The organism is Saccharopolyspora sp. MMCC62 (genome assembly GCF_057736575.1).
In genome coordinates this window covers 171821-228216 of record NZ_JBYKCM010000005.1, presented here as the reverse complement: position 1 = coordinate 228216, position 56396 = coordinate 171821, and the positions used below count along the sequence as shown (strand labels likewise).

Sequence of the window (56396 nt, the reverse complement as noted above, 5' to 3'; positions counted from 1 at the left end):
CTCCTCGATCGCCGAGTACATCTACGCCACCGCCGCCGCGCACGGGAAGCGCGCGCAGTGCTTCGGCGGCGCCAAGAACCACATGATCGTGATGCCGGACGCGGACCTGGACCAGGCGGTGGACGCGCTGGTCGGCGCGGGCTACGGCTCGGCGGGCGAGCGGTGCATGGCCATCTCGGTGGCGGTGCCGGTCGGCGAGGCGACCGCCGACGCGCTGGTGGAGAAGCTCGTCGAGCGGGTGCGCAAGCTCAAGATCGGCACCAGCTTCGACGCGGACGCCGACTTCGGGCCGCTGGTGACCAGGCAGGCGCTGCAGCGGGTGGACGAGCTCGTCGCCGCCGGGGTCGAGGAGGGTGCCTCGCTGCTCGTCGACGGCCGCGGGTTCGCGCTGGAGGGTCACGAGGACGGGTTCTTCGCAGGCGCCTCGCTGTTCGACCACGTCACCCCGGACATGCGGATCTACCGGGAGGAGATCTTCGGCCCGGTGCTGTCGGTGGTGCGCGCCGCCGACTACGACGAGGCGGTGCGGCTGCCCAGCGAGAACGAGTACGGCAACGGCGTCGCGATCTTCACCAGGGACGGGGACGCGGCGCGCGAGTTCGTCAGCCGCGTCAACACCGGCATGGTCGGGGTGAACGTGCCGATCCCGGTGCCGATCGCCTACCACACCTTCGGCGGCTGGAAGCGGTCCGGATTCGGCGACCTCAACCAGCACGGACCGGACTCGATCAAGTTCTACACCAAGACGAAGACGGTGACCTCCCGCTGGCCCTCCGGGCTCAAGGAAGGCGCCAGCTTCACCATCCCCACGATGAACTGACCCGCGCCCCGGGCGGGCCACCGCGCCCGCCCGGGACCGGACTCTCGAAGGTGAGGAGTGGACGTGTCGGTAGCAGCGGTTTCCGGCCCCTCCGGCGTGGTGTCCCCGTTCGCGCTGACCGAGGACCAGCGGGCCATCCAGCAGCTGGCCCGCGAGTTCGCGGCCGAGCAGCTCGCCCCGCACGCCGTGCAGTGGGACCAGGACAAGCACTTCCCGGTGGAGGTGCTGCGCGCCGCGGGTGAGCTCGGCATCGGCGGCATCTACGTCGACGAGGCCTGCGGCGGCACCGGGCTGGGCAGGTTCGACTCGGCGCTCATCTTCGAGGAGCTCGCCGCGGGCGACCCGTCGGTGGCGGCGTACCTGTCGATCCACAACATGGTCGCCGGGATGATCGACCGCTTCGGCGACGAGGAGCAGCGCGCCCGCTGGTTGCCGCCGCTGTGCTCGCTGACCGCCCGCGCCAGCTACTGCCTCACCGAACCGGAGGCGGGTTCGGACGCGGCGGCGCTGCGGACCCGCGCGGTGCGCGACGGCGACGACTACGTGCTGACCGGGGTGAAGCAGTTCATCTCCGGCGGCGGCAGCTCCGACGTGTACGTGGTGATGGCCCGCACCGGCGAGGACGGTTCGAAGGGCATCTCCACGTTCATCGTGGAAGGCGACGCGGCCGGGCTCTCGTTCGGCCCGAACGAGCGGAAGATGGGCTGGAACGCGCAGCCCACCCGGCAGGTCGTGCTCGACGGGGTGCGGGTGCCCGCGGCGCAGCGGCTCGGGCCCGAGGGCATCGGGTTCAAGATCGCGATGGCCGGGTTGGACGGCGGCAGGCTCAGCATCGCGGCCTGCTCGCTGGGCGGGGCGCGGGACGCGCTGGACCGCAGCCTCGGTTACGTGCGTGAGCGCACCGCGTTCGGCTCCAAGCTCAGCGAGTTCCAGGTGCTGCAGTTCAAGCTCGCCGACATGGCCACCGAACTGGAGGCCGCCCGGATGCTGCTGTGGCGCGCGGCGTGGGCGCTGGACGCCCGCGACCCGGACGCGACCCGGCTGTGCGCGATGGCGAAGCGGCTCGCTACCGACGTGGGCTTCACCGTGGCGAACGAGGCGCTTCAGATCCACGGCGGATACGGATACCTTGCCGAGTACGGCCTCGAGAAGATCGTTCGCGACCTGCGGGTGCACCAGATCCTCGAAGGCACCAACGAGATCATGCGACTGATCATTTCCCGTGGACTGCTGGAGTCGGCATCATGACAACACCCGCCCCGGAGCAGGTTCTGCTCAGCGTCGAGGGCGCGCTCGGACGCATCACCCTCAACCGCCCCAAGGCGATCAACTCGCTCACCCTGGAGATGGTGCGCGAGATGACCGCCGCGCTGCGGCGGTGGAGCACCGACGAGCAGGTGCGGGCGGTGCTCGTCGAGGGCGCCGGGGAACGCGGGCTGTGCGCGGGTGGCGACATCCGGGCGCTGCACGACGCGGCGAAGGCCGGGGACGAGGAACTCCCCAAGGCGTTCTGGAGCGAGGAGTACCGGCTCAACTCGATGCTCGCGCACTACCCGAAGCCCGTGGTGGGGCTGATGGACGGGGTGTGCATGGGCGGTGGCGTCGGCATCTCCGCGCACGGCTCGCACCGGGTCGTCACCGAACGCTCCAAGGTCGGCATGCCGGAGGTCGGCATCGGCTTCGTGCCCGACGTCGGCGGCACCTTCCTGCTCGCGCACACCCCCGGTGAGCTGGGCACGCACCTGGCGCTCACCGGTGCGCCGGTGAGCGGCGCGGACGCCGTGGCGCTGGGCCTCGCCGACCACTACCTGCCGAGCGAGCGCATCGACGACCTGATCAAGGCGTTGACCGGCGGCGACGTGGACGCGGCGCTGGCCCGGTTCACCGAGGCCCCGCCGGAGTCGCCGGTGGCCGCGCAGCGGGAGTGGATCGATGCGGCCTACGCCGCCGACGACGTCACCGAGATCCTCGACCGGCTGCGCGCCCGCCCCGAGCAGGCCGCCGCGGACGCCGCCGACGCGATCGACGCGAAGTCCCCGACCTCGCTGAAGGTGACGCTGCGCGCGCTGCGCAGCAGGCCGGCGACCCTGGAAGCCGCGCTGGACCAGGAGTTCCGGATCGCGCTGCGCTGCCTGAACGCCGGCGATTTCGTGGAGGGCGTGCGCGCCACCCTCGTCGACAAGGACCGCGACCCGAAGTGGTCGCCGAACGGACTGGACGGCGTCACCCCCGAGCTCGTCCAGCGCTTCTTCGCCCCGCTCGGCGAGGACGAGCTCGGCCTGTCCGGCTGAGCCGCCGGGCCCCGCGCCCGGCTCGACCACCGCACCCGCAGAAGGGAATGACAATGGCTGTCATCGGATTCATCGGGCTCGGCCACATGGGCGGCCCGATGTCGGCGAACCTGGTCGCGGCCGGGCACGTGGTGCGCGGGTTCGACCTGTCGCCCGCGGCGCTGGAGGCGGCCCGGGCGAACGGGGTGACCACCGTCGACTCGGCCGTCGAGGCCGTGACCGGCGCCGAAGCGGTGATCACGATGCTGCCGGGCGGCAAGCACCTGCTGGACTGCTACGAGCAGGTGCTGCCCGCGGTCGAGCCGGGCGCGCTGCTGGTCGACTCCTCCACGGTCGACGTCGCCGACGCCCGCGCCGCGCACGCCCTGGCCGGGACCGCCGGGTTCGGCTCGCTGGACGCCCCGGTCTCCGGGGGCACCGCGGGCGCCGAGGCGGGCACGCTCACGTTCATGGTCGGCGGCGCGGACGAGCACTTCCAGCTGGCGGAGCCGCTGCTGGCGCCGATGGCCCGCAAGGTCATCCACTGCGGCGGGCCGGGCAACGGCCAGGTCACCAAGATGTGCAACAACCTGGTGCTCGGGGCCTCGATGATCGCGGTCGGGGAGGCGTTCGTGCTCGGCGAGCGGCTCGGCCTGAGCAACCAGGCGCTCTACGACGTCGCCTCGATCTCCACCGGGCAGTGCTGGGCGCTGACCACGAACTGCCCGGTCCCGGACCTGGTCGAGACCAGCCGGGCCAACCACGACTACGAGCCGGGCTTCTCCGCGGCGCTGATGCTCAAGGACCTCAAACTGGCCGAGTCCGCCGCCGAGCAGAGCGGCACCGACGCGGCCGTCGGCCGGTTGGCGACCGAGCTCTACCAGCGGTTCAACGAGGAGGGCGGCGGCGGGTACGACTTCGGCGCGATCATCCGCTCCATCCGCGAGCGCTCGGCGGCGGGCGAGCGCGCCGGGAGCCCGTCGACCGAGGTCACCGGCACCGCCTGACCGCCCGCGGACGCGTCCGGGCGCCCGCGGGAACCGGGCGCACCGGGCGGGGCCGGGGCGGGGTGAAGGCCCCGGAGGCCCGGCGTACTCTGGCGCCTCGTGATGGACTGGCTGTTCGAGTGGTGGGACGGCGTCGAGCTGTGGCTCGTCCAGCTCTGGTACCCGCTGCTGGTGACCCTGGTCCTGGTCGTGCTGCTGCCGGTGTGCTGGTACCTGGCGCGCTTCCTCGACCGGGCCATCGATGGGATCGGCGCGCGGCTGACCCGCGTGCGCGACGCCGAACCGCCGGTGCGGACCCCGCGCGGAACGGACGTGCCATGAACCGGTTGACCTCGCGCAAGCGCATCACGGTCGCCCTGATCGGGCTGATCGCGCTCGTCGTCATCGGCTGGTTCGTCCAGCAGGGTGCCGCCGCGCACGGCAGGGCCATGCCGCCCGCCGGTGGTTCCGCCGCGGTGTGGCAGGCTGTGCCCGTTCTGCCGGATTCACCGGGAACGGTGCCGTGGCGGGCTGCTGAACCGCTCATCTCGCCCGCGTGACGCTGCGGGCGGCCCGACCGCCCCGGCATTGCGGTGAACGAAGCTTCTTCCTGGTTGTCGACGTGTGTGGTTGAGTGGGATGTTTGCGACGAAAAAGCCTCAGGTCTCCCGGAAGGAGCCGGCGGTGAGCGAGCTGGAGCAGCCTGGCGTGAGCGCCAAGACGGCGGCCGAGGACGCCGAGCGGCGCGGCGCGGCCGTGCACGTGCTCGACGGCAGCGACCTGGTCAACAAGCGCACCGCGCTGGACGGGATCGCGGCGGTGCTGTCGTTCCCGGAGTGGGCGGGGCGCAACCTGGACGCGCTCTACGACTGCCTGACCGACCTGTCCTGGCTGCCGGAGGGTGAGCACGTGCTCATCTGGTCCGGGGCGCAGAACCTGGCGCAGCACGACCCCAAGGCCTACGAGAAGATCAACACGGTGCTGCGGGACGCGGCGAGCAAGCCGATCTGCGGCCGCGCCTTCGCCACCGTCCTGACCCGCGACTGAAGCCCCGCCGCCCTCAGTCCTGCGGGACCCAGGCGGCGGGCCGCTTCTCGGCGAAGGCCCGCATGCCCTCCTGGCCCTCGGCGGAGGCGAAGTGGCGGGCGGAGAGTTCCAGCACCTCGTCGAAGTCCGCCCCGATGTCCGCGGAACGGGGGCGCCGCAGCAGCGCCTTGGTGGCGGCCAACGCGTGCGGCGCGCCCTTCGCCAGCATCCCGGCGTAGCGGTCGACCTCCGCGTCGAGCCGGTCGGCGGGCACCGCCGAGGTGAGCAGCCCGATCCGCACGGCGCGCTCGGCGTCGAAGTTCTCCCCGGTGAGGAACAGCTCGTGCGCGGCGCGCGGCTGCAGCCTGGGCAGCACGGTCAGCGAGATCACCGCGGGCACCACGCCGATGCGGACCTCGGAGAACCCGAACGTCGCGGTGTCCGCCGCGACCGCCAGGTCGCAGGCCGCGATGATGCCCGCGCCACCCGCCCGCGCCGGTCCGGCGAGCTTGGCGATGACCGGTTTCGGGCTGGTCCACAGGGTGTTCAGCAGTTCAGGCAGCTCCCGCACCCCCTGATCGTCGGCGCCGGCGGACCGGGACTCCTTGAGGTCCATCCCGGAGCAGAACACCGTCCCGGTGTGGGCGAGCACGATCACCCGCACCGCGTCCTCGGCGAGCGCCGCCGCCAGGTGCTCGCGCAGTTCCCGGCGCAGCTGCGCGGACAGCGCGTTGCGGTTGTGCGGGGAGTCGAGGGTGATCGTCGCGATGCCGGAGGCGGTGCTGCGGTGCACGAGTTCGTCGGCCATGCGCCGCACGCTACCGCCTGCCGCGGGCGTTCCGAGGTGCCGCGACGACCGGTTTCCGCCCCGACGGCCCGTCAGGTCGGCGGGTAGCGGGTGGTCCAGTCGTCGGTGTCCGGCGGGTGGGGGCCGAATTCGAGGCTCGCGTCGTGCGCCAGCTGCTCGATGACGTCGTGCAGCTCCAGCTCGGTCCGCCACCGGTCCGGGATCTTCGCCGCCCCGGACCGGGCGCCGACGAGGCTGCCGCAGACCGCACCGGTGGTGGCCGAGTTGCCGGAGTGGTTGACCGCCAGCGGCAGCGCCGCGTCGATGTCCCCGTCCGCGACGAGCGCCGCGTACAGGCCGATGCCGAGCGCGTCGGCGGCGCTCCACCCGTTGCCGATGCCGCTCTCCAGGTGCCCGGGCGTGGTCTCGGCGGAGGCGGCGTAGCGCACCGCCGCGGACACCTTGCGGGTGACGTCCTGGTGGCCGCGGTGCCCGCTGAGCTCGTCCAGCGCCTCGTCGACGGCGACGGGGAGCGCGCACCCGTCCAGCAGCCGGGACACCAGGAACGCGAGCGTGCCCGCGCTGAGGTAGGCCACCGGGTCGCCGTGGGTGAGCGCGGCGGTGTTCTGCCCGACGCGGAACACCTCGGCCGGGTCGGAGCTCCACAGCGCGGCCGGGACGGCCCGCATCACGGCGGTGCTGCCCTGCGAGTCGCTGACCGGGTGGTCCGGGGTGCCCATCGGCTGCTGGCCCTTGGCGAAGGCGATGAGGGTGCGCATCATGGTGCGGCCCGGGTTGCGGGTCTGGAACAGCGCGCGGTGCCCCACCAGCCAGCCGTCAGGCGCGGGGGTGTGCTTGAGGAATTCGCCGGCGGCGCGGCCCCAGCTGAGGTGCTGGGTGTGCAGCCAGCGCTGGTAGGCGTGCTGGATGTGCCGGGACGGGTCGGCGACCTCGTTGCTGCGGCGGCTCACCCCGGCGCGGATGGTGCCTTCGAGGGAGAACAGCAGCAGCTGGGTGTCGCTGCCGAGCCTGCCCGCGGGATGTCCGGCGGGCACGTAGTTGCGCAGCCCCTGCGGCCCGTGCCGGTCTTGGATCTCGTCCCAGCCGTCACCGGCGATGGGGGTGCCGAGGGCTTCGCCGATGGCGCAGCCGAGCACGGCGCCGAGGAAGCGGTCTCTGGACGCGGCGAGTCTGGGCACGGCGTGCAGGCTCCTTCGCCGATCGGGTTCGCGGGCGGGGGCGCCGACGGGGTAGCGGCGCAGCCATTCCTCGGATTCGTCCGGGTAGGGGCCGAATTCGGCGGCGGCGTCCTCGGCGAGCCGTTCCAGCACGGCGAGCGCGGCCGGTTTCCCCGTGCCGGGTAAGGGGATCGCGGCGGGCCCGTGGGCGGCGCCGAGCAGCTGGCCGCACAGCACCGCCGTGGTGCGGGTGTCGCCGCCGTGGTCGGTGGCGGCGGCGATGGCGGCGGGGAAGTCGTCGGGGCACGCGGCGACGATGCGCAGCGCGGCGGCGAGGGCTTCGGTGCCGGTCCGGCCCGGGCTCATCGCGTCGAGCTGCGCGGCACCGGGCACGAACCCGACGGGGCTGGTGCTGCCGAGGTGCAGGGCGCGGTCGAGCAGCGCGGGCCGGGAATCGGCGGGTTCCCAGGCGGCGAGCGCGCCGTCCAGGGCCGCGGGCAGCGGATTTCCGCGCAGCAGCAACGAGATCGCGACGCCGAGCACCCCGGCCGGGCGGTTGCCGTCGGGGTGGCCGTGGGTGAGCGCGGCGAGGTTCGCGGCGGTGCCGAACACCTCGCTGCCGGACCACAGCGCGGCCACCGCGCCCAGCGGGACCGCACCGGCCCCGGCGGCGTGCGCGGAGGCGCGGCCCCCGGCGGCGATGCGGGTCAGCGCGGTCAGCAGCGCCCGGTCCTCGACGGTGTCGCCGTGCAGCTCGCGCTGCTCGACGAGCCAGCCGTCCGGTTCGCCCGCGGGTTCGGCGACGCAGTCCTGCCACGGCACGCCGCGGGTGTGCAGCCACCGCTGGAGTCCACTGAGGACGGAGGCGGTGAGGTCGGTGGCGCCGTGCGCGCGCAGCGCGGTGTGCGCGCGGATCACGCCTTCCAGCGCGAACAGCAGCGCCGCGGTGCGTTCGCCGACCCGGCCGGTGGCGGTGTGCTCGGCGCTGGCCGCGCCCAGCAGCATCCCGGCGAACCGGCTCGCCGCGTCCGGCCGGTAACCGGAGGAGTCGGCCAGCCCGGTGGCGGGCACCGGTGGCGCGGGATCGGTGCCGATCCGCTGGCGCAGCGCCGCGAACCACGGCGGCCGGGTCAGCGGCCGGTCGCGCCAGGAACGCCACTTCTCCAGCAGCACCCGCTCGTCCGCGTCGGCTGGTCCGGCGGGCGGCGCACCGGATTCCGCGCCGGGCTCCGCGGCGGTCGCCGGCGGCGCGTCCGGCGACCCCGCCCGGCGCCGTTCCCGGAACGCCGCCAGCAACGCCCGTTCCGCCTCGGTGAGCCCGTCGCGAGAATCCTTCACCTGAGCAACGTTACTGCGTGTATCGCCGGGTCCAGTCCGGCGCCGTGCCGTCCGGGGCGAGATCGGTGTCGACCCGCCGGGCATCGGCGACGAGGCGCTGCACGTGATCGGCGAGTTCCAGCTGATCGAGCCACTCCGCCGGGATCTCCGCCGCACCGCGCGCGGCGCCGAGCAGTCCGCCGCACAGCGCCGCGGTGGCCGCGCTGTCCCCGGAGTGGGTGGCGGCGAGCGCGACGGCGTCGGCGAACGAGTCCGGGTGGGTCAGCGCGGCGGCGACCGCGACGCCGAGCGCGGCGGGCGCGTGCCTGCCCGCGCCGAGCTTCTCCAGCGCGGGCACCGGGACCGGGCCGTGCTCGGCGAGCTCCAGCGCGTCGCGCAGCGACCGCACCGTGTTCTCACTGCCCTCCCAGGCCTTCAGCTCGGTGAGCGTGGTGTGCACGCTCTCCGCGAGGGTCTGCCCGGAGTTCAGCGCGGCGACCATGCCCGCGACGGCCGCGGCGGGCAGGTAGCCGTCCGGGTGGCCGTGGGTGAGCACGCCGGTGGCGATGCCGAGCTCGACCGCGGTGCCGGGCGCGTCGGCGTACAGGCCGACGACGGCGCCGCGGGCGGCCGCGGCCGCGCCGGTGGCCTGGTTCGGCGGGGTGCTCGGCGTCGGCAGCGGGCTCTGCCCGTCCCAGGTGGCCAGCGCGGTGACGCCCGCTTCGTCGGGGAAGCGCTGCGCGCCGAACGCGGGCTCCGCGGCGAGTTCCGCGGGCCGCAGCGCCGGTTCCACCGGGGCGCCCTGCGCGATCACCCAGTGCTGGAGGGTGCCGCGGACCAGTTCGGCGGGCGTCGGACCCGGCTTGTTCAGTCCCTTGTGGACGGACGAGCGGAGCAGGCCGTCGAGCAGGAACACCGACTGCTGCCCGATCGAGGTGGACCGGCCGCGGCCGCCCAGGTGCTCGGCGAGCTCGCGCACCCCGTCCGGGTTGCGGCGCAGGATCGCCCGCTGCGACAGGAACGTCCACGGAGCGCCCAGCGCGTCACCGGCGAGCACGCCGAGCGCGCATCCGGCGAGCCGGTCCAGGCGATCCAGCTCGGCGGGCACCTCCGCGGGCAGCTCGCCGTCGGCCTCGTTCGCGGCGACCAGCTGCGCGGCGCGCTCGGGGCCGAACGCCTCCTGCAGCAGCTTGTGCAGCCCCTCGGAGAGGTCGTTGGGCGTGTCGTCCTCGCCGTCGCGGAACTTGCGCCACGCGGCGAGCAGCCGAAGCTCCTCGTCGTTGAGGCCGTCGCCGGAGTCCTCGTCCGCCGCGGCGGGTTCGGGCGGTGCGGCGGGGACGGCGGCTGCCACCGGTTCGGCTGCCGCCGGTGCCTCGGACGCGGGCTGCTCGGCGGGGACGGCCCGTTCCGCCGCGGGCTGCTCGGCGGCCGGTTCGGGAGCGCTCTCGGCGGGCTCCGGCGCGGATCCGCTCGCCGGGGGTTCGTCGGTGACGGCGGGGATGGGCGCCATCACCATGGTCTGCTCCGCCGCCGTCTCCGGCACCGGTGCGGGCCGGGCGGGCTGGGCCTTCGGCTTCGCGGGCGCGCTGCCCGCCGGGTAGCGGCGCAGCCACTCCGGCACCGACGGCGGGTGCTCGCCGAACTCCTCGGTGGCGTCCTGCGCGAGCTGCTCGACGACCTCGCCGAGCTCCACCCGCTGCCGCCAGCTCTCCGGGATCGCGCTCGCCAGGTGCGCGGTGCCCATGATGTTGCCGCAGATGGACGCGGTCGCGTCGCTGTCGCCCGAGTGGTTCGCCGCCAGCACCACCGCATCGGTGTAGGAGAACGGGCGCGCCAGCGCGGCGCACACCGCGATGGCCAGCGCCTGCTCGCCGACCCGGCCGTCGCCGAGCCGGTGCTGGATCTGCTCCGGCGTCGGCGTGCCCTCGGTGGCCAGCTCGATCGCGCGGCGCAGCGCGCTCGTCGTCTCCTCGTGGCCTTCCCAGCCCGACAGCTCGGTCAGCGCGCGGTCCACCGCCTCCGGCAGCGACCGGCCGCCCAGCAGCTGCGCCACGATCACCGCGAGCGCGCCCGCGGGCAGGAAACCGCTCGGGTGCCCGTGGGTCAGCGCGGCCGTGGCCGCACCCACCCGGAACGTCTCGGTCGGGTCGTCGGACCAGAACCCGGCGGGCGCCGCGCGCATCACGCCGCCGCAGCCCTTCGAATCGTTGATCCGGTTCGTCAGGGTGCCCAGCCGAGCGCTCGTCGCGTAGCCGTGCAGCGCCTGCACGCAGGTGGCGCCGGGCGCGCGGCGCACGAACAGGCCCTTCTCCCGGATCAGCCAGCCGTCCGGCGGGGTCGCCGCGATCGGTCCGCCCGCGTCCTTCCAGTCGAAGCCCTGGGTGTGCAGCCAGCGCTGGTAGGCGTGCTGGACCTGCTGCGCCGGATCGGTCTCGCCGTAGAGCCTGCGGCGGATCGAGGCGCGGATGAGGCCGTCGGCGGTGAACAGGGTCAGCTGGGTGTCGTCGCTGATCGACCCGCCGGGGCGGTGCGCGTCGGCGAAGTCGACGACGCCCGCCGCACCGTGTTCGGCGCGGATCTTCTCGATGGAGTCGTCCTCCACCGGGTAGCCGAGCGCGTCGCCCACCGCGCCGCCGAGCAGGCAGCCCAGGATGCGGGCGCCGCGTTCGGTGGCCGGTTCGGCGAGTTCGCGGGTGGTCGCCGGGCGCTGCTTCGCGGCGGGTTGCCGCGCGGTCTGCGGGCCGGGTGCCTGCCGGCCGGTGGGCTGCGTGGTCGGGCGGGACTTCGGCATGGCGATGCGCTCGGTGAGCGGGGCGGCTGCCGCGGGCCCGCGCTGCGCCGCGTCGGCCGTGCGTTCGGCCTCGACCGACCCGGCCTCGGCGGCCTTCGACTCGGTGGTCTTCTCCGCAGCGGCCTTCTTCGCGGTGTCCTCGGCTCCGGCGGGCTCGTCCTCGGCGGCGGCCTCGTCCTGCTCGACGTCGGCGTCGCGGCCGTTCGAGGAGGTCGAAGGCCAGGAACCCATCGTGGGCAGCGGTGCGGCCGGGCGGGCGGTCTGCTCGGCGTCCTCGGCTTCGGGGCTCTGGCCGGATTCGGGGCTCTGGTCGGACTTCTGCTCCGCCGCCGCGTCCTGCTCGGGCCGTTCCGGAGTCGTCTCCGCGGGCTTCGCGGTCTCCGCCGAGTTCGCGCGGTGTTCGTCCTGCGCGGAAGCCGTGCCCTGCTCGTCCTGAACCGCGGCCGTGCCCTGCTGCTCCTGCGCCGGACCCGCGCTCTGCTCTTCCTGCGCCGAGCCCGCGCTCTGCTCGCGCTCCGCCGATGCCGCGGACTGCTCGGCCGCACCGGTCGCCGCGTCGTCGTCGGCACCGGGTACCGCCGCGGTGCGGCCACCGGGCGCGAGGCCCGCCGGACCGTCCGAAGTGGACTCGGCTGCGCCGTCGCCCGGCTGCTCGTCGCCGGTGCGCGCGGCACCACCCGGGATCGGGAACCTGGCCACCGGAGCGGACTTCTCGGCCGCCTCGTCCCGGATCGCGGGCTGCTCGGTGGTCTGCTCCGCCGCACCCTCCCGGGGCGACCGCGGGAGCTCCGCGGGGAACTCCAGGTCGATCAGGTCCTTCGAAGCCGGGTAGCGCTGCGCCCACGTCTCGTCGGTGCGCGGCTGCGGGCCGAACTCGACCAGCGCGTCCGTGGTCAGCTTCTCGACGAGCTCGCGCTGCTTGAGGTCGCGCAGCCACACCCCGGGCAGCGCGGACGCGCCGTGCCGGGCGCCGACGATCGCACCGCAGATCGCCCCCGTCGTGTCGCTGTCGCCCGAGTGGTTCACCGCCGCCATCACGGCCGGACCGACGCCGTCGTGGCTCAGCGCCGCGCACACCGCGATCGCCAGCGCCTCCTGCCCGGTCCAGCCGGCGCCGAGCAGGTCCTTGAGCTGCTCCGGGGTCGGTGCGCCCTGCGCGGCGAGGTCCTCGGCCACCAGCAGCAGCCGTTCGGTCTGCTGGTGCCCCTCGCACTCGGCGAGCAGTTCGCGGGCCAGCGTCAGCGCGTCCGGCAGCGACTCGCCGCGCAGCAGCCGGTGCACCAGCACCGCCAGCACCCCGGCGGGCAGGTAGCCGCTGGGCTTCGCGCAGGTCAGCGCGGCCCCCGCGGCGGCCAGCCGGAACACCTCGCGCGGGTCCTCGGACCACAGCGCGAACGGCGCGGCGCGCACCACGCCGGTGTTGTCGTCGGAGTCGTTGATCGGCCGCTGGAACGTGCCGGGCCTGCCGTTGGCGGCGAACTCGCGCAGCGCGGTGATGCACTCGGCGTTCGGCGAGCGCACCGCGAACAGGTCGCGTTCGGCGACGAGCCAGCCGGTCGGTTCCGGGTGCCGCTCGGCGAACGGGCCTGCGACGTGCGCCCACGCGTGGCCCTGGGTGTGCAGCCAGCGCTGGTAGGCCAGCTGCACCGCCGGCAGCGGCCCGCCCGTGGCGCCGCCGCGGGTGGCGACGTGCCCGCGGACGAGGCCTTCCAGGGTGAACAGGATCAGCTGGGTGTCGTCGGTGAACTCGCCGGGACGCTCGCCCGCGCGGTCGTAGTCGGTGATGCCGCGCTCGCCGAAGCGGCTGCGGATCTGCTCCACCGGGTAGGTCTCGACGGGTGCGCCGAGCGCGTCCCCGGCCGCGGCGGCCAGCATGCTGCCGAGGAACCGCTGCCCGTGGTCGCTGCTGATCGGGTCCGGCGCCTGCTTGGCGGCTCCGGGGACCTTCGCGGGCTGCGTGACGTCCGCGGCGGGGGACGGCGGTGCGGGCGGGGTCGCGGGAGCGGTGGCGGGGGCCGCGGGTGCGACGGGCGCGGACGGCGCCGCGAAGGAGGCGGGCGGTGCGGGCGTGCTGGGCCCACCGGCGGCCTTGATCAGGTCCTCGCCGGGGATGCGCGCCTTGACCTGGCTGGTCGGGTTGATCTGCAGGTCCATCCCGGTCGGCTTGCGCTCGACGAGCTGCCTGCCGGTCATCCGCTGCCAGCTGGTCCAGTTCGCGGGCAGGTAGCCCTCGGAGGTGAACAGCTGCAGCTGCCGCCTGCCGGATTCGTGGTCCATCGTGAACAGCCCGCTGCCCTGCGGCTGCGCGAACAGGATCAGCTCGGCGTCCAGCAGCGCGGCCAGCAGGGTGGGCGCCTGCGCGTAGCCGGTGGTGGTCAGCTGCAGGGCGCGTTCGACATCGTTGGTCGGCGCGGGCAGCCGTAGCGCGACGGGGGAGGGGCGGTAGTTCGGGTTGGGGGAGAAGTCCTCGGTGAGCTCACCGCGCTCGTCGACCCGGTAGCCGCCGATGAAGCCCCAGGGCGGGACTTCGGAGCTGGGGTCGCTGAAGATCGGATCCACCACGTACAGCCACGTGTTCGGCTGCTTCGCGGCCTGTTCGCGCATGGCCGGCGTGATCACCGGCCGGCTCGGCTGCTGGGTGTTCATCTCCCGCACACGCCCCCGACTTGTCGTTGCACCTTGATCCTTGCCGCCGAGGTTCACTGGCTCACCCGAAAGTGTGGTTCCGCGCCGCGATGCCGCTCGGCTGCGCTGCGACGCGCCGCCGTCGCGTAGTTGATCCGCACTCTCTCATGGCCACTTGGGGTGAAGTTTAGTGTTCCGCCAAAACACCCTGAGTCAGCGATCCCGCTATCGGCCAGAGGTGGGAGGAACGAGGAGGCAGCGGACGAAACGGGCCGCCCGGCGGCGACCGGAGGTCGGGGTTTCCCGTCACCGCCGGGCGTGTGGTGCGCCCGTGTTCGCGGTCGCACGGAACGCATCCTGCCCGCGCGGCCGCGGATTCGGCCGGACTTGTCGGTATTTCGCAAGGACGCCCGGGGACGTTGCGCCGCCCGGTGGTGCGGGCTGCGCCGAACGCGCCCGCGAGCGGGTTCAGGCCGCGCCGGAACCGACCTCGGTGCGGTCGAGCACCTCGCGGTACCGGGTCAGCACGAGCTCGGCGACCGATCCCGCGGCCGCCATCGGAGTCCCGATCAGCGCGTCCGGTGCGTGCGCGCGGGCCGCGTCCACGACCCGATCGGTCAGCAGCCCCGGAGCCAGGAACCAGAAGCCGACGGCGATGCGCCGGGCGCCGCGCTCCCGGAGCCGCGCGATCGCCGCGGGCACGTCCGGTTCGGCGGCGGTGGCGAACGCGGCGACCGCGCCCGCCCAGGAATGCCGCGCCTGCCACCGCTCGGCGACCTGCGCGACCAGCCGGTTCGCCGGAGCGTGCGCCGAGCCGACCCCGGCCAGCACCACCCCGAGCTCCGGGTCGTCGGTGCGCGCACCCGCCTCCCGCAACCGGTCCAGCGCCGCCGACTCCAGCAGCGGATCCGGCCCGAGCACGTCCGCGGTGCGCAGGTCCAGCCCCGGCAGCCGCGCGCCCGCCTCGGCCAGCACCGCGGGCAGGTCCACCTTCGCGTGGAACGCGCTGCCCAGCAGCAGCGGCACCACCACGGCCTCGCGGTGCCCGTCGGCGCGCACCGCCGCGAGCACGTCGCCCACCCGCGGCGCGGACAGGTCCAGGAACGCCGCCCGCACGTCCAGGTCCGGGCGCTCGGCGCGCACCACGTCCAGCAGGGCGTGGACGGTGCGCGCCGAACGCGGATCCCGGCTGCCGTGCGCGACGGCCACCAGCGCGGGTGCCAACCGGATCAGCCCGCGACCGCCGCCGCCAGCGGAGCCAGCGGCAGCCCGATCAGCCCGGCGGCCAGCGTGGTGCCGTCCGCCGGGTCGATCACCAGGAACGAACCGGTGCGCCGCGACGCCGCGTACTCGTCGACCGGCAGCGGCTCCGCGGTGCGCAGCTGCACGCGGCCGATCTCGTTGAGCGCCAGCGAATCCGGGGCGTCCACGCCGACCAGCTCCTGCTCGTCGAAGCGCGCCGACAGCTCGGTCACCATCGCCTGCACGGTGCGGGTGCCGTGCTTGACCAGCACCCGGGCCCCGGGCTGCAACGGCTTCTCCGCCAGCCAGCACACGGTGGCGTCCAGCTCGTCGGTGACCTGCGGCGCCGAGTCCGCGGCGGCGATCAGATCGCCCCGGGACAGGTCCACGTCGTCCTCCAGCAGCAGCGTCACCGAACGCCCTGCCGCCGCCCGCGGTGCCGGGCCGTCCGGGGTGTCCACCTGGGACACCCGGGTGCGGATGCCCGCGGGCAGCACCACGACCTCGTCGCCCTGCGCCACCACGCCCGCGGCGACCTGGCCCGCGTAGCCGCGGTAGTCCGGGTGCTCCGCGGTGCGCGGCCGGATCACGTACTGCACCGGCATCCGGAACGGCGCGTCGAACGGGTCCGGAGCCACCGGCACCGTCTCCAGGTGCTCCAGCAGCGACGGCCCCGAGTACCACGGCGTGTTCGCCGAGCGCTCCACCACGTTGTCGCCGTGCAGCGCCGACACCGGGATGGTGCGCACCGCGTCGTCGGCGTAGCCCAGCGCGCGGGCGTGCCCGGCGAACTCGGCGGCGATCCGCTCGTGCACCGCGGCGTCGAAGTCCACCATGTCGATCTTGTTGATGGCCAGCACCAGCCGCGGCACGCCCAGCAGCGCCAGCACCGCCGCGTGCCTGCGGGTCTGCTCGATGACGCCCTTGCGCGCGTCCACCAGCAGGATCGCCAGCTGCGCGGTGGACGCGCCGGTCACCGTGTTCCGGGTGTACTGCACGTGGCCCGGGGTGTCGGCCAGCACGAAGCTCCGCTGCGGCGTCGCGAAGTACCGGTACGCCACGTCGATCGTGATGCCCTGCTCGCGCTCCGCGCGCAGCCCGTCCACCAGCAGCGACAGGTCCGGGGTCTGCAACCCGCGGTCCGCGCTGGCCCGGTGCACCGCGTCCAGCTGGTCGGCCAGCACCGACTTCGTGTCGTGCAGCAGCCTGCCCACCAGCGTCGACTTGCCGTCGTCCACCGAACCGGCCGTGGCCAGCCGGAGCAGGTCCGTGTGCACCGGCAGCACCACCTCGGCGCCGGAATCCGGTGCGGTGCGGGTCGTGGTCTCGGTCATCAGAAGTAGCCCTCCCGCTTGCGGTCCTCCATCGCGGCCTCCGACATCCGGTCGTCGGCCCGCGTCGCGCCGCGCTCGGTGAGCCGGCTCGCGGCGACCTCCGCGATCACGTCGTCCACCGTGTACGCCTCGGACTCGACCGCGCCGGTGCAGGAACCGTCGCCGACCGTGCGGTACCGCACGACCTTGTCCGCGACGTCCTCGTCCTCGCGCGGCCCGCCCCAGGGGCCCGCGGTCAGCCACATGCCGTCGCGCTGGTACACCTCGCGGCGGTGGGCGTAGTAGATCTCCGGCAGGTCGATCTTCTCGCGCTGGATGTAGCGCCAGATGTCGAGCTCCGTCCAGTTCGACAGCGGGAACACCCGCACGTGCTCCCCCGGGCGGTGCCTGCCGTTGTAGAGGTTCCACAGCTCCGGGCGCTGCCGCCGCGGGTCCCACTGGCCGAAGGCGTTGCGCAGGCTGAAGATGCGCTCCTTGGCCCGCGCCCGCTCCTCGTCCCGCCTGCCGCCGCCGAACACCGCGTCGAACTTGTTCTCCGTGATCCCGTCCAGCAGCGGCGTCGTCTGCAGCGGGTTGCGGATGCCGTCCGGGCGCTCGGCGAGCCTGCCGTCGTCGATGTAGTCCTGCACCGAGGACACCACCAGCCGCAGGTCGTGCTCGGCGACGAGCCGGTCCCGGAACTCGATGACCTCGTCGAAGTTGTGCCCGGTGTCCACGTGCAGCAGCGGGAACGGCACCGGCGCCGGCCGGAACGCCTTGATCGCCAGGTGGACCAGCACCGTCGAGTCCTTGCCCCCGGAGAACAGGATCACCGGGCGGTCGAACTCCCCGGCCACCTCGCGGAAGATGTGGATGGCCTCGGACTCCAAGGCGTCCAAGTTGTCGACCTGCGGAGGTGCCCCCGTGGACACCGGGTCCTGCGGCAGGTCGAGCTGCTGCTCGGCGGTCATACCCATCCTCTCCGGGTGTGCTTGCTCAGTAGGCCTTGCGCGGTGATCAGCCGTGCAGGCCGCATTCGGTCTTCGACGTGCCCGCCCAGCGGCCGCTGCGCGGATCGGCACCCGGCGCGGGCTTCGCCGTGCACGGCGCGCAGCCGATCGACGGGAAACCGGCGGGCACCAGCGGGTTCACCAGCACCCCGTGCCGCTCGATGTAGGAATCCATCTCCTCGTCGCTCCACGGCGCGATCGGATTGATCTTGACGAGGCCGTTGCGGTCGTCCCAGGTCACGATCGGCGTGCCCGCCCGCGTCGGGGCCTCCACCCGGCGCACCCCGGTCACCCACGCCTCGTAGCGGGACAGCGTGTTCTGCAGCGGAACCACCTTGCGCAGGAAGCAGCAGCGGCCCGGGTCGCGGTCGTGCAGCTTCGGGCCCTCCGCGGCGTCCTGCTCGGCGACCGACTGCTCCGCCTTCGCCTCCACGATGTTCACGTCGTAGACCTGGGCGACCGCGTCGCGGGTGCCGATCGTCTCGGCGAAGTGGTAGCCGGTCTCCAGGAACAGCACGTCCACTCCCGGCCGCGCCTTCGCCGCCAGGTCCACCAGCACCGCGTCCTGCATGTTCGAGGCGACGATCAGCCCGTCGCCGAAGGTGTCCGCGGCCCAGCGCAGCGCCTCTTCGGCGCTCGCCTCGGCCAGTCGCGGGGCGGCCTCCTCGACGATCGCCCGCAGCTCCTCGTCGCTGCGGCGCACGCCCAAGCCGGCGGGGAGGTCGGTGGTGGTGGTCTCGGCAGTCATGGGATCTCCGTCTCCTCAGCCGCTCGCCAGTCCGACGAGCCGAACGGTGAACACCCGCAGGCACGCCTCGCATTTCCAGGCGCCCGCGGGTTCGGCCTGCGGAACCAGTTCCTCGTCCCCGCAATACGGGCAGTAGAACGGGACCGCCCGGCCCTCCGGGGCGGCCCCGCCTTCCGGTCCGGACGTCACTTGAGCGCGTCCTCCTCGGCCCGCGCCACCCACTGGGCGAAGCGCTCGCCGTCCGAGCGCTCGCCCAGGTAGTGCCGCACCAGGCGCTCCACGTAGTCCCCGAGGTCCGCCGACGTCACCTTGTGCCCGCGGATCTTGCGGCCGAACCCGGCGTCCAGGCCGAGCCCGCCGCCCAGGTGCACCTGGAAGCCCTCCACCTGGTTGCCGTCGTCATCGCGCACCATCTGCCCCTTGAGGCCGATGTCCGCGGTCTGGGTGCGGGCGCACGCGTTCGGGCAGCCGTTCAGGTTGATCGTCACCGGGTCCCGGACGTCGCCCTGCACGTCCGCCAGCCGCTGCTCCAGATCACCGATCAGGTCGATGGCGCGCTGCTTAGTCTCCACGATCGCGAGCTTGCAGAACTCGATGCCGGTGCAGGCCATCACGTTCCGCCGCCACGGCGTCGGCGAGCTGTGCAACCCCAGCCCGGCCAGATCCGACACCAGGCCTTCGACCTGCTGCTGCGGCACGTCCAGCACCAGCAGGTTCTGCTCCACCGTGGTGCGCACCCGGGACGAACCGACCCGCTCCGCCGCCTTCGCGATCTCCACCAGGGTCGAACCGCTGACCCGGCCGGCCTGCGACTTCACGCCCACGTAGAAGTTGCCGTCGACCTGCGGGTTCACCCCGAGGTGATCGCGGTGCCCGCTCGGCGTCTCCGGCTTCGGGCCGTCGATCAGCTTCCGGCCCAGGTACTCGTCCTCGATGACCTGCCGCGTCTTCTCCGCGCCCCAGTCGTCCACCAGGAACTTCAACCGGGCCCGGTGCCGCAGCCTGCGGTACCCGTAGTCGCGGAACAAGGAGGTCACCGCGTGCCAGACCTCGGCGGCCTCCTCGATCGGCACCCAGGCGCCGAGCCGCACCGCCAGCTTCGGGTTCGTCGACAGCCCACCGCCGACCCACAGGTCGAAACCGGGACCGTGCTCCGGGTGCACCACGCCGACCAGCGAGATGTCGTTGATCTCCGGGACCGTGTCCCAGCGCGGCGAACCGCTGATCGCCGTCTTGAACTTCCGCGGGAGGTTCGACAGCGACTTGTCGCCGATGTAGCGCTCGGTGATCTCCTTGATCGCCGGGGTCGCGTCGATGATCTCGTCCGCGGCCACCCCCGCCACCGGCGAACCCAGCAGCACGCGCGGGCAGTCCCCGCACGCCTCCGTCGTGTAGAGGCCCACCGCCTCCAGCTTCTCCCAGATCGTGGGCACGTCCTCGACCCGGATCCAGTGCAGCTGGATGTTCTGCCGGTCGGTGATGTCGGCGGTGTCGCGGGCGTAGGTCTGCGAGATCTCGCCGATCACCCGCAGCTGCTCCGTGGTCAGCGCCCCGCCGTCCACCCGCACCCGCATCATGAAGTAGGAGGCGTCGAGCTCCTCCGGCTCGATGGTGCCCGTGCGCGCGCCCGGAATCCCCTCGGCGCGCTGCGTGTACAGGCCCCACCAGCGGAACCGGCCGCGCAGGTCGGCCGGATCGATCGACGCGAAACCGCCGTGCTGGTAGATCGTCTCGATGCGGTGGCGGACGTTGAGCGGGTTGTCGTCCTTCTTCGAGCGCTCGTTGGCGTTCAACGGCTCCCGGTAGCCGAGCGCCCACTGCCCCTCACCACGCGTCTTGCCCTTGCGGGCGGGGGTGCGGCGCTCGGTGCGGCTCTGAGCTTCCGTCGGGGGGACCATGGCCCGACCTCCGTGGTGGTGGCTGGTGGCGCTCAGGACCACACCGCGCGGAGCCCACGGGAACAGGGGCGCTCGCAGTCGGCGTGCTCCCGGCGCCGACTGGACAGTTCGGAACGCAGCGGCGGGATCAGCCGGTGGAACGGCACAGCGCGCTGGAGACCCGTCGCAGATCCACGTAGCGACGGGCGACCAGCAGCAGCTTCGCAGGCGCACCCATGACGGCCAGCGTGCCACGCGTCCACCCTGTGGTCCAACATCAACCGAATACTGAGACGTGGGTCAAAAAGGGTTGTCCGGGGAGCCTTGCTGAGCGGGTCGGGTGGCGGAACCTCAGCGGCGTCCTCGCTGCGGGATCGATTTCACCGGTGGCTCCGCCACAGGAGAAATCGCTGTCCTCGCGAGGAGGCCGCTGAGGACCCGCGGGTGGTCCTGTTGCTCGGGTGGTCGGCGGCTCATCGGCTTCGCCGCTGACGAGAAACGGATACGACCACAGCTGAGGACCCGCAGGTGGTCGCGCTGCGTGGGTGGCCGGTTGCTCAGCGGCTTCGCCGCTGACGAGAAGAAAAGGCGGTCGGGGCTCGGCTGGGGTCGGGGTGGGGTGCGGGCGCGGTTCGGGAGACTGCGCTGTTTGGGAGACTGGGGGAGTGCCTTCGCAGCTTCCGCCGGGTGAGCCGGCTCCGTCGGACGGGTCACTGCCCGCCAGCGCCCTGAGCGGGCTCGGTGAGCGGCCGTTCGGCGTGTACGTGCACGTTCCGTTCTGCGCCACCCGCTGCGGCTACTGCGACTTCAACACCTACACCGCCGACGAGCTCGGGCCCGCCGGTGGCTTCGGGGACTGGCTGGACGCGCTGCGCGCCGAACTCGACCTCGGCGCCCGGGCGCTCGCCGCGGGCGGCGGGACGGTGCCCGCCGCGCAGACCGTGTTCGTCGGTGGCGGCACCCCCTCGCTGCTCGGCGCCGAACGGCTCGCGGCCGTGCTGACCGCCATCCGGAACTCCTTCGGCCTCACCGCCGACGCGGAGGTCACCACCGAGTCCAACCCCGAGTCGACCTCGCCCGAGTTCTTCGCCGACCTCCGCGCCGGCGGCTACGACCGGGTGTCGCTGGGCATGCAGTCCGCCGCCGCGCACGTGCTGCGCGTCCTGGAGCGCAACCACACGCCCGGCCGCGCGGCCGCCGCCGCGCAGGAGGCGCGGGCCGCCGGGTTCGAGCACGTCAACCTCGACCTCATCTACGGCACGCCCGGCGAGAGCGACGACGACCTGCGCGCCTCGCTGGCCGCCGTCCTCGACGCCGGGGTCGACCACGTCTCCGCCTACTCGCTCATCGTCGAGGACGGCACCGCGATGGCCCGCAAGGTCCGCCGCGGCGAACTGCCGATGCCCGACGAGGACGTGCTCGCGGACCGCTACGAGATCATCGACTCCACCCTGTCCGGCGCCGGGCTCGGCTGGTACGAGGTGTCCAACTGGGCCACCGGCGAGTCCGCGCGCTGCGCGCACAACCTCGGCTACTGGCGGGGCGGCGACTGGTGGGGCGCCGGGCCCGGCGCGCACAGCCACGTCGGCGGCGTGCGCTGGTGGAACGTCAAGCACCCCGGCCGCTACTCGGCGCTGCTCGCCGACGGCCGCTCGCCCGCGCACGCCCGCGAGCTGCTCGACGACGAGGACCGGCGCATCGAACGGATCATGCTGGAACTGCGCGTCGCCGAAGGCGTCCCCACCGCCGCGCTCACCTCCGACGGCGTGCTCGCCGCGAAGGAGGCCGTCGCCGACGGGCTGCTGCGGGCCGACGCGCTCGACGCCGGGCGCTGCGCGCTCACCGACCGCGGCAGGCTGCTCGCCGACGCCGTCGTCCAGCGCCTGCTGTGACCGTTCTCCCACCCCCGCTGCCCGGCGGATGCGGCCGCACCCGGCTCGCGGCGTCGGAACACCGGTTCGAGGACCGTAAACTCGACGGTGACGAGCACCGCGAGCGGTGCGCGGCAAGGCCCGATGCGGAGGTGACGAGGTGAACGCCGATCAACGGCGGTTCGAGGTCCTGCGGGCGATCGTGGCCGACTACGTGTCGACCAACGAACCGGTCGGGTCCAAGGCGCTGGTCGACCGGCACAACCTGGGCGTTTCCAGCGCCACCGTGCGCAACGACATGGCCGCCCTCGAGGAGGAGGGCCTCATCGTCCAGCCGCACACCAGCGCCGGACGGGTGCCCACCGACGCCGGGTACCGGCTGTTCGTGGACCGGCTGCACGAGATCAAACCGCTCACCGCGGCCGAGCGGCGGGCCATCGGGGGCTTCCTCGAAGGCGCCCTCGACCTCGACGACGTGATGCGCCGCAGCGTGCGGCTGCTCGCGCAGCTCACCCAGCAGGTCGCCGTCGTGCAGTACCCGACGCTGACCCGCTCCACGGTGCGCCACGTCGAGGTCGTCACCATCACCCCCGCCCGGCTGATGCTGGTGCTCATCACCGACACCGGCCGGGTGGACCAGCGGATGGTCGACCTCGGCGACGTGATCAGCGACGACGACGTGGCGCGGATGCGCAACGTGCTGAACTCGGCGATGACCGAGAAGCGGCTCGCGGACGCCTCGGCGGCCGTGGCCGAACTGCCGGACCAGTCACCGCCCGAACTGCGCGACGCCATGACCCGCGTCGCCAGCGTGCTCATCGAATCGCTCGTGGAGCACCCCGAGGAACGCATGGTGCTCGGCGGCACCCCCAACCTGACCCGCAACGTCACCGACTTCCCCAACTCGCTGCGCCAAGTGCTCGAAGCGCTCGAGGAGCAGGTCGTGGTGCTGAAGCTGCTCGCGGCGGCCCGCGACTCGCGGACCGTCACGGTGCGCATCGGGATGGAGAACGAAGCCGCCGAAATGCAGACCACCTCGGTGGTGTCCACCGGCTACGGGACGCATGGGATGGTGCTGGGTGGCATGGGTGTCGTCGGCCCCACCCGGATGGACTATCCGGGAACCATGGCGGCGGTGCGTGCCGTTGCCGCTTACGTGGGTGAGATCCTGGCAGGCCGTTGACGCCTGACCGGGTGATGGATCACCCGTCGAACTCGCAGACCGAGCAGAGGAAGATCGCACAAGGTGGCCAGGGACTATTACGGGACCCTCGGGGTGGCCAAGGACGCTACGCCGGAGCAGATCAAGCGCGCGTACCGCAAGCTCGCCAGGGAATTGCACCCCGACGTGAACCAGGAAGCCGGTGCCCAGGAGCGGTTCCGCGAGGTGACGACCGCCTACGAGGTGCTGTCCGACCCGAAGAAGCGCCAGGTCGTGGACCTCGGCGGCGACCCGCTCTCGCAGGGCGGCGGCGACGGCGGCATGGGCGGCGACCCGTTCGCCGGCTTCGGCGGTCTCGGCGACATCATGGACGCCTTCTTCGGCGGCTCCGGTGGCGGTGGTGGCGGCGGGCGCGGCCCGCGCAGCCGGGTCCAGCCCGGCTCCGACGCGCTGCTGCGGCTCGAGCTGACCCTCGAGGAGTGCGCCAGCGGCGTGAACCGGGACATCACCGTGGACACCGCGGTGCTGTGCGACTCCTGCGACGGTGGCGGCTCCCGCGCGGGCAGCGCCCCCTCGACCTGCGACACCTGTGGTGGCCGCGGCGAGGTGCAGTCCGTGCAGCGGTCGTTCCTCGGCCAGGTCATGACCTCCCGCCCCTGCCCGGTGTGCCGCGGCTTCGGCGAGGTCATCACCGACCCGTGCCAGCAGTGCGGCGGCGACGGCCGGGTGCGGGAACGCCGCACCATCACCGTCAAGATCCCCGCCGGCGTCGGCGACGGGATGCGGGTGCGGCTCGCCGGTGAAGGCGAGGTCGGACCCGGCGGCGGCCCGGCGGGCGACCTGTTCGTCGAAGTCGAAGAGCTGCCGCACGAGCGGTTCATCCGCGACGGCGCCGACCTGCACTGCAACGTCGAAGTGCCGATGACCGCGGCCGCGCTGGGCACCGTGCTCACCCTCGAGACCCTCGACGGCACCGAGGAGCTCACCGTCGAACCCGGCACCCAGCCCGGCACCGAGCACGTGCTCACCGGCCGCGGGCTGCCGAAGCTGCGCTCCAACGGGCGGGTCAGCGGGCACGGCGACCTGCACGTGCACCTCGACGTCCAGGTACCGACGCGGCTCGACGAGGAGCAGGTCGAGCTGCTCCGCCAGCTCGCGACGCTGCGCGGCGAGGAGCAGCCGGAGCCGACGGTGACCGCGAACGGGAACGGGCAGCGCCAGGGCCTGTTCTCCCGCTTCAAGTCCTTCGGCCACAAGTGACGCCGCCGCGGGCCGCCGAGTCCGGATCGTGATGTCCCGCGGGCGGTCCGCCGCCCGCGGAACATCGGTGCTGGTCACGGCGGTTCGTGGGGCATTCACCGACTGCACCTCCCCGACGAAATGTGTCACCGGATCGGAGTAGGAGCCACATGTTCGCGCGTTTTCTAGCGCGGGCGGATGACGCGGGGTTACGGTGACGTTCACGCCTGAGGGTCACGGGTCGACCGCCTCAGGTAGCTCGCGGAGCGAGCCCAACCGGGCGCTCGCCGGACAACCCCCCCTCGGTCCGGCGAGGCCGCGCCGTAGCCGGGCTACCCCCAGCCCCACTACGGCGCGGCATCCGGTCGGGGGACTCCCCGCGTGCGGCACCGGGGCAGGGGCGTTCGCCCGGGCCGCCGCGCGCGGCGGATAACCTTCCCGGCATGACCGACAGCGACCTGGATTCCCTGTTCCTGCGCATCATCGCCGGTGAGATCCCCGCGGACGTCGTGCACGACTCCGAGCGGGTCATCGCGATCCGCGACATCAACCCGCAGGCCCCCACGCACGTGCTCGTGGTGCCGAAGACCCGCTACCGCAACGCCGCCGAGCTGGCCACCGCCGAGCCGGACCTGCTGGCCGAGCTGGTGCGGGTCGCGGGCGAGATCGCGGAGCGCGAGGGCATCGCCGAATCCGGGTACCGGCTGCTGTTCAACACCAACGAGGACGCGGGGCAGACCATCTTCCACGTGCACCTGCACCTGCTGGGCGGCGAACCCCTCGGCGGCCTCACCGGTGGACCGCTCAAGGGCTGAGACACCGCCGGGCGGCAGCCGGATCAGCGGCGCGACCGCGTCGCCGATTGCTCTACCATCGATGGTGGGAAAGAAGACCGACTTCGCGCGCCGAGCGCAGAAAGCAGGCCCGAACACACGTGGCCGGAATCGCAGCGGGTGGATCCGCCCAGTCCGGACGGCAGCAGTCCACGGACGACCGGCAGGCCCGCGAACCGCAGGACGGGACCGAGCAGGACACGACCGGCCGGAACGGTAGGTCGCCGAACGGCACCGGGCCGGACGGCGCGGAACCCGAGCAGCCGAACCTCTCCGCCCAGCACCTGTCCGCGCAGCACGCGCGCGACCGGTCGGCGCAATCGAAGGTGACCGTCCCGGACAGCGCGGTGCTCGCGCTGGTCGGCACCCGCGACGCGAACCTGCGGGTCGTCGAGGAACTGCTCACCGCCGACGTGCACGTGCGCGGCAACGAGATCACCCTCACCGGCGACCCGGCGGACGTGGCCTTCGGCGAGCGGGTGTTCTCCGAGCTCATCACCGTCGTCGACAAGGGCGGCCAGCTCGGGCCGGACGCCGTGCGCCGGGTAGTGGGCATGCTCTCGGCCGACAGCGGTGAATCGCCCGCCGCGGTGCTCAGCCTGGACATCCTGTCCCGGCGGGGTCGCACCATCCGCCCGAAGACGCTGAACCAGAAGCACTACGTGGACGCGATCGACCAGAACACCGTGGTGTTCGGCATCGGTCCCGCGGGCACCGGCAAGACTTACCTGGCCATGGCCAAGGCCGTGCAGGCGCTGCAGGCCAAGCAGGTCAACCGGATCATCCTGACCAGGCCCGCGGTCGAAGCGGGCGAGCGGCTCGGCTACCTGCCGGGCACGCTCTACGAGAAGATCGACCCGTACCTGCGGCCGCTGTACGACGCGCTGCACGACATGATCGACCCCGAGTCGGTGCCGCGGCTCACCCAGGCGGGCACCATCGAGGTCGCGCCGCTGGCGTACATGCGCGGGCGCACCCTCAACGACGCCTTCATCATCCTCGACGAAGCGCAGAACACCACGCCGGAGCAGATGAAGATGTTCCTGACCCGGCTCGGTTTCGGCTCCCGCGTCGTGGTCACCGGCGACGTCACCCAGGTCGACCTGCCCGGTGGGCAGCGCAGCGGCCTGAAGGTCGTCCGGGAGATCCTCGACGGGGTCGACGACGTGCACTTCGCCGTGCTCGACAGCGGGGACGTGGTCCGTCACCGCTTGGTCACCGACATTGTCAACGCCTACGACCGCTGGCAGGCCGAGCAGGACGCGGACTCCGAGCAGTTCCCGCGCCGTTCCGGCCGCGGCGGTCAGTTCCGGGAACACGCATGAGCATCGAAATCGCCAACGAATCCGGGGCCGAGGTCGACGAGGGCACCATCGTGTCCGTCGCCCGCTACGCGCTGGACCGGATGAGCGTCAGCCAGCTCGCCGAGCTGTCCATCGTGCTGGTCGAGCTGAACGTCATGTCCGACCTGCACGAGCGTTGGATGGACCTGCCCGGCCCCACCGACGTGATGGCCTTCCCGATGGACGAGTACGACTCGTCCCGCCGCCCGGACGCGGCCGGTTCCGGGCCCGCGCTGCTCGGCGACATCGTGCTGTGCCCCGCGTTCGCGAAGGACCAGGCCCGCAAGGCCGGGCACGCCCTGATCGACGAGCTGCACCTGCTCACGGTGCACGGTGTGCTGCACCTGCTCGGCTACGACCACGCGGAGCCGGAGGAGGAGCGCGAGATGTTCGGGCTGCAGAACCGGATCCTCGCCGACTACCGGACCGCTCGGGACGAGGCCGAGCGGGCCGCCGCGCAGCACGACGCGGACTCCCGCGTGCTGGGGACCGTGGGACTGGACCCGGGCACCGCGCCCGAGGTCCCCCGCGACTGAGGGGGAACGCGCAGATGAGTTCGGCCGCACTGCTGGTGTGGGCTGTGCTGCTCGTCCTGGGGGCCGGGGTGTTCGCCGCCGCCGACGCGGCGGTCGGCACCGCGTCCCGCGCCAGGGTCGAGGAGCTGCTGCGGGAGAACCGCAGCGGGGCCCGGCAGCTGGCGCTGGTGCTGGAGGACCGCCCGCGGCACGTGAACCTGCTGATCCTGCTGCGGCTGGCCTGCGAGCTGGGCGCGACCGTGCTGGTGGCGGTCGTGGTGCTGCGCGTGGTGGAGTCGGACGGGTTGGCGGCGCTGCTCGCCATCCTGATCATGCTGGTCGTGTCGTACGTGCTGGTCGGCGTCGGCCCGCGCACCATCGGCAGGCAGCACCCGTACGGGGTGGGCCTGCTGGTCGCGGCGCCGGTGCGGGTGCTGGTGCGGGTGCTGAACCCGCTGACCCGGCTGCTGATCCTGATCGGCAACGGCCTCACCCCGGGGCGCGGGTTCCGCGAGGGCCCGTTCTCCTCGGAGGTGGAGCTGCGCGAACTGGTCGACCTGGCCGGGGAGCGCGGCGTGGTCGCGGCCGGCGAGCGCGAGATGATCCACTCGGTGTTCGAGTTCGGCGACACCATCGCCCGCGAGGTGATGGTGCCGCGCACCGAGATCGTGTGGATCGAGCGCGCCAAGTCCGCCCGGCAGGCCCTCGCGCTGTGCCTGCGCTCCGGGTTCTCCCGGGTGCCGGTGATCGGCGACAGCGTCGACGACGTGGTGGGCGTGGTGACGTTGCGCGATCTCACCCAGGCCCTCGCCGACGGCGGCGACCTGAACCAGCCGGGGCCGGAGCTGGGCGAGCTGATGCGCCCGGCGAGCTTCGTGCCGGACACCAAGCGGCTCGACGAGCTGCTCAAGGAGATGCAGCTGTCCCGCAGCCACCTGGCCATCGCCGTCGACGAGTACGGCGGCACCGCGGGCCTGCTCACCATCGAGGACGTCATCGAGGAGATCGTCGGCGAGATCACCGACGAGTCCGACCTCGAGGAGCACCGCCCGATCGAGCACCTGGAGGACGGCACCATCCGGGTCTCCTCCCGGCTGCCGGTGGAGGACCTGGGCGCGCTGTGCGGCGTGGAACTGGACGGATCCGAGGTGGAGACCGTCGGCGGCCTGCTCGCGCAACGCCTCGGCCGGGTCCCGCTGCCCGGTGCCGAAGCCGAGATCGAAGGGCTCCGGCTGCGCGCCGAAGGCGGCAAGGACCACCGCGGCCGCATCCGCATCAACGCGCTGCTCGTGCGCCGCGCGAACGGCGAGCCCGCATCGCACCGCGGTGCCGACCAGGAAGGAAGCAGCACCCGTGGCTGAGCAAGCGCCCCCGCAGGAACTGGACGCCGAAGACGCCAAGATCGTGACGCTGGCCCGGTCGGCCCGCGCGCGCACCGGCGCCGCCGAAGGCGCCGCGGTCCGCGACACCGACGGCCGCACCTACGCCGCCTGCACCGTCGAGCTGCCCTCGCTGCGGCTGACCGCGCTGCAGGTGGCGGTGGCCACCGCGGCCGCCAGCGGCGCCGAGGGCCTGGAGGCGGCCGCGGTCGTCACCGACGCCGCCGAGGTCTCCGCCGAGTCCGCCGCCGCCGTCCACGACCTCACCGCCGGTGCCCCGGTGCTGCGCGCCGACGCCGCGGGCGAGGTGCGGGGCGTGCTGCGCTGAACCCGGCCCGCACCTGGTGAACGGCCCACCTGCGCGCTCCGCCGGGGCGGGTGGGCCGCTCACCTCGGCGTTCGGCGACAATGGGCGGGTGAGCAGCACTCCAGATGCCCCCGCCGAACACCGCTCCGGGTTCGCGTGCTTCGTCGGCCGCCCCAACGCCGGCAAGTCCACGCTGACCAACGCGCTGGTCGGTTCGAAGGTGGCGATCACCTCCAGCAAGCCCCAGACCACCCGGCACGCGATCCGCGGCATCGTGCACCGGCCCGATGCCCAGCTGATCATCGTGGACACGCCCGGCCTGCACCGGCCGCGCACCCTGCTCGGCCAGCGGCTCAACGACCTCGTCTACGAGACCTGGTCCGAAGTGGACGTCGTCGGGTTCTGCGTGCCCGCCGACCAGAAGGTCGGGCCCGGCGACAAGTTCATCGCCGAGCAGCTCAAGAAGGTCGCCCGCCGCACACCCGTGCTCGGCATCATCACCAAGACCGACCTGGCCACCAAGCAGCAGGTCGCCGAGCAGCTGCTCGCCCTGCAGCAGGTGATGGACTTCGCCGACCTGGTGCCGGTGTCCGCGGTGGATTCCTACCAGATGGACACCCTCGGCGACCTGCTGGTGAGCCACCTGCCGGAGGGGCCGCAGCTGTACCCCGACGGCGAGCTCACCGACGAGCCGGAGGAGACGCTGATCGCGGAGATGATCCGCGAAGCCGCGCTGGAGGGCGTGCGCGACGAGCTCCCGCACTCGCTGGCCGTCCGCATCGAGGAGATGAACCAGCGCGAGGACCGCGACGACCTGGTCGACGTGCACGCGATCGTCTACGTGGAGCGGCAGAGCCAGAAGTCGATCGTGATCGGCCGCAAGGGCGAGCGGTTGCGCGAGGTCGGTTCGCAGGCGCGCCAGCACATCCAGAAGTTGCTGGGCAGCAAGATCTACCTGGACCTGCACGTCAAGGTCGCCAAGGACTGGCAGCGCGACCCGAAGCAGCTGCGCAGGCTGGGGTTCTGATCCCGCCACCGCGCGCGGCGCTTGACTTCGCAACGGACTGCGCAAGATTTCCCGGATCGGCCACGACGGCGAGTTGCGCTCGGGTAATTTCCAGTCCGGCCTCCTCAGAGCGCTGTCAGTGCCACCCGATCGAAGGAATCTCTCCGTGACCAACCCGTATGGCGGGCCCCCGTCCGGCCCGCAGCCGCAGCAGCCCTACGGGCAACAGCCGTACCCGCAGTCGGGTGGCCAGCCCCAGCAGCCCTATCCGCAGTCCGGCCCGATGCCGCAGCAGCCCGCGCCCTACGGCCAGCAGCCGTACGGCCAGCCGGGCTACGGGCAGCAGCCCCAGCAGCCGTACGGGCAGCCGGGCTACGGCTACGGGCACCCCGGTCCGTTCGCGGAGTGGGGGACCCGGGTGCTGGGGTACCTGATCGACGGGGCGCTCGTCGGCGTGCCCTACCTGATCGTCTACGGGATCACCTTCGCGAGCATCATGGGTTCCGCCTCGTCGATCACCACCGAAGCCGAAGCGATCTCCATGATCAGCACCGTTTACACGGTTCTCGGGATCTTCGGGTTGATCGCGATGGCGTTCAACATCTGGAACCTCTGCTACAAGCGCGGGACCACCGGGCAGACCATCGGGCAGAAGGTCGTCAAGATCAAGACCGTCAGCGAGGAGACTGGTCAGCCCCTCGGTTTCGGCGGCGCGTTCCTGCGCCAGCTCTGCCACATCCTGGACGGGCTGCCCTGCTCGATCGGCTTCCTCGCCCCGCTGTGGGAGCAGAAGAAGCAGACCTGGGCCGACAAGATCATCAAGTCGGTCGTGGTTCCGGCCGAGCCCGCGCAACCCGGTGGCTACCCGCAGCAGCCCGGCTACCCGGCTCAGCCGCAGCCCGGCTACCCGCAGCAGGGCGGCTACCCCCAGCAGGGCGGTTACCCGGGGCAGCAGCAGCCCGGTTACCCGCAGCAGCAGCCCCCGCAGCAGTGGTGATGATCGAGTGAGCGGGCTGCTCCGAGCGGCCACCTCCCCGCTTCGTCGTGCGCCCCGGACGACCCGCCTCGCCGCGGGCGCCGGGGCGCTCGGCTTGGTGCTGAGCACCGGTCTCGTCCCGCTGCCCTGCCCCCTGCTGTTCCTCACCGGCTTCGACTGCCCGTTCTGCGGCGGCAGCCGGATGCTCGGCGCGCTGCTGCACGGTGATCTCGCGCGCGCCGCCGACCTCAACCTCTTCGCCCTCGTGGTCGTGCTGCCGGTGGCGGTGCTGTTCCTGATCGCCTCGGCGCGCCAGGAGGTCCGCGGCACCCCGTCGCCCTGGCTGGTCGGCCGTCCCGGCCGGTGGGCGGCCAACGCGGTGCTGGGCGTCGCCGTGGTGTGGGGCGTGCTGCGCAACCTCCCCGGTTTCGAGGCGCTGCGGGCCTGATCCCGCGAACACCCGGCGTTCCGGCCGGACGCTCACCCGGAGCAGCCGGGTCGCCCGGTAGTGGGACGATGGCGGGGTGAGCCTCTACCGGGATACCGGCGTCGTGCTGCGGGTCCACAAGCTGGGTGAGGCCGACCGGATCATCACCCTGCTCACCCGCCGCTTCGGCAAGGTGCGCGCCGTCGCCAAGGGCGTGCGCCGCACCACCTCGCGCTTCGGGGCCCGCGTCGAGCCGTTCTGCCACGTGGACGTGCAGCTGCACACCGGGCGCACCCTCGACGTGATCACCCAGGTGCAGACGCTGGACGCGTTCGGCGTGCACATCGTGGACGACTACCAGCGCTACACCGCGGGCTGCGCCGTGCTGGAGACCGTGGACCGGCTCGCCGCGGAGGAAGGCGAACCGGTGCTGCGGCTGTACCTGCTGGTCACCGGCGCGCTGCGGGCTCTGTCCGGGCGGGAGCGGGACCCGTCGCTGGTGCTCGACGCGTTCCTGCTGCGCGCCATGTCCTACGCGGGCTGGGCCCCCGCGCTCAGCGAGTGCGCGCGCTGCGGCGAGTCTGGCCCGCACGCCGCGTTCAACGTGCAGGGCGGCGGCGCGATGTGCGTGCACTGCCGTCCCACCGGCTCGGCGCGTCCCGCGCAGCAGACGCTGCCGCTGCTCGAAGCGCTGATGCACGGCGACTGGCCGGCCGCGGAGCGGACCGTCGAGCCGGTGCGCCGGGAGGGCAGCGGGCTCGTCGCCGCGCACCTGCAGTGGCACCTGGAGCGGCAGTTGCGCTCGTTGCCGCTGGTGGAGCGCCAGGAGCACCGCCCGGCGGTGCCGGAGCTCATCCGCGAGCGCGCGGCGGTGGTGGAGGAGGGACCGGCTGCCGGGGAGCCCGCCGCAGAGGGATCCGCCGCTGAGGGGTCGGCTCCGGCGGAACCGGGCGCGGCGCGACCGGCCGCAGCGCACGCCGCCGCTGCGGAGTCGGCCGCCGCCGAACGGGCCGCAGCGCACTCGGCCGCAGCGCAATCGCCCGCTGCCGACTCGGCCGCGGCGGAACCCGTCGACCGGGCGACCGCGACACCGGGAACGGCGGACGGGGCCACCGGTTGATCGTGCGCAGCTGGCGCCCCCGGGACGCCGAAGCGGTGCACCGGATCTGCGTGGCCACCGGCGACGGCGGCGAACCCGTGCACCAGATCCTGCAGGACCCGGACCTGGTCGCCTACGTCTTCGCCGATCCGTACCTGCTGCTGCACCCCGAGCTGGCCTTCGTGGTGGAAGGCCGCGGCGCCGTGCTCGGCTACGTCGTCGCCGCGCTGCACACCGAGGAGTTCTACGCGCGCTGGCAGCTGGAGTGGGGACCGCGGTTCGCGGCCAGCCACCCGTCCTCGCGGGTGGTGGACGCCCGCAACGCGGACAGCCAGCTGCGCGCGTTCCTGCACCGGCCGCGGCTGATGCTGCCCGAGCAGCTGGACCGCTTCCCCTCGCACCTGCACATCAACCTGGTCGCGGGGGCCCGCGGGCAGGGCATGGGCAAGCGGCTGATGCACGCGGTGTTCCAGCAGCTGGCGCGCGCCGGATCGCCGGGCGTGCAGCTCGGGGTGAACCCGGGCAACACCCGGGCGCAAGCGTTCTACCAGCGAACCGGGATGGTCCGGCTGCCGTCGGACGCCCGGCTCGAAGTCCGCTACGGGACACCACTGAACGGGTGACATGCGGGTCCGGGAGAATGGACGACCGGCCGCAGAGCAAAGGAGAAGGCACACATGCTGCGACGCCGTGGACGCGGTAGCGACGACCCGAGCGTGCAGGCGCCCGCGCCGCACGCTTCCGGAGCGACCCCGCCCGCCCTGCCGCCGGAACTGGTCCCGCGGCACGTGGCCATCGTGATGGACGGCAACGGCCGCTGGGCCAACGAACGCGGGCTGCCCCGCGTCGAAGGGCACAAGCGGGGCGAGCAGGTCGTGCTGGAGCTGGCCAGGGGCGCGATCGAGATCGGCGTGAAGTGGCTGTCGCTGTACGCCTTCTCCACCGAGAACTGGAAGCGCAGCCCGGAGGAGGTCAAGTTCCTCATGGGCTTCAACCGCGACGTCATCGCCCGCCGCGTCGACGAGCTGGACGAGCTCGGCGTGCGGGTGCGCTGGGCCGGCCGCAAGCCCCGGCTGTGGCGCAGCGTCGTGAACACGCTCCAGGCCGCGGAAGAGCGCACTCGTGGCAACGAAGTCATGAACTTGACCATGTGCGTGAACTATGGTGGCCGGGCCGAGGTGGGCGACGCGGCTCGCGAGATCGCCCGGCTGGCCGCCGCAGGCAAGATCAATCCAGAGAAGGTGGACGAGCGGACCGTGTCCCGGCACCTCTACCAATCGGAGATGCCCGACGTCGACCTGTTCATCCGGCCGTCCGGGGAGCAACGCACTTCCAACTTCCTGCTCTGGCAGTCCGCATACGCCGAATTGGTGTTCCAAGACACCCTGTTCCCCGACGTGGATCGTCGTCACCTGTGGCGCGCGTGCGAGCAGTACGCACGCCGCGACCGGCGCTTCGGCGGCGCCGTCGATCGTGCCGCGCAGGACGAGAGCACCACTGAAACCGCCCAGGAGGGCATCTCATGACCCAGGAGGCCGCCACTACCGCGGAATTGTTGACCGCGGCGAAAGAGGCGCTGGAGACCTACCACGAGGTGAACGTCGACGACGACGGCGCGTTGACCCTGCGGCACGGCGACGTGCCGTGCGCGGTGCAGGCGATGCAGCTCGCCGAGGGCCTGACCGTGCTGAGCCTGACCTGCGTCGTGGCGTGGGACCTGCCGCTGGACGAGAAGCTGGCGCAGTCGGCCGCGGAACGCGCGGGGCAGGGCCTGTTCGGCACGCTCGGCGTGGTCCGCACCGAGCGCGGCATGGACGTGACGCTGCGGTACGCGTTCCCCGCCGAGGGCATGGAGCAGCAGCCGCTGGGCACGCTGCTGATGCTGGTCGTGTCCACCGCGTCGCAGCTGCGCGGTGAGCTGCTCACCGAGGTCGAAGAGGACACCCCGGCCGCCGACTGATCTTCCGCCGCCGAGCCCGGTCCGAGGGGGCTCTGCGGCTCGTCGCGAACGCCCCACCTGGAACTTCGCCGGTTCCGGGTGGGGCTTCGTGCTGCGCGGGGAGGGTGTGTCCGACACGCGGGCGGCGAGTCGGCCTCGCGCGGGCCGGCCGCCGCCGGATACGGCCGAGGTCGGGTTCCCGGGGGTGAAACCGGGCCGCCGAGATCACGCGGCGTCGCCGATCCACCGACCGGACCGGGTGATCCGGAACCCGCTCGAGTGGGACGCGATGGTCCCGGGACCAGGCCAGGTGCGATCGATCGCCCGGCGCGGCTGGCACGATGAGCCGGTGACCACGACCCTCCGCCCGGGCAGCGATCCCGGTCGTTCGAGCGGTGATCCGGTGCGGCGCCGCCGGGTCACCTCGATGGAAGTGCTGTGCGCGCTGCTGCTGCTCGCGCTGCTGTTCCAGTCGCAGCTCAGCGCGCTGCTGGACGCGCCGGGACTGCGGACCGGATCGACCGTCTTCGTCGCGGTGTGCGTGCAGGCGCTGCCGTTCCTGGTGCTCGGCGTGCTGATCAGCGGGGCGATCGCCGCGTTCGTGCCACCGAGCGCGCTGCGCCGGATGCTGCCCAGGCACCCCGGCGCCGCCGTGCCGGTCGCCGGGCTGGCCGGGGTCGCGCTGCCCGGGTGCGAGTGCGCCTCGGTGCCGGTGGCCCGCCGGTTGATGCAGCAGGGCATCGCCCCCGCCGCGGCGCTGGCGTTCCTGCTCGCCGCACCGGCGGTGAACCCGATCGTGCTGGTCTCGACCGCGGTCGCGTTCCCCGGCGAACCGATGATGGTGCTCGCCCGGTTCCTCGGTTCGCTGCTGACCGCCTGCGCGATGGGCTGGCTGTGGCTGCGCGTCGGCAAGGCCGAGTGGATCGCCGACCGCGCGCTGCGGCGGGCCGAGCAGCGCGCACCGGGTGGCGCGGGCCGGTGGGCGCTGTTCGCCGAGACGGCCCGGCACGACCTGGTCGAAGCGGGCGGGTTCCTGGTGCTCGGCGGGCTCACCTCCGCGGTGTTCAACGTGCTGGTCCCCGCGGAGTGGACGAGTTCGCTGGGCGGGCAGCTGGTGCTCGGCGTGCTGGTCATGGCGGTGCTCGCGGTGGTGCTGGCGCTGTGCAGCGAGGCCGACGCGTTCGTGGCCGCCGCGATGGCCGGGATGCCGCTGATCCCGAAGCTGGTGTTCCTGGTCGTCGGTCCCGCGGTGGACATCAAGCTCATCGCCCTGCAAGCGGGCACCTTCGGGCGGTCCTTCGCCCTCCGGTTCGCACCGCTGACGTTCGTGGTCGCCATCGCCGCCGCGGTGCTGGTCGGCCTGCTGCTCCTGGGAGGCGCGTGATGCGGCGCGAAACGCAGAACCTGCTGCTGGTGCTGCTCGGCGGCGCCCTGCTCAAGATCGCCCTGACCGGGACCTACCTGCGCTACGTCAAACCGGCGCTGTTCCCGTGGCTGCTCGGCACCGGGGTGGTGATGGTCGTGCTGGCCGCGGTCGCCATCGTGGGCGACATCCGGGCGGCGCGGGCCAGAGCACGGGCGGACGACCCGTTCGCCGTCCCGCCCGAACCGCACGAGCACGCCGGACACGAGCACGCCGGACACGAGCACGCCGGACACGAGCACCGCGGCCGGAGCCCGTGGATGCTGCTGCTCCCGGTGTTCGCGATCTTCCTGGTGGCCCCGCCGGCGCTGGGCGCCGACTCCATCGGCCGCGGCCAGCAGACCGCGGCCCCGGAACGGCCCACCGGCGCGAGCGCCCTGTTCGAGGAGCTGCCACCGGGGCCGGCACCGCAGCTGACCGTCTCGGAGTTCATCACCCGGGTGGTGTGGGACGGCAGCGGCGCGCTGGAGCAGCGGGCCGTGCGGCTGCGCGGTTTCGTGGTGCACCCGGAGGACGGGCCGGCGCGGACCCAGCTCGCGCGGATGCGGATCAGCTGCTGCGCGGCCGACGCGTCCCCGGTGCTGATCGACCTGGCCGGTCCCGCCGCGGACGCGCTCGCGACCACGCCGCAGGACACCTGGATCGAGGTGACCGGCACGCTGCGGGCGGGCAGCGCGACCGAGGCCAACGGCCAGGTACCGACGTTCGACATCACCGAGGTGCACGGCACCCCGGCTCCCGACGACCCCTACGAGTACTGACCGGAGGTCACTCGGCGGCGGCGCACTCCGGGCACACGCCGATGATCTCCACGGTGTGACCCACGTTGGAGAAGCCGTGCTCGCTCGCGATCCGCTCCGCCCACGCCTCCACCGGCGGGTCCGCGACCTCCACGGTCCGGCCGCAGTGCCTGCACACCAGGTGGTGGTGGTGCTCGGCGGAGCAGCGCCGGTAGATCGCCTCGCCCGAATCGGTGCGCAGCACGTCGATCTCGCCCGCATCGGCGAGGGTCTGCAGGGTGCGGTAGACGGTGGTCAGGCCGATGCCCTCGCCACGGCGGCGCAGCTGCTCGTGCAGGTCCTGCGCCGACCGGAAGTCGTCGACCTCGCTGAGCAGGCGGGACACCGCTGCCCGTTGCTTGGTAGCCCGCAGGCCCGGCACGCCGGCCGCGGAGCGCTCACCGGTGGTCACGCTGTCTCCGTTTCCTCGTTCTCGGGTGCCGGCCGTGCACCCCGCCCGCGCGGACGGGTCCCGGAGATCTCCTCCGCGTGCGTGGCGGCGTCCACGACGATGTGCGCCAGGTGCTCGTCGACGAGGCGGTACACCACCTCGCGCCCGTGCCGCTCCCCGTGCACGACGCCGGCGGACTTCAGCACCCGCAGGTGCTGGCTGATCAACGGCTGGGTGACGCCGAGCGCCTCCACCAGCTCGTGCACGCACCGCTCGGCCGTGCGCAGCTGCAGCACGATCGCGATGCGCACCGGCGCGGCCAGCGCCCGCAGCAGCTCACCCGCCTCGACGAGGGTCTGCTGGTCGTGGACCGGAACCGGGCCCGGCGCCGCGCGCTCCGGCGAGTGCACGTGCTCTTCGGCGCGATCCGGGTGGCCGCTCGCCGTCCCGGCCACCGGCGCGACCTCGACCGGATCGGAGCCGGTCGATCCGGCGAGGGGATCGGGACTGACGGCGGGCATGGTGTCCTTTCCGGCGTGCCTGGCGGGCCCGCCGAACCGGCGCGCGGTCGACGGTGCTGCTGCGGAGGGCCCGAGCGCCGCGTGGACGCGGCGGTGCCCTCCACCACGCCATCCTACGGGGCGGGCGAAACGGGGAGGCACCTCGCGGGAGCGGCCCGGACCCGGCGCGATCATGCCAGCGCAGCACCCACCGGCCGCACCGGACGGGTGACCGGGTGGGGCGCGATCCGGGTGGGGCCGCCGGTGCGGGCGACCTCATCGGTACGCTGGGAAACCCCAGGAACGGGACGCGTGCGCAGGTGCGGCCTGCGCAGCATCGGAGATCGTCGGAAGCCGGACTCCGATGCCGGGAGGACCTCACCGACCCCGGGAGGTGCAGGCCCCGGAGCCCCCGACCGGAAGCGGTGGCGGGGACCGGTGCAGCGCCGGGCCCCGATCGCAGCTGAAGCCCCCGCCGAGCCCCCGACCCGCGCGGTCGACCTCGGCCCGAAGCAATCGTCGAGCCCCTCGACCTGAGATTCCGGAGTGACCGTGCCCGCCGATCAGATCGACACGATCGTCAACCTGTGCAAGCGCCGTGGCTTCGTCTTCCCGTCCGGGGAGATCTACGGCGGTACGAAGTCGGCGTGGGACTACGGGCCGCTCGGCGTCGAGCTCAAGGACAACATCAAGCGCCAGTGGTGGAAGTCCATGGTGCAGGGCCGCGACGACGTCGTCGGCCTCGACTCCTCGGTGATCCTGCCGCGCGACGTGTGGGTCGCCTCCGGCCACGTCGGTGCCTTCCACGACCCGCTGGTCGAGTGCACCTCGTGCCACCACCGGTTCCGCGGCGACCACCTGGTCGAGGAGTTCGCCGAGCGCACCGGCAAGGAGATCGCCGAGGGCGACCTGTCCCAGATCCCCTGCCCGAACTGCGGCAACCGCGGCCAGTTCACCGAGCCGCGCGAGTTCAACATGATGCTCAAGACGTTCCTCGGCCCGGTCGAGAGCGACGAGGGCATGCACTACCTGCGCCCCGAGACCGCGCAGGGCATCTTCGTGAACTTCGCGAACGTGATGACGACCGCGCGCAAGAAGCCGCCGTTCGGCATCGGCCAGATCGGCAAGTCGTTCCGCAACGAGATCACGCCCGGCAACTTCGTGTTCCGCACCCGCGAGTTCGAGCAGATGGAGATGGAGTTCTTCGTCGAGCCGGGCGAGGACGAGCAGTGGCACCAGTACTGGATCGACGCGCGCACCGACTGGTACGTGGACCTCGGCGTGGACCGGGACAACCTGCGGCTCTACGAGCACCCGAAGGACAAGCTGTCGCACTACTCGAAGCGCACCGTCGACATCGAGTACCGCTTCCGCTTCGCGGGCAGCGAGTGGGGTGAGCTGGAGGGCGTCGCCAACCGCACCGACTTCGACCTCACCACGCACTCGAACCACTCGGGCGTGGACCTGTCGTACTTCGACCAGGCCAGCAACTCCCGCTACCGTCCCTACGTGATCGAGCCGGCGGCGGGCGTGGGGCGTCCGATGATGGCCTTCCTGGTCGACGCCTACCACGAGGACGAGGCGCCGAATGCCAAGGGCGGCGTGGACAAGCGCACCGTGCTGAAGCTGGACCGCAGGCTGGCGCCGGTGAAGGCCGCGGTGCTGCCGCTGTCCCGCAACGCCGAGCTGTCCCCGAAGGCCAAGGACCTGGCCGCGCAGCTGCGCCGGAACTGGAACATCGAGTTCGACGACGCCGGTGCGATCGGCCGCCGCTACCGCAGGCACGACGAGATCGGCACCCCGTTCTGCGTGACGGTGGACTTCGACTCGCTGTCCGACCACGCGGTGACCGTTCGCGAGCGCGACACCATGTCCCAGGAACGGGTGGCGATGGACAAGCTGGAGGAGTACCTCGCCGTCCGCCTCATCGGCTGCTGAGCGGCCTCTACTGGAACGAGCCCATGTCTGAGACCGGTACCGCCCCCCGAGGTTCCCGCACCGGCAGGGTGCTGCGCCGCACCGCGCTCGGTGCGGTGCTGATGGTGCTGCTGCTGTTGGGCGGTACCGGTTTCCGCGTGTGGCAGGTGGCGCGCAGCGACGACCGCCGCCCGGTGGACATGATCGTGGTGCTGGGCGCCGCCCAGTACCACGGCAAGCCCACCCCGGTGCTGCGCGCGCGGCTGGAGCAGGCCTTGGAGCTCTACAACGAGGGCCTGACCGAGCACGTGGTGACCGTCGGCGGCAGCCAGGTCGGCGACGAGTACACGGAGGCGGAGACGGGCAGGCTCTGGCTGGCCAAGCAGGGCGTGCCCGAGAACAAGATCACCGACGTGGAGACCGGGGCGGACACCCTCGGCAGCATGAAGGCGGTCGCGACCCTGGCGCGGGAGCGGGGCTGGAGCTCGGCGTTGATCGTCAGCGACCCGTGGCACTCGATGCGCGCCCGCACGATGGCCGGTGATTTCGGGCTGGACGCGTGGGCGTCGCCGACCCGGTCCGGGCCGATGGTGCAGACGCGGGCGACGCAGTTCCACTACATCTTCCGGGAGACCGGCGGCCTGCTGTACTACCGGCTGACGCACGCCCCGGCCGAGGTCCTCAGCGACCGGTTGGGCTGATCCGCGGTTCACCGCCCGTTGCCGCCGCGTTCGCGCTGGCCGGGCGGGATGAGGTCGTAGGCTGGCGCGGTGAGCGACTTGTGCCCCGGCTACGACGAGCACGACCTGGCCCGGTCGTCCCCCGAGGCGCCGAAGGCGGCCTTCCCCGGTGCGTACCGGGAGGCGCGCAGCCCGTTCGCCCGGGACCGCGCGCGGGTGCTGCACTCGGCGGCGCTGCGCAGGCTTGCGGGCAAGACGCAGGTGATGGGCCCGGAAGAGGGTGACGTGCCGCGCACCCGGTTGACGCATTCGCTGGAGGTCGCGCAGATCGGCCGCGGCATCGCGGTCACATTGGGCGCGGACCCGGACCTGGTGGACACGGCGGGGCTGGCGCACGACATCGGCCATCCGCCGTTCGGGCACAACGGTGAGCAGGCGTTGAACGAGCTCGCCGAGGCGTGCGGCGGGTTCGAGGGCAACGCCCAGACCTTGCGGATCCTGACCAGGTTGGAGCCGAAGCTGCCGGGGGAGCCGGGCGAGGGCAGCGGCCTGAACCTGACCCGCGCCTGCCTGGACGCGGCGACGAAGTACCCGTGGCCGCGGCGGCCGGGGCAGGTGAAGTTCGGCGCCTACTCGGACGATCTCGCGGTGTTCGGCTGGATGCGCCAAGGCGCGGTGGGGGAGCGCCGCTGCCTGGAGGCGCAGGTCATGGACTGGGCCGACGACGTGGCCTATTCGGTGCACGACGTGGAGGACGGGGTGCACTCGGGCCGCATCTCGCTGCACGAGCTGTCCCGGCCGGAGGAGCGTGCGGAGATCGTGCGGCTGGCCGCGAAGCACTTCTGGGCGGACGGCGACGCGGGTGAGCTGGACGCGGCGGCGGGCGGGCTGGCGGTGCTGCCCGCGGTGGCGGCGGTGGCGGACTACGACGGGACCCTGTCGGCGCAGGTGGCGTTGAAGCGGTTGACCAGCGAGCTGGTCGGCCGGTTCACCTCGGCGGCGGTGACCGGCACGGTGGAGGCGTTCGGCGCGGGGCCGTTGACCCGGTACGCGGCGGACGTGGTGGTGCCGCGCGAGGTGGCGGCCGAGGTGGCGGTGCTCAAGGCGGTGGCGGTGCACTTCGTGCTCAGCGATCCGCGCCGGTTGCGCGAGCAGGAGCGGCAGCGGGAGCTGCTGGCGGACTTGGTGGCGGCGCTGGCGGCGCGGGCTCCGGAGTCGCTGGACCCGGCGTTGGCCCCGGTGTGGTCGGCGGCGGCGGACGACGCGCAGCGGCTGCGGGTGGTGCTGGACCAGGTCGCTTCGCTGACGGATGCGCAGGCGGTGGCCTGGCATGCACGCCATGTACTCAGGGGTACTAAGACTCTGTGAAATAGGTCCGATCGGGGGGTGGATACCCCCGGTTGTCCGGCATAGTGTTCACGCAGCGTGTCGGGGGGGGGGGGGGCCCCCCCCCACCCACCCCCCACAGATGTCAGTGGGCGGCGCCACCCCCCCCCCCCCCACCCGCCGACTGCTGTGCAGGTGGCGCGAACCCCGACCCGTCCCCGCGCCGCAGGGAGAGCCTCGATGCCGAACCGGCACTACATCCAGAAGCTCGTCGTCGACGGCGAGCCGTACGTGAACACCGACAACCTCGCGGACTGGGTGAACGACCTGCGCTGGCGCGACCCCGAAGCCCGCCGCGCCGCCGAGTACATCGCGCAGGAACTGCGCCTGATGGGCCTGTCGGACATCGAGGAATCGGTCAGCTGAAAGTCGCCAGGAACGGCCCGGACCGCGATCGGAGTGGCAGACTCGGCGGGGGAGATCTTCCCGGAACCGCCGCCGCGCCGAACGGAGTCCACCCGGCCGTGACCGAGCACCTCGACTTCAGCCTGGCCCTGCACCACCGGCTCGCCCCCGCCCCGGACCGATCGTTCACCTGGTCGCCGTACTCGGTGGCCAGCGCGCTGGGCCTGGCCGCCGCGGCCGCGGCGGGCGACACCCGGGACGAACTCCTCAGCGCGCTGCGCGCCACCGATCCGGCGGCCGTGCGAGCGGCCCTGAGCCCGGCCGCGGAACTGCCCGCGACCGGTTCCGCCGAGCCACCGGTGCTGGCGGTGGCGAACACGCTGTGGGCGCACGACGGTCTGCCGGTGCGCGAGGAGTTCCTGCGCACCCTGGAGCAGTGGCCCGGCAGCGCCGTGCGCACCGCCCCGTTCCGCGCGGACCCGGACGGCGCCCGGCGGCTGATCAACGCCGACGTGGCGGAGACGACCCGCGATCTCATCCCGGAACTGCTCGACCCGGGCACCGTCGACCCGGACACGGTCGCCGCCCTGGTCAACGCGCTGTACCTGAAGGTGTCCTGGCGGGAGGCCTTCGACGCGAAGCGGACCGCCGAGCAGCCGTTCCACGCCCCCGGCGGGCAGCGGTCGGTGCCGACGATGACCACCACCCGCAGCCTCGGCCACGCCGCGGTGGGCGGCTGGCAGGCGATCACGCTGCCCGCGGCGGGCGGTGCGGAGGCCGTGGTGCTGCTGCCCGACGAGGACCTCACCACCGCGGAACCGGCGTTGGGCGCGGCGGAGCTGGACGCGCTGCTGGCGGCGCGCCGCGACCGGCGGGTGGAGCTGTTCCTGCCGCGCTTCGACGTCACCGCGGAAGCGGAGCTCACCGAACCGCTCGGCGCGCTCGGGGTGCGGACCGCGTTCACCCCGGGTGCGGACTTCAGCGCGCTCACCGAGGCGCCGCTGAAGATCTCCGCGATCGTGCACCAGGCGGTGCTGCGCGTGGACGAATCCGGCCTGGAGGGCGCGGCGGCGACCGCGGCGATGATGCGGCTGACCGCGATCGTCCGCGAGCCGGACCCGATCCGGGTGCGGGTGGACCGCCCGTTCCTGTTCCTGGTGCGCCACCGCGAATCCGGCGCCGTCTACTTCCTGGCTCGCGTCACCGACCCGTCCTGATCCGAGGTGGACCGGTCCGTTCGCCCGGCGCGGACGGGCCGCCCACCTGTCACGTTCGGGGACGGTCCCCCGTCCCGGTGGTGAGCCGCCCGCATCCGGCGGGCCGCGAACCTCCGGGAGTGACCATGCCGCGGATCGAACGCCTGCCCGCTCGGCGGGCCGGCCTGCTGACGAAGCTCGCCTACCGCTACGCCCGCCGCCGTTTCGGGGCGGTGCCGGACCCGATGGCGGTCCTCGCGCACCACCGGGGACTGCTGCTGGCGTCCTGCACCGCGGAACTGGCGGTGGACCGCGCGGCCCGAGCGCTGCCCGTGAGCCTGCGGGAGCTGGCCGTGTTCCGGACCGCGACCCGGATCGGCTGCTCGTGGTGCGTGGACTTCGGCACGATGCTGCAGCGGAACGAAGGATTGGACGTGGCGCGGCTGCGGGAGATCGACGAGTACCGCACCTCGCCGCGGTTCTCCGAACTGGACGGGCTGGTCATCGAGTACGCGGACGCGATGACCGAGCTGCCGGTACGGGTGACCGACGCGCAGGTCGCGGAGCTGGACCGCAGGCTCGGCCACCGCGGCCTGCTGGAGCTGACCTACCTGATCGCGCTGGAGAACCAGCGCACCCGGCTCAACCACGCGCTCGACCTCACCGCGCAGGGCTTCACCTCCGGCGAGGCCTGCCGGGTGCCGATGCCGTGACGCGCGGGCCGCGCCCCTCGTCGGGCGGGCGCGTCCCCGTTCGGCGGGCGCGTCCTCGTCCAGCGGGCGCGGCTTTCGTCACGAACCGAACGCGGCCGGGTCGAGGTGCGCGAGCTTGGCCGGGCTCACCAGGTCGTGCAGCTCCGCGATCCGGTCGCCGTCCACGGTGAACACCAGCACCCGCCGCGCCGAGGTGCGCCCGGTCGGATCGGCCGGATCACCCGGCACGAACACGCCGAGATCACCGTTGACCAGCACCGGGAACGACCCGGCCAGCGACGCGATGCCGTACTTGGCGACCAGGCCCAGCAGGAACCGGGAGATCTTGTCCGCGCCCACGACGGGCCGCCGCGCGGTGGCCGCCTCGCCGCCGCCGTCGCCGTAGAGCGCCGCGCGCGGGTGCAGCAGCCGGGTCAGCTCCGCCACGTCGCCGCTGGTCACCGCGGCCATGAACCGCTCGACGACCTCCTGCTGGCGGGGTAGCGGCGCGGGCGGCGGGGTGCCGTCGGCGAGGGACCGGCGCGCCCGGGACGCGTACTGGCGGGCGGTGGCGGCCGGGCAGCCGAGCAGGTCGGCGATCTCGCCGAACGGCACCTGGAAGCCGTCGTGCAGCACGAACGCGAACCGCTGCTCGGCGGGCAGGTCGTGCAGCAACCGCAGCGCGGCCATCCGCAGTTCCTCACGGCCCGCCACCACGTCCTGCGGATCGGGCGCGCCCAGCGGGCTCACCACCGGTTCGGGCAGCCACGGCCCGACGTACCGCTCCCGCCGGTGCGCGGCGGACCGCACCTTGTCCAGGCAGAGCCTGCCGACGACGGTGCTCAGCCAGGCGCCGAGGTCGCGGATCTCACCGGGCTCGCGGGCCAGCCGCAGCCAGGCCTCCTGCACCGCGTCCTCGGCGTCGGCGAGCCCGCCGGTGAGCCGGTAGGCGAGCGCGACCAGCCGCGCTCGGTGGGCGTCGAACTCGGCGGCGAGTTCCGGACCGGCGTTGGTCATGCGCCGATTGTGCTCCCCGCGGGGACACCCGTCGGTGTGTCGTGCGCGACGCCTAGACTGGCCGGGTGGCTGGAAGGATCCGAGATAGCGATGTCGCCGAGGTACGTGACCGCATCCGGATCGACGAGGTCGTCGGCGAATACGTGGCGCTGCGCAACGCCGGCGGCGGTGCTCTGAAGGGCTTGTGCCCGTTCCACGACGAGAAGACCCCGTCGTTCAACGTGCGCCCGAGCCACGGCACCTTCCACTGCTTCGGCTGCGGTGAGGGCGGCGACGTCATCGCCTTCCTCATGAAGTCCGAGCACCTGGGTTTCGTCGAATCCGTGGAGCGGCTGGCCGACCGGGCCGGGCTGCAGCTCACCTACGAGGGCGGGACGCCGGGCCCGAAGCGGGACCGCGGCACCCGCGCGCGGATGGTGGAGGCGCACCGCCTCGCCGCCGAGTTCTACGCCGAGCACCTGCGCTCGGCGGAGGCGCTGCCGGGCCGCGAGTACCTCGCCGAGCGCGGTTTCGACGAGGCCGCGATCCGCTTCGGCTGCGGTTTCGCCCCGTCCGGCTGGGACAAGCTGACCAAGCACCTGCTGGGCAAGGGCTTCGAGCTCGACGAGCTGTACAAGTGCGGCCTGTCGAAGGAGGGCAGGCGCGGCCCGCTGGACCGGTTCCACCGCAGGCTGCTGTGGCCGTTGAAGGACCTGGCCGGCGACGTGGTCGGTTTCGGCGCGCGCCGCATCCACGACGACGACCCGATCGAGGCGAAGTACGTCAACACCTCGGCGACCCCGATCTTCAACAAGTCGCAGGTGCTGTTCGGCATCGACCTGGCCAAGCGGGAGATCGCGAAGCGGCACCAGGCGGTGGTCGTCGAGGGCTACACCGACGTGATGGCGATGCACCTGGCGGGCGTGCCGACGGCGATCGCGTCCTGCGGGACGGCGTTCGGCGACGACCACATCTCGGTGCTGCGGCGGCTGATGATGGACGACAACGCGTTCCGCGGCGAGGTCATCTTCACCTTCGACGGGGACGCGGCCGGGCAGAAGGCGGCGCTGAAGGCGTTCGACGGCGAGCAGCAGTTCGCGACCCAGACCTACGTGGCGATCACCCCGGACGGCATGGACCCGTGCGAGCTGCGCCAGGCCTCCGGGGACACCGCGGTGCGGGACCTGGTGGCGCGGCGCAAACCGCTGTTCGAGTTCGCGATCCGCAGCCTGCTCACCGAGTACGACCTGGATTCGGTGGACGGCCGGGTGGAGGCGCTCAAGCGCACCGTCCCGCTCGTGGCGCAGATCAAGGACGTGGAGCGCCGCGACGGCTACGCGGTGCAGCTGTCCGGCTGGGTCGGCTGGAACGACGAGAACCAGATCGTGCGCCGGGTCCGCGAGTCCGCGGGCGCACCGGCGAAACCGCAGCGCCGCCGCGTGCAGCGCAATCCCGACCAGGGTTCGCTGGGCATGGACGTGGAGCTGCCGCCGCGCCCGCGCCGGGACGATCCGCGCTGGTGCCAGCGGGAGACGTTGAAGCTGGCGTTGCAGGTGCCCGCGCTGTCCGGCCCGGTCTACGACTCGTTGCCGGAGGAGGCGTTCACCGAACCGGTCTACGCCGAACTGCACCAGGCGATCGTGGCCGCGGGCGGCACCATGTCCGGCCTGTCCGGGGCGGGGCTGGTGGACGCGGTGGGCCGCGAGTGCCAGGACGAGGTGACGCGGCGGCTGCTCACGCTGCTGGCGGTGGAGGCGCTGGACACGAAGTCCGAGGAGGACCCGCGCTACGTGGCGGGGGTGATCGCCCGGCTGCAGGAGATCATGGTGGGTCGCCAGATCGCGGACATCAAGTCGCGGGTGCAGCGCACCTCTCCGACGGAGAACCCGGACGAGTACAACTCGCTGTTCGGCGACATGCTGGCGCTGGAGCAGTACCGGCAGTCGTTGCTGCACCAGGCTTCGGGCGCGTTGTGATGACCTGGCTGCGCCGGTTCGCCGCCCGGTTGTCCGGTACCGCCGAGGTGCCCGCCGACTTCGCCGGTGCGCTCCGGGACGACGAGCGGGTGCTGGCGGTGGCACGCGCAGTGGACGGGCCGCTGGTCGCCACGCACCTCGGGTTGTGGTTGCCGGAGGGCCGGCTGCTGGGCTGGCACCTGGTGAGCAAGGCGACCTGGCGGGACGGCGTGCTGATCGTGGTCGAGGCGGTGGAGTCCGGGGCGGCCGGGGACGCGGTGCTGCTGCGCGACCTGCGCCCGCTGCGCCTGCGGCTCGCCGAACCGGGGACGCTGCCGGAGATCGTGCACACCCGGGTGACCGAGTCGATCCGCAGCACCGAGCACCGCGAGCTGCCCGGCGGCGGGGCGCGGTTCGTGCAGCGGAAGGTGCCGGGCCGCAACGGGCTGGTGCTGCAGGTGCGCGCCGACCCGGGCACCGACGAGCGGTCGCTGGCCCCGGTGGCGGCCGAGGTGGCGGAGCGGCTGCACCGGACGTCGCGCTGAGCCCTGCCGCCTCCGCGGTGCGCGACCCTGGACAGCTTCACAGTACGGTCGTACTGTTTCCGGTGTGTGGGATCCGCAGAAGTACCTGTCGTTCAGCGAACAGCGCGATCGCCCCGCGCACGATCTGCTGGCCCGCGTGCCGCAGCGGTCCGCCCGCCGCGTCGTCGACCTCGGCTGCGGCGCCGGGAACCTGACCCGGCTGCTCACCGACCGCTGGCCCGGCGCCGCGGTGGAGGCCACCGACTCCTCGCCGCAGATGGTCGAGGCCGCGCGCGGCAACGGCGTCGACGCCCGGCTCCAGGACGTGCGGGACTGGCGGCCCGAGTCGGACACCGACGTGGTGCTGTGCAACGCGGTGCTGCAATGGGTGCCCGAGCACGTCGAGCTGCTGCGCGGCTGGCTGCCCGCGCTGCCCGCGGGCGCCTCGTTCGCCTTCCAGGTGCCCGGGAACTTCGAGTCCCCGTCCTACCGCGCCATCCGCGAGGTGCTCGCCGAGCAGGGGTTGGACGTCGACGGGCTGCTGCGCACCGATTCGGTGCTCGCCCCCGCCGAGTACGCCGACGTGCTCGCCGACCTCGGCGCCGAGGTCGACGCCTGGGAGACCAGCTACGCGCACCGCCTCAGCGGCCCCGACCCGGTGCTGGAGTGGGTGACCGGCACGGCGCTGCGCCCGGTGCGCGCCGCGCTGGCCGAACCGGACTGGCAGCGGTTCCGCGCCGCGCTCGCCGAGCGGCTGCGCACCGACTACCCCGCGCGTCCCGACGGCACCACCTGGTTCCCGTTCCGGCGGATCTTCGCCATCGCCCACCGGCCCTGAGTGCTCGACCTGCGATGTTCTTGAACGGAGGGGGGTGTGAACGGGCTCGGGACGATGCGCTAGAGTAGTTCCCGTCAGCGCGAAAGAGAGCTGATGGAAATCGAATATTCCTCCGTAGCTCAATTGGCAGAGCATTCGGCTGTTAACCGAAGGGTTACTGGTTCGAGTCCAGTCGGAGGAGCTTCCCGGATGAAGCCCCAGGTCACAGGCCTGGGGCTTCATTCTTTTCCCGTCGGGGGCCGCGAATCCGCACTGCGATGCGTGATCGACGATGCCGCTGCCTTCACTCGAAGGTGTGCACCCGATGAGCGGCGCCACGCCGTACCAACCTCGGCACGCCGGCGCTGATCCCGTGGATCACCGCCGGAACCGGTGCGCAGCGGTGCGGGAGTGATCTCGGATGGGTGCCGACGAGTTCCGCGGCCGGGTCGCCGTCGTGACCGGCGCGGCCCGCGGGCAGGGCCGCTCGCACGCGGTGCGGCTGGTGCCGGCTCGTCTCCGGCGAGGCCCGCTACGTCACCGGCATCGCGCTGCCCGTCGACGCCGGGTTCGGCGTGCGCTGAGCGGCTAGACCTTCCGGGCAGCGCGATCTTGCCCGAAAGTACGACCTCGTCGTGGACTCCGAGGTGATCTCGCGGCCGCCGCCGATCCCTAGGTTCGCAGGTGACCGGAAACCGATCACCCAGGAGGAAGACATGGTCAAGCCCGGCAAGGCGGCGCTGCTCGGCACGGCGGGGGCGATCGCGCTGACCGCGGCGTTCACCCCCGCGGCCTCGGCGATCATCGGCGGGCACGACGCCACGGCGGACTACCCGTTCATGGTGAGCGTGCAGAAGGACGGGCACCACTACTGCGGCGCCTCGCTGATCAAGCCCGACTGGATCGTCACCGCCGGGCACTGCACGGTGAACCTCGAACCGCAGCAGCTCTCGGTGCAGATCGGCGACCACGACCGCACGAAGGGGGAGACGGCGAAGGTCACCGAGGTGATCGCGCACCCCGACTTCTCCTACGAGCCGTTCCACGACGACGTGGCCGTGCTGAAGCTCGACCACCCGGTGCGGGCGCAGCCGATCGGGCTGGCCGCCGACGCCGGTCCGGCGGGCACCCCCACCCGCATCCTCGGCTGGGGCATGACCTGCGAGGACGGCAACGAATGCCCGGACGTGCCGACCGTGCTGCAGGAGCTGGACACCGAGCTCGTCGCGGACGACCGGTGCAGCGAGAACTACGACCCGGCGAACGAGCTGTGCACCGACAGCCCCACCGAGGGAGCGCAGGCCTGCATCCTCGACTCCGGCGGTCCGCAGCTGAAGGGCAGGCCGGGGCAGTGGGAGCTGATCGGGGCGACCAGCCGCGACGGCGACGCCGACCCGAACTGCGCCAGCGGACCCGGTATCTACACCGACCTCACCGCGCACCGCGACTGGATCGAGCGCACCACCGCGGGCTGAGCCGTCGGCGGGCCGGTCGTGCCGCGGCCGGCCCGCGTCAGGTCGCGGCGAGGAGACCGACCGCGACGGCCGCGGTGCCCAGGCCGAGCAGCTGGCCGGGGTGGACGCGTTCGGCGAGGACGCCGCGGGCCAGCAGCACCGTGCTCGCCGGGTACAGCGCGACGATCACGGCGACGACGGTGAGGTTCCCGCTGCGCGCGGCGAGCAGGAACAGCAGGTTCGCCACCGAGTCGAGCGCGCCGGCGGCCGCGGAGACGGCGTAGGCGGGGCGCTGCGGTCCGAGCCTGCGGTGCAGCAGCCCGGCCGCGGTCAGCGTGATCACCGAGGAGGCGGTGCGGCCCACGATCAGCGGTGCCACTCCGCTGTCGGCGGGCGCCTGGTGCAGGAACACGAGCTGCAGCGCGATCGCGGTGCCCGCCCCGAACGCGAGCAGCAGCGCTCCGCGGGAGGGGCGGGCCGTGCCGGGCCCGGCGCTGACCAGCACCACGGCGACCAGCGCGAGCGCGAGACCGGCGACGCCCGCGAGCGCGAGGCGTTCGCCCTGCAGCAGGCCCACCGCGACCGGCAGTCCGGCGGAGACCAGCGCGGTGATCGGCGAGAGCACGTTCATCGGTCCGATCGCCAGCGTCCGGTACAGCAGGGCGAACGCGGCGGCGGACACGACGCCCGAGGCGGCGCCCCAGCCGAGCGCGCCGGGGCTGAACGTGGCGCCGAGCAGCGGCCACAGCGCGAGTTCGACGGCGAGGCTGGCCGGCGCGGCGATCAGCACGGTGCGCAGCACGTGGGCGCCGCGGGCGCCGAAGCCGCCGAGGAAGTCGGCGCACCCGTAGGCGAGCGAGCTGCCGAGGGCCAGCAGGAGAGCGAGCACAGCACATCCCTTACGGTTCAGCGGAACGACCGCACCGTACAGCGAACAGGCCGGTTGACGTCAATGAAACGACCTGTGAGTTCAATCAAACGACCGAGGTGATGAGATGCCCGAACCGGACGCCGCGTTGCGCACGGTCGCGCAGAACGTCCGGGCCGCCCGCACCCGCGCCGGCCTGTCCCTGGAGGAGCTCGGCCGCCGCGCGCAGGTCAGCAAGGGCGCGCTGGTGAGCCTGGAACGCGCGCAGGGGAACCCGAACCTGGGCACCCTGGTGCGCCTCGCCGACACCCTCGGCGTCCCGGTGTCCGACCTGGTCCAGGGCGCCGCGTCGAGCAGCGTGCGCGTGGTGGACGCCGCCTCCGTCGAACCGCTGTGGACCGGGGAGCGGGGCGGCGAGGCCCGGCTCGTGCTCACCGCGCCCGGCCCCGCGCCCACCGAGATCTGGCGCTGGCGGCTGGAACCCGGCGAGGACTACCCCAGCCACCCGCACCAGGCGGGGGTAGTGGAGACCGTCACCGTGCTGTCCGGCCTGCTCGTGCTGGTCGTCGACGGCGCCGAGCACGAGGTCCCGGCCGGGAGCACCGCGACCTTCGGCGGCGACGTCCCGCACGGCTACCGCGGCGCGGGCGAGGAGACCTGCGAACTGGTCATGACCGTCGTGCTGCCCTGACCATCAGCCGCGGGTGGACCCGAAGCGCCTGCGGTAGTCGGTCGGCGTGGTGCCCAGGTGCCGGGTGAACGCGCGGCGCAGCGCCTCGTCCGAACCCAGCCCGCTGCCCCGGGCCGCCGAGGTGACGGTGTGCCCGTCCAGCAGCAGCCGCTGCGCCCGGTCCAGCCGGACCCGTTCGACCCAGCGCGCGGGCGTCGTCCCCAGCTCCGCGCGGAACAACCGGGTCAGGTGGCGGGTGCTGCTCGCCGCGGCCCGCGCCATCACCACCGGGCGGTGGTCCCCCGCCGGGTCGGCGAGCACCGCGTCGAGCACCGCGCGCAGCTGCGCGGCCCGCGCCGGAGGCGGGGCGGTCGCCGTCGAGTACTGCGATTGGCCGCCCGGCCGGTGCAGGAACACGACCATCTCCCGCGCGATGTGCCGGGCGATCTCCACCCCGTGGTCGTCCTCCACCAGCGCCAGCGCCAGGTCGATGCCCGCGCTGATGCCCGCGGAGGTGACGTAGCGCCCGTCGCGCACGTGGATGGCGTCCGGTTCGACGCGCACCGCGGGGTGCCGCCGCGCCAGCACGTCCGCGTCCCGCCAGTGGGTGGTGGCCCGGCGCCCGTCGAGCAGTCCCAGCTCGGCCAGCAGGAACGCACCGGTGCACACCGACGCCACCCGCGGTGCGTCCGCGGTGAGGACGCGCGCCGCCGCCAGCAGTTCGTCGTCCGCCGGGTCCGCGACGAGCCGTTCCCCGCCGGTGATCACCGCGGTGTCCACCGGTCCGGCGTCGACGGCCGCGGTGGTCGGGCCCAGCTCGGGGCCGCTCGCGGTGCGGACCGGGCCGCCGCGGGCCGACACCAGCACCGGCTCGTACCGGTGGCCGAGCAGCCCGGCCTGGTGCAGCACCTCGGCCGGTCCGCTGAAGTCGAGCAGGGTCATCCCGTCGAACACCAGGAACGCGACGCGGTGGGTCATGTCCGGATCCGTGGTGTTCCGGTCTGTGCGGACATGGCGCCACGGTAGCCGCCGGGCGAACCTGGACCGGCCGGGCACCGAGACGAGAGGCGGCACCGATGGGCGAGAACATCGCGGGCGTGGAGATTCCGGACAGCGCGCTGGCCCGGTCGGCCACCGAGCTGGTGCGGGACGTGGCCACGCCGCTGGTCTACGACCACTCGCGGCGGGTGTTCCTGTGGGGCGCGCTGCGCGGGCGGCGGGACGGGCTGAGGTTCGACCCGGAACTGCTCTACGTCGGCGCGATGTTCCACGACCTCGGGCTCACCGAGCGGTTCCGCCGCGACGACCAGCGCTTCGAGATCGACGGCGCCGACGAGGCCCGCCGCTTCCTCGCGGAGCACGGCGTCGACGGGGAGCGGGCGGACCGGGTGTGGACGGCGATCGCGCTGCACACGACCCCGGAGATCCCGCTGCACATGGCGCCGGAGATCGCGCTGGTCACCCGCGGGGTGGAGCTGGACGTGCTCGGTCTCGGCTACCACGAGGTGGACGAGCGGCAGCGCGCCGAAGTCGTCGGCGCGCACCCGCGCCCGGACTTCAAGAACGGCATCCTCGCCGCGTTCACCGACGGCATCCGGCACCGCCCGGAGACGACCTTCGGCAACGTCAAGGCCGATGTGCTGGCCCACTTCGTGCCGGGTTTCGCGCGCGGCGACTTCGTCGAGGTGATCGAGAACTCGCCGTGGCCGGAATGAGGTCCTGCCCGCGCGGAGAACCGGTGCACGCACGCGGAGGGCCGGTGCGACACCAGGTCGCACCGGCCCTCGTGAGCGGTGCAGGTCAGTCCGTGCCGACCTCGATGGCCGCGTGGTCCAGCGCGTCGGCCTCGACGCCGCCGTCCTCGCCGTCGGCCCGCGCGGCGATCGCGCTGGCCCCGCCCGGCGCCAGCTCGCCGACGAGCTCGCCCCACGCGGTGAGCGCGCCGTGCCCGCCGCCCTCGTACAGCTCCAGCATGCTGCGCGAGTCGGCGATGTCCAGGTTGCGCATGGACAGCTGGCCGATGCGGTCGTTCGGCACGAACGCCTGGTCCTTGCTGCGCTCCATGGACAGCTTGTCCGGGTGGTAGCTCAGGTTCGGGCCCTCGGTGTTGAGCACCGTGTGGTCCCAGCCGCGGCGCAGCCGCACCGTGACGCTGCCGGTGACCGGGTAGCCGATCCAGCGCTGCATGGACTCCCGCAGCATCAGCGCCTGCGGGTCGAACCAGCGGCCTTCGTAGAGCAGCCTGCCGAGGCGGCGGCCCTCGGTGTGGTACATGGCCACCGAGTCCTCGTTGTGCACCGCGTTGAGCAGCCGCTCGTAGGTGATGTGCAGCAGCGCCATGCCCGGCGCCTCGTACACGCCGCGGCTCTTGGCCTCGATGATCCGGTTCTCGATCTGGTCGGACATGCCGAGCCCGTGCCTGCCGCCGATGGCGTTGGCCTCGTGCACCAGGTCCACGTCCGAGTCGAAGGACTTGCCGTTGATCCGCACCGGGCGGCCGTGCCGGAACTCGACGGTGACGTCCTCGGCGGGGATCTCCACGTCGGAGTCCCAGAACCGCACGCCCATGATCGGCTCGACGATCTCCAGGGGCGTGTCGAGGAATTCGAGCTTCTTCGCCTCGTGGGTGGCACCCCAGATGTTGGCGTCGGTGGAGTACGCCTTCTCCGCGGAGTCGCGGTACGGCAGCTCCCGCTCGACCAGCCACGCGGACATCTCGTCCCGGCCGCCGAGCTCGCCGACGAAGGCCTCGTCCAGCCACGGCTTGTAGATGCGCAGGTCCGGGTTGGCCAGCAGGCCGTACCGGTAGAAGCGCTCGATGTCGTTGCCCTTGTAGGTGGAGCCGTCGCCCCAGATGGACACGTCGTCCTCGCGCATCGCGCGCACCAGCAGCGTGCCCACCACCGCGCGGCCCAGCGGCGTGGTGTTGAAGTAGGCCTGCCCGCCGGAGCGGATGTGGAAGGCGCCGCAGGCCAGTGCGGCGAAGCCCTCCTCGACCAGTGCGGCGCGGCAGTCGATCAGCCGGGCGCGCTCGGCCCCGTAGACGCGGCCGCGCTCCGGCACGTCCGACAGGTCCGGCTCGTCGTACTGGCCGATGTCTGCGGTGTAGGTGTACGGCAGGGCGCCGCGCTCGCGCATCCACGCCACCGCGACCGAGGTGTCCAGCCCGCCGGAGAAGGCGATGCCGACGCGCTCACCCACTGGAAGATTATTCAGGACCTTCGACATGTATTCATCGTAACAGGCCGTCTCCCCGGGCTCGAAGGGCAGGGCTTCCCCAGTGCGTGGAGTGCGCGCACGGCCATGTCCGGCTCTCCTGGGCCGACGAGGGCATGACGCATAAATATGCAATTTCGAGGTCGAGGCTGCGCGCGGACGGAGCAGGGTGCGGTGCACCGGGTGGCGGGGTGCACCACCCGGAAGGCGCGTTGACCCCGCCCGTCGGCGAACTAGGGTGGATCTCGTGGTGATCCTCGTGAGCCTGCTGCGCCGCCTGCCCGAGCTCTCCCACGAGCAGTTCGTCGAGCACCACCGGGAGCGGCACGCCCCGCTGGTCGCCGCCACGCCCGCCGCCGTCCGGTACGTGCGCCGCTACGTGGTGGAGCACCCGCGGCCGCTCGGGGTACCCGGCGTCCCGGAGTCGACGCTGGACGCGGTGGTGCGGCAGTGGTTCGACTCGGCGGAGGACCTGGCGGCGCTGACGGCCTCGGCCGATTACCGGGACCTGATCCGGCCGGACGAGCAGCGCTTCATCGACATGTCCCGCAGCGAGTTCTACTTCACCCGCGAGCAGGTCTTCCTCGGGGAGCGGCTGCCCGGGTGATCCCCGGGAACTCGGCTCGGCCGCGTCCTCCCGCGCGGAGCCGGGGTGCGGTCGGCCGCCGTGCTGCCGGGGTCGGCGCGCCCGGTGCGAGTTCAGGGCAGGCCGAGGCCTGCGGTGATGAAGTCCCGGTAGTGCGCCACGACCCGGTCGCGGGGGATCTCGGGGTGGGCGAACCACCAGCGGCCGAGCTGCTCGCCCACGCCGCTGATCGCGTGCGCGAAGGCGGTCGCCCGCTCCTCGTCGAAGGACGCGAAGTGACCGATCATGTCCGCGATCCGCCGCACCGTCCCCAGCCGCAGCGCGGCGACGTCCGCCGCGAGATCTTCGGACAGCGCGCCACCGCGCAGGAACAGCACCTTCCACCGCTGCGGATCGCGTTCCAGGAGTTCGAAGAACAGCGCACCGGCGCGTTCGATCACGGCCGCCGCGTCCGCCCCCGCCTCGATCATGATCTCGGGTTCGCGGATGCGGGCTTCCAACTCGGCGCGGGCCCGCCGGACGCAGGCCAGGAAGATCTCCTCCTTGGACGCGAAGTGCGAGTAGACCATCGGCCTGGTCACGCCTGCGGCGCGCGCGACGTCCTCCACCGAGGTGCGTTCCAGGCCGTGTTCGGCGAACAGCGCTTCGGCGGTGTCCAGCAGCTGGGCCGCCCGCGCCTCGCGGGAGAGTCGGGTGCGGCGCGGGGCGGTCATGCCGGTTTCCCGCCTCGGGTCGCGCTCATCGCGTTCCTCCGTTCATCGGCCGGGCGGCGGCGAAGTCCCAGATCAGGCGTGCCATGTCCGGCCCGGACCGGTCGGTGAACAGCCCGCTGGCCGCCGGTCCGGACCAGGCGTGCCCCATGCCGGAGGTCAGGTACGACTCGATCACCGGGAGGCCGCCGCCCGCCGCCGCGTAGGTCGAGCGGGTGTACGGGTGCAGACCCGGGGGATTCTGCCGGACCACGGACTCGGGTTTCGCGTCGACGTCCCCGCCTGGCCGCCCGCCCGCGGCCAGTTCGGTGACCCGCGACCAGTGCTCGACGAGCCGGTCCGCCACGAACGGCGGCACCACCTCGTCCTGATCGCCCTGGAAGACCAGCAGCGGGACCGGGCGGGCGCGCGAGCCCATCTGGGCGTAGGCCTGCCCGGCGGTGTAGGTCGGCGGCACCTCGGCGGGGTGCTCGGGATCGACCTGGTCCAGCCCGTACTCGCCGCCCGCGACCGAGGTGGCCGTGGCGAACACGTCGGGGTAGGTGGCGGCCAGGATCACGGCGGCGCCCGCGCCCGACGACGCTCCCGTCACGTGCACCTGGCGGGGGTCCGCGTGGTACTCGGACACGACCTCGCGGGCGATTCCGGCGAGCAGTTCGGGCTCGCCGCGGCCGCGGTGCTGGTCGGCGGGATCGGTGGAGTTCCAGCAGTTCAGCTTGTTCTGGAACGGGCTCTGGGTCGGGTAGACCACGATGAACCCGGCCTCGTCGGCGAGCTGGTCGAACCGGGTGGTGGCCTTCATCGAGTTCCACCCGAAGCCGGTCATCGCGCAGCCGTGCACGGCCATCACCACCGGCGGGCGGGAGTCCTCGCGGTAGTCCGGCGGCAGGTGCACCTGGTACATCAGCCGGCCCTGGTCGCTGGAGTAGGTGCCGAGCCGGTCGCGGGGACCGGCGGAGCCGGGCAGCCCGAACTGGAATCCCAGCGACAGCAGCACGACGACCGCCAGCGCGATGCCGCCGAACAGGGCGAACCTGCGGAATCTGGACACGGGGACCTCCGGCCGCCCTAACTTTACAAGTTGTCAAGTTGGACTATACGCAATGACAACTAGCGGCGGGAGCGGGCAGGGTCCGTCGCCGGGCGGCCGGTGCGGCCGTCCGGAAGTGGGGAGGGTGGATCAGAACAGGCCGCGCAGCCCGGCC

55 protein-coding genes, 1 tRNA gene and 1 pseudogene (2 of these 57 running past the window's edge) are annotated in these 56396 nt (G+C 73.0%); 38 read left to right on the top strand and 19 right to left on the bottom strand.

The window, feature by feature from the left end:
* The 7 genes from AC29IT_RS14425 to AC29IT_RS14395 form a co-directional block, all read left to right on the top strand.
* Positions 1 to 820, top strand: the 3' portion of a protein-coding gene (locus AC29IT_RS14425; protein WP_358434404.1) for a CoA-acylating methylmalonate-semialdehyde dehydrogenase. Its footprint begins 680 nt before the window's first position; only the last 820 of its 1500 coding nucleotides appear in the window; its start codon lies off the left edge, out of view; the stop codon is at positions 818 to 820.
* Between the two features lie 63 nt (positions 821 to 883).
* The gene (locus AC29IT_RS14420) at positions 884 to 2068 is read left to right on the top strand and encodes an acyl-CoA dehydrogenase family protein (RefSeq protein WP_358434401.1); all 1185 of its coding nucleotides are present in this window, start codon (positions 884 to 886) and stop codon (positions 2066 to 2068) included.
* Positions 2065 to 3111, top strand: a complete 1047-nt coding sequence (locus AC29IT_RS14415) for an enoyl-CoA hydratase/isomerase family protein (RefSeq protein ID WP_488218996.1) — start codon at positions 2065 to 2067, stop codon at positions 3109 to 3111. The genes AC29IT_RS14420 and AC29IT_RS14415 overlap by 4 nt, the downstream gene beginning before the upstream one ends.
* A 53-nt stretch (positions 3112 to 3164) precedes the next feature.
* The gene (mmsB, locus tag AC29IT_RS14410) at positions 3165 to 4097 is read left to right on the top strand and encodes a 3-hydroxyisobutyrate dehydrogenase (RefSeq protein ID WP_488218995.1); all 933 of its coding nucleotides are present in this window, start codon (positions 3165 to 3167) and stop codon (positions 4095 to 4097) included.
* A gap of 102 nt (positions 4098 to 4199) precedes the next feature.
* Complete coding sequence (locus tag AC29IT_RS14405; protein ID WP_309148749.1) at positions 4200 to 4418, top strand: hypothetical protein; 219 nt, start codon at positions 4200 to 4202, stop codon at positions 4416 to 4418.
* Positions 4415 to 4636: a hypothetical protein gene (locus AC29IT_RS14400; protein ID WP_358434392.1), complete on the top strand. Its 222-nt coding sequence runs from the start codon at positions 4415 to 4417 to the stop codon at positions 4634 to 4636. The genes AC29IT_RS14405 and AC29IT_RS14400 overlap by 4 nt, the downstream gene beginning before the upstream one ends.
* A 124-nt stretch (positions 4637 to 4760) precedes the next feature.
* Positions 4761 to 5123 (top strand): barstar family protein, encoded by a 363-nt coding sequence (locus tag AC29IT_RS14395; RefSeq protein ID WP_358434389.1) that lies wholly within the window; start codon positions 4761 to 4763, stop codon positions 5121 to 5123.
* A 13-nt stretch (positions 5124 to 5136) separates the two neighbouring features.
* Here AC29IT_RS14395 and AC29IT_RS14390 read toward each other — a convergent pair whose 3' ends face one another.
* The 10 genes from AC29IT_RS14390 to AC29IT_RS14345 form a co-directional block, all read right to left on the bottom strand.
* Positions 5137 to 5910 (bottom strand): enoyl-CoA hydratase-related protein, encoded by a 774-nt coding sequence (locus AC29IT_RS14390; protein WP_488218994.1) that lies wholly within the window; start codon positions 5908 to 5910, stop codon positions 5137 to 5139.
* 71 nt (positions 5911 to 5981) lie between these two features.
* Complete coding sequence (locus tag AC29IT_RS14385; protein ID WP_488218993.1) at positions 5982 to 8405, bottom strand: ADP-ribosylglycohydrolase family protein; 2424 nt, start codon at positions 8403 to 8405, stop codon at positions 5982 to 5984.
* Between the two features lie 10 nt (positions 8406 to 8415).
* Positions 8416 to 13821, bottom strand: a complete 5406-nt coding sequence (locus AC29IT_RS14380) for a type VII secretion system-associated protein (protein WP_488218992.1) — start codon at positions 13819 to 13821, stop codon at positions 8416 to 8418.
* 447 nt (positions 13822 to 14268) lie between these two features.
* Positions 14269 to 15024: a sirohydrochlorin chelatase gene (locus tag AC29IT_RS14375; protein ID WP_358434379.1), complete on the bottom strand. Its 756-nt coding sequence runs from the start codon at positions 15022 to 15024 to the stop codon at positions 14269 to 14271.
* 5 nt (positions 15025 to 15029) lie between these two features.
* Positions 15030 to 16376 (bottom strand): sulfate adenylyltransferase subunit 1, encoded by a 1347-nt coding sequence (locus AC29IT_RS14370; RefSeq protein WP_358434376.1) that lies wholly within the window; start codon positions 16374 to 16376, stop codon positions 15030 to 15032.
* Positions 16376 to 17326, bottom strand: coding sequence for a sulfate adenylyltransferase subunit CysD (cysD, locus tag AC29IT_RS14365; protein WP_488218991.1), 951 nt, complete (start codon positions 17324 to 17326; stop codon positions 16376 to 16378). The genes AC29IT_RS14370 and cysD overlap by 1 nt, the downstream gene beginning before the upstream one ends.
* A gap of 46 nt (positions 17327 to 17372) precedes the next feature.
* Positions 17373 to 18113, bottom strand: a complete 741-nt coding sequence (locus tag AC29IT_RS14360) for a phosphoadenylyl-sulfate reductase (RefSeq protein ID WP_488218990.1) — start codon at positions 18111 to 18113, stop codon at positions 17373 to 17375.
* A gap of 15 nt (positions 18114 to 18128) precedes the next feature.
* Complete coding sequence (locus AC29IT_RS14355) at positions 18129 to 18302, bottom strand: hypothetical protein (RefSeq protein ID WP_224962664.1); 174 nt, start codon at positions 18300 to 18302, stop codon at positions 18129 to 18131.
* On the bottom strand, positions 18299 to 20011 hold the full coding sequence (locus AC29IT_RS14350) for a nitrite/sulfite reductase (RefSeq protein WP_488218989.1): 1713 nt from the start codon (positions 20009 to 20011) through the stop codon (positions 18299 to 18301). Before AC29IT_RS14350 ends, AC29IT_RS14355 begins: the two co-directional genes overlap by 4 nt.
* 127 nt (positions 20012 to 20138) lie before the next feature.
* Positions 20139 to 20228: a putative leader peptide gene (locus tag AC29IT_RS14345; RefSeq protein WP_358434363.1), complete on the bottom strand. Its 90-nt coding sequence runs from the start codon at positions 20226 to 20228 to the stop codon at positions 20139 to 20141.
* Between the two features lie 427 nt (positions 20229 to 20655).
* Between AC29IT_RS14345 and hemW the strand changes: the two genes are divergently transcribed.
* The 17 genes and pseudogenes from hemW to AC29IT_RS14260 all read left to right on the top strand — a co-directional run bounded on the left by hemW (position 20656) and on the right by AC29IT_RS14260 (position 36270).
* Positions 20656 to 21882 (top strand): radical SAM family heme chaperone HemW, encoded by a 1227-nt coding sequence (gene hemW, locus AC29IT_RS14340; RefSeq protein ID WP_358442053.1) that lies wholly within the window; start codon positions 20656 to 20658, stop codon positions 21880 to 21882.
* A 139-nt stretch (positions 21883 to 22021) separates the two neighbouring features.
* Positions 22022 to 23044 (top strand): heat-inducible transcriptional repressor HrcA, encoded by a 1023-nt coding sequence (gene hrcA, locus AC29IT_RS14335; protein ID WP_358442055.1) that lies wholly within the window; start codon positions 22022 to 22024, stop codon positions 23042 to 23044.
* Between the two features lie 63 nt (positions 23045 to 23107).
* Positions 23108 to 24283: a molecular chaperone DnaJ gene (dnaJ, locus tag AC29IT_RS14330; protein WP_358442058.1), complete on the top strand. Its 1176-nt coding sequence runs from the start codon at positions 23108 to 23110 to the stop codon at positions 24281 to 24283.
* Between the two features lie 422 nt (positions 24284 to 24705).
* Positions 24706 to 25077, top strand: coding sequence for a histidine triad nucleotide-binding protein (locus AC29IT_RS14325; protein ID WP_358442061.1), 372 nt, complete (start codon positions 24706 to 24708; stop codon positions 25075 to 25077).
* 302 nt (positions 25078 to 25379) lie between these two features.
* Complete coding sequence (locus AC29IT_RS14320) at positions 25380 to 26420, top strand: PhoH family protein (protein WP_358442170.1); 1041 nt, start codon at positions 25380 to 25382, stop codon at positions 26418 to 26420.
* Entirely contained in the window at positions 26417 to 26974 is a 558-nt protein-coding gene (ybeY, locus tag AC29IT_RS14315) for an rRNA maturation RNase YbeY (RefSeq protein ID WP_358442063.1), read from the top strand. The genes AC29IT_RS14320 and ybeY overlap by 4 nt, the downstream gene beginning before the upstream one ends.
* A gap of 14 nt (positions 26975 to 26988) precedes the next feature.
* Positions 26989 to 28314 (top strand): hemolysin family protein, encoded by a 1326-nt coding sequence (locus tag AC29IT_RS14310; RefSeq protein WP_488218988.1) that lies wholly within the window; start codon positions 26989 to 26991, stop codon positions 28312 to 28314.
* On the top strand, positions 28307 to 28660 hold the full coding sequence (locus AC29IT_RS14305; protein ID WP_358442068.1) for a cytidine deaminase: 354 nt from the start codon (positions 28307 to 28309) through the stop codon (positions 28658 to 28660). Before AC29IT_RS14310 ends, AC29IT_RS14305 begins: the two co-directional genes overlap by 8 nt.
* Before the next feature lie 88 nt (positions 28661 to 28748).
* Positions 28749 to 29666, top strand: a complete 918-nt coding sequence (gene era, locus AC29IT_RS14300) for a GTPase Era (RefSeq protein WP_358442070.1) — start codon at positions 28749 to 28751, stop codon at positions 29664 to 29666.
* A 145-nt stretch (positions 29667 to 29811) separates the two neighbouring features.
* Entirely contained in the window at positions 29812 to 30642 is an 831-nt protein-coding gene (locus tag AC29IT_RS14295; protein WP_488218987.1) for an RDD family protein, read from the top strand.
* A gap of 7 nt (positions 30643 to 30649) precedes the next feature.
* Positions 30650 to 31069, top strand: a complete 420-nt coding sequence (locus AC29IT_RS14290) for a DUF2752 domain-containing protein (protein ID WP_488218986.1) — start codon at positions 30650 to 30652, stop codon at positions 31067 to 31069.
* 76 nt (positions 31070 to 31145) lie between these two features.
* A pseudogene (gene recO, locus AC29IT_RS14285) lies at positions 31146 to 31979 on the top strand (DNA repair protein RecO); the annotation flags it as partial.
* A gap of 191 nt (positions 31980 to 32170) precedes the next feature.
* Positions 32171 to 32770, top strand: coding sequence for a GNAT family N-acetyltransferase (locus tag AC29IT_RS14280; RefSeq protein WP_358442079.1), 600 nt, complete (start codon positions 32171 to 32173; stop codon positions 32768 to 32770).
* A 54-nt stretch (positions 32771 to 32824) separates the two neighbouring features.
* Entirely contained in the window at positions 32825 to 33673 is an 849-nt protein-coding gene (locus AC29IT_RS14275) for an isoprenyl transferase (protein ID WP_358442081.1), read from the top strand.
* The gene (locus AC29IT_RS14270; RefSeq protein WP_224959436.1) at positions 33670 to 34107 is read left to right on the top strand and encodes a hypothetical protein; all 438 of its coding nucleotides are present in this window, start codon (positions 33670 to 33672) and stop codon (positions 34105 to 34107) included. Before AC29IT_RS14275 ends, AC29IT_RS14270 begins: the two co-directional genes overlap by 4 nt.
* Positions 34108 to 34513: 406 nt before the next feature.
* The gene (locus AC29IT_RS14265; protein ID WP_488219136.1) at positions 34514 to 35470 is read left to right on the top strand and encodes a permease; all 957 of its coding nucleotides are present in this window, start codon (positions 34514 to 34516) and stop codon (positions 35468 to 35470) included.
* Positions 35470 to 36270 carry a TIGR03943 family putative permease subunit gene (locus AC29IT_RS14260; RefSeq protein ID WP_488218985.1) on the top strand — a complete coding sequence of 267 codons (801 nt, stop codon included), beginning with the start codon at positions 35470 to 35472 and terminating at the stop codon, positions 36268 to 36270. Before AC29IT_RS14265 ends, AC29IT_RS14260 begins: the two co-directional genes overlap by 1 nt.
* 7 nt (positions 36271 to 36277) lie before the next feature.
* On the opposite strand, the gene AC29IT_RS14255 is transcribed toward AC29IT_RS14260, so the two are convergent.
* Both AC29IT_RS14255 and AC29IT_RS14250 read right to left on the bottom strand, forming a co-directional pair.
* The gene (locus AC29IT_RS14255; RefSeq protein WP_358442087.1) at positions 36278 to 36700 is read right to left on the bottom strand and encodes a Fur family transcriptional regulator; all 423 of its coding nucleotides are present in this window, start codon (positions 36698 to 36700) and stop codon (positions 36278 to 36280) included.
* Entirely contained in the window at positions 36697 to 37200 is a 504-nt protein-coding gene (locus AC29IT_RS14250; RefSeq protein WP_358442090.1) for an ArsR/SmtB family transcription factor, read from the bottom strand. The genes AC29IT_RS14255 and AC29IT_RS14250 overlap by 4 nt, the downstream gene beginning before the upstream one ends.
* 531 nt (positions 37201 to 37731) lie before the next feature.
* On the opposite strand from AC29IT_RS14250, the gene AC29IT_RS14245 reads away from it, so the two are divergent.
* The 6 genes from AC29IT_RS14245 (at position 37732) to AC29IT_RS14220 (ending at position 43416) form a co-directional block, all read left to right on the top strand.
* Complete coding sequence (locus AC29IT_RS14245; protein WP_488218984.1) at positions 37732 to 39117, top strand: glycine--tRNA ligase; 1386 nt, start codon at positions 37732 to 37734, stop codon at positions 39115 to 39117.
* Positions 39118 to 39140: 23 nt separating this feature from the next.
* Positions 39141 to 39797 carry a YdcF family protein gene (locus tag AC29IT_RS14240; RefSeq protein WP_358442096.1) on the top strand — a complete coding sequence of 219 codons (657 nt, stop codon included), beginning with the start codon at positions 39141 to 39143 and terminating at the stop codon, positions 39795 to 39797.
* Positions 39798 to 39875: 78 nt separating this feature from the next.
* Positions 39876 to 41144 (top strand): deoxyguanosinetriphosphate triphosphohydrolase, encoded by a 1269-nt coding sequence (locus AC29IT_RS14235; RefSeq protein WP_488219135.1) that lies wholly within the window; start codon positions 39876 to 39878, stop codon positions 41142 to 41144.
* A 198-nt stretch (positions 41145 to 41342) separates the two neighbouring features.
* Positions 41343 to 41528: a hypothetical protein gene (locus AC29IT_RS14230; protein WP_224959429.1), complete on the top strand. Its 186-nt coding sequence runs from the start codon at positions 41343 to 41345 to the stop codon at positions 41526 to 41528.
* Positions 41529 to 41626: 98 nt separating this feature from the next.
* Complete coding sequence (locus AC29IT_RS14225; RefSeq protein WP_488218983.1) at positions 41627 to 42724, top strand: serpin family protein; 1098 nt, start codon at positions 41627 to 41629, stop codon at positions 42722 to 42724.
* A gap of 125 nt (positions 42725 to 42849) precedes the next feature.
* Positions 42850 to 43416 carry a carboxymuconolactone decarboxylase family protein gene (locus tag AC29IT_RS14220; RefSeq protein WP_488219134.1) on the top strand — a complete coding sequence of 189 codons (567 nt, stop codon included), beginning with the start codon at positions 42850 to 42852 and terminating at the stop codon, positions 43414 to 43416.
* A 78-nt stretch (positions 43417 to 43494) separates the two neighbouring features.
* On the opposite strand, the gene sigJ is transcribed toward AC29IT_RS14220, so the two are convergent.
* Positions 43495 to 44412 carry an RNA polymerase sigma factor SigJ gene (sigJ, locus tag AC29IT_RS14215; RefSeq protein ID WP_358442105.1) on the bottom strand — a complete coding sequence of 306 codons (918 nt, stop codon included), beginning with the start codon at positions 44410 to 44412 and terminating at the stop codon, positions 43495 to 43497.
* 65 nt (positions 44413 to 44477) lie between these two features.
* Between sigJ and dnaG the strand changes: the two genes are divergently transcribed.
* The 5 genes from dnaG (at position 44478) to AC29IT_RS14190 (ending at position 49162) form a co-directional block, all read left to right on the top strand.
* Positions 44478 to 46367, top strand: a complete 1890-nt coding sequence (dnaG, locus tag AC29IT_RS14210; protein WP_488218982.1) for a DNA primase — start codon at positions 44478 to 44480, stop codon at positions 46365 to 46367.
* Positions 46367 to 46891, top strand: coding sequence for a hypothetical protein (locus AC29IT_RS14205; RefSeq protein WP_488218981.1), 525 nt, complete (start codon positions 46367 to 46369; stop codon positions 46889 to 46891). Before dnaG ends, AC29IT_RS14205 begins: the two co-directional genes overlap by 1 nt.
* 64 nt (positions 46892 to 46955) lie before the next feature.
* The gene (locus AC29IT_RS14200; protein ID WP_358442113.1) at positions 46956 to 47708 is read left to right on the top strand and encodes a trans-aconitate 2-methyltransferase; all 753 of its coding nucleotides are present in this window, start codon (positions 46956 to 46958) and stop codon (positions 47706 to 47708) included.
* Positions 47709 to 47816: 108 nt separating this feature from the next.
* A tRNA-Asn gene (locus AC29IT_RS14195) sits at positions 47817 to 47889 on the top strand.
* A 514-nt stretch (positions 47890 to 48403) separates the two neighbouring features.
* Entirely contained in the window at positions 48404 to 49162 is a 759-nt protein-coding gene (locus AC29IT_RS14190; RefSeq protein WP_488218980.1) for a S1 family peptidase, read from the top strand.
* Between the two features lie 37 nt (positions 49163 to 49199).
* On the opposite strand, the gene AC29IT_RS14185 is transcribed toward AC29IT_RS14190, so the two are convergent.
* Positions 49200 to 50030, bottom strand: coding sequence for an EamA family transporter (locus AC29IT_RS14185; RefSeq protein WP_488218979.1), 831 nt, complete (start codon positions 50028 to 50030; stop codon positions 49200 to 49202).
* Between the two features lie 106 nt (positions 50031 to 50136).
* Here AC29IT_RS14185 and AC29IT_RS14180 point away from each other — a divergent pair, with 106 nt between their 5' ends.
* Positions 50137 to 50700 (top strand): helix-turn-helix domain-containing protein, encoded by a 564-nt coding sequence (locus tag AC29IT_RS14180; protein WP_358442122.1) that lies wholly within the window; start codon positions 50137 to 50139, stop codon positions 50698 to 50700.
* 3 nt (positions 50701 to 50703) lie between these two features.
* On the opposite strand, the gene AC29IT_RS14175 is transcribed toward AC29IT_RS14180, so the two are convergent.
* Entirely contained in the window at positions 50704 to 51657 is a 954-nt protein-coding gene (locus AC29IT_RS14175; protein WP_488218978.1) for a GlxA family transcriptional regulator, read from the bottom strand.
* A 98-nt stretch (positions 51658 to 51755) separates the two neighbouring features.
* Here AC29IT_RS14175 and AC29IT_RS14170 point away from each other — a divergent pair, with 98 nt between their 5' ends.
* Positions 51756 to 52394 (top strand): HD domain-containing protein, encoded by a 639-nt coding sequence (locus AC29IT_RS14170; protein ID WP_358442128.1) that lies wholly within the window; start codon positions 51756 to 51758, stop codon positions 52392 to 52394.
* An 85-nt stretch (positions 52395 to 52479) separates the two neighbouring features.
* Here AC29IT_RS14170 and argG read toward each other — a convergent pair whose 3' ends face one another.
* Positions 52480 to 53907 (bottom strand): argininosuccinate synthase, encoded by a 1428-nt coding sequence (gene argG / locus AC29IT_RS14165; protein ID WP_358442130.1) that lies wholly within the window; start codon positions 53905 to 53907, stop codon positions 52480 to 52482.
* 235 nt (positions 53908 to 54142) lie between these two features.
* Here argG and AC29IT_RS14160 point away from each other — a divergent pair, with 235 nt between their 5' ends.
* On the top strand, positions 54143 to 54502 hold the full coding sequence (locus AC29IT_RS14160) for an EthD domain-containing protein (protein WP_358442132.1): 360 nt from the start codon (positions 54143 to 54145) through the stop codon (positions 54500 to 54502).
* 92 nt (positions 54503 to 54594) lie between these two features.
* Here the strand turns inward: AC29IT_RS14160 and AC29IT_RS14155 are convergent, their stop codons facing one another.
* The 3 genes from AC29IT_RS14155 to AC29IT_RS14145 all read right to left on the bottom strand — a co-directional run.
* Positions 54595 to 55194 (bottom strand): TetR/AcrR family transcriptional regulator, encoded by a 600-nt coding sequence (locus AC29IT_RS14155; RefSeq protein ID WP_358442135.1) that lies wholly within the window; start codon positions 55192 to 55194, stop codon positions 54595 to 54597.
* Positions 55195 to 55219: 25 nt separating this feature from the next.
* A complete protein-coding gene (locus AC29IT_RS14150) occupies positions 55220 to 56242 on the bottom strand; it encodes an extracellular catalytic domain type 1 short-chain-length polyhydroxyalkanoate depolymerase (RefSeq protein ID WP_488218977.1) in 1023 nt (340 codons plus the stop codon).
* 129 nt (positions 56243 to 56371) lie between these two features.
* Positions 56372 to 56396 carry the 3' end of a TetR/AcrR family transcriptional regulator gene (locus AC29IT_RS14145; RefSeq protein WP_488218976.1) on the bottom strand. Its footprint extends 530 nt past the window's final position, so the window shows 25 of its 555 coding nt (coding positions 531-555); its start codon lies beyond the right edge, outside the window — the gene reads right to left on this strand; it ends in the stop codon at positions 56372 to 56374.

Excerpts from the sequence above, each read along its gene's own strand:
- AC29IT_RS14415 (WP_488218996.1), top strand. The coding sequence starts at position 2,065 with ATGACAACACCCGCCCCGGAGCAGGTTCTGCTCAGCGTCGAGGGCGCG.
- mmsB (WP_488218995.1), top strand. The coding sequence starts at position 3,165 with ATGGCTGTCATCGGATTCATCGGGCTCGGCCACATGGGCGGCCCGATG.
- AC29IT_RS14405 (WP_309148749.1), top strand. The coding sequence starts at position 4,200 with ATGGACTGGCTGTTCGAGTGGTGGGACGGCGTCGAGCTGTGGCTCGTC.
- AC29IT_RS14400 (WP_358434392.1), top strand. The coding sequence starts at position 4,415 with ATGAACCGGTTGACCTCGCGCAAGCGCATCACGGTCGCCCTGATCGGG.
- AC29IT_RS14390 (WP_488218994.1), bottom strand. The coding sequence starts at position 5,910 with ATGGCCGACGAACTCGTGCACCGCAGCACCGCCTCCGGCATCGCGACG.
- AC29IT_RS14380 (WP_488218992.1), bottom strand. The coding sequence starts at position 13,821 with ATGAACACCCAGCAGCCGAGCCGGCCGGTGATCACGCCGGCCATGCGC.
- AC29IT_RS14370 (WP_358434376.1), bottom strand. The coding sequence starts at position 16,376 with ATGACCGAGACCACGACCCGCACCGCACCGGATTCCGGCGCCGAGGTG.
- cysD (WP_488218991.1), bottom strand. The coding sequence starts at position 17,326 with ATGACCGCCGAGCAGCAGCTCGACCTGCCGCAGGACCCGGTGTCCACG.
- AC29IT_RS14360 (WP_488218990.1), bottom strand. The coding sequence starts at position 18,113 with ATGACTGCCGAGACCACCACCACCGACCTCCCCGCCGGCTTGGGCGTG.
- AC29IT_RS14350 (WP_488218989.1), bottom strand. The coding sequence starts at position 20,011 with ATGGTCCCCCCGACGGAAGCTCAGAGCCGCACCGAGCGCCGCACCCCC.
- AC29IT_RS14345 (WP_358434363.1), bottom strand. The coding sequence starts at position 20,228 with ATGGGTGCGCCTGCGAAGCTGCTGCTGGTCGCCCGTCGCTACGTGGAT.
- AC29IT_RS14325 (WP_358442061.1), top strand. The coding sequence starts at position 24,706 with ATGACCGACAGCGACCTGGATTCCCTGTTCCTGCGCATCATCGCCGGT.
- ybeY (WP_358442063.1), top strand. The coding sequence starts at position 26,417 with ATGAGCATCGAAATCGCCAACGAATCCGGGGCCGAGGTCGACGAGGGC.
- AC29IT_RS14310 (WP_488218988.1), top strand. The coding sequence starts at position 26,989 with ATGAGTTCGGCCGCACTGCTGGTGTGGGCTGTGCTGCTCGTCCTGGGG.
- AC29IT_RS14275 (WP_358442081.1), top strand. The coding sequence starts at position 32,825 with ATGCTGCGACGCCGTGGACGCGGTAGCGACGACCCGAGCGTGCAGGCG.
- AC29IT_RS14270 (WP_224959436.1), top strand. The coding sequence starts at position 33,670 with ATGACCCAGGAGGCCGCCACTACCGCGGAATTGTTGACCGCGGCGAAA.
- AC29IT_RS14265 (WP_488219136.1), top strand. The coding sequence starts at position 34,514 with ATGGAAGTGCTGTGCGCGCTGCTGCTGCTCGCGCTGCTGTTCCAGTCG.
- AC29IT_RS14260 (WP_488218985.1), top strand. The coding sequence starts at position 35,470 with ATGCGGCGCGAAACGCAGAACCTGCTGCTGGTGCTGCTCGGCGGCGCC.
- AC29IT_RS14250 (WP_358442090.1), bottom strand. The coding sequence starts at position 37,200 with ATGCCCGCCGTCAGTCCCGATCCCCTCGCCGGATCGACCGGCTCCGAT.
- AC29IT_RS14240 (WP_358442096.1), top strand. The coding sequence starts at position 39,141 with ATGTCTGAGACCGGTACCGCCCCCCGAGGTTCCCGCACCGGCAGGGTG.
- AC29IT_RS14230 (WP_224959429.1), top strand. The coding sequence starts at position 41,343 with ATGCCGAACCGGCACTACATCCAGAAGCTCGTCGTCGACGGCGAGCCG.
- AC29IT_RS14220 (WP_488219134.1), top strand. The coding sequence starts at position 42,850 with ATGCCGCGGATCGAACGCCTGCCCGCTCGGCGGGCCGGCCTGCTGACG.
- sigJ (WP_358442105.1), bottom strand. The coding sequence starts at position 44,412 with ATGACCAACGCCGGTCCGGAACTCGCCGCCGAGTTCGACGCCCACCGA.
- AC29IT_RS14205 (WP_488218981.1), top strand. The coding sequence starts at position 46,367 with ATGACCTGGCTGCGCCGGTTCGCCGCCCGGTTGTCCGGTACCGCCGAG.
- AC29IT_RS14190 (WP_488218980.1), top strand. The coding sequence starts at position 48,404 with ATGGTCAAGCCCGGCAAGGCGGCGCTGCTCGGCACGGCGGGGGCGATC.
- AC29IT_RS14180 (WP_358442122.1), top strand. The coding sequence starts at position 50,137 with ATGCCCGAACCGGACGCCGCGTTGCGCACGGTCGCGCAGAACGTCCGG.
- AC29IT_RS14175 (WP_488218978.1), bottom strand. The coding sequence starts at position 51,657 with ATGACCCACCGCGTCGCGTTCCTGGTGTTCGACGGGATGACCCTGCTC.
- AC29IT_RS14170 (WP_358442128.1), top strand. The coding sequence starts at position 51,756 with ATGGGCGAGAACATCGCGGGCGTGGAGATTCCGGACAGCGCGCTGGCC.
- argG (WP_358442130.1), bottom strand. The coding sequence starts at position 53,907 with ATGTCGAAGGTCCTGAATAATCTTCCAGTGGGTGAGCGCGTCGGCATC.
- AC29IT_RS14155 (WP_358442135.1), bottom strand. The coding sequence starts at position 55,194 with ATGACCGCCCCGCGCCGCACCCGACTCTCCCGCGAGGCGCGGGCGGCC.